The 57,671-nt window shown below is 39.1% G+C and carries 58 protein-coding genes and 4 tRNA genes (1 of these 62 cut by a window edge); 43 read left to right on the plus strand and 19 right to left on the minus strand.

Features of this window, described 5'->3' with window-relative positions:
• Both JWG40_RS14100 and JWG40_RS14105 read left to right on the plus strand, forming a co-directional pair.
• Window positions 1–1,445, plus strand: partial view of a TonB-dependent receptor plug domain-containing protein gene (locus JWG40_RS14100; RefSeq protein ID WP_205286427.1) — the 3' portion only. The gene continues 745 nt to the left of window position 1, outside the view; only the last 1,445 of its 2,190 coding nucleotides appear in the window; the start codon falls outside the window, past its left edge; the stop codon is at window positions 1,443–1,445.
• Window positions 1,420–2,064, plus strand: a complete 645-nt coding sequence (locus tag JWG40_RS14105) for a hypothetical protein (protein WP_205286428.1) — start codon at window positions 1,420–1,422, stop codon at window positions 2,062–2,064. The genes JWG40_RS14100 and JWG40_RS14105 overlap by 26 nt, the downstream gene beginning before the upstream one ends.
• Here the strand turns inward: JWG40_RS14105 and JWG40_RS14110 are convergent.
• A complete protein-coding gene (locus JWG40_RS14110) occupies window positions 2,061–2,588 on the minus strand; it encodes a DUF3015 domain-containing protein (RefSeq protein ID WP_205286429.1) in 528 nt (175 codons plus the stop codon). The two genes, JWG40_RS14105 and JWG40_RS14110, sit on opposite strands and share 4 nt — an antisense overlap.
• 14 nt (window positions 2,589–2,602) lie before the next feature.
• A complete protein-coding gene (locus JWG40_RS14115) occupies window positions 2,603–2,824 on the minus strand; it encodes a hypothetical protein (RefSeq protein WP_205286430.1) in 222 nt (73 codons plus the stop codon).
• Window positions 2,825–3,013: 189 nt separating this feature from the next.
• Between JWG40_RS14115 and JWG40_RS14120 the strand changes: the two genes are divergently transcribed.
• Window positions 3,014–3,937 carry an FAD-binding oxidoreductase gene (locus tag JWG40_RS14120; protein ID WP_205286431.1) on the plus strand — a complete coding sequence of 308 codons (924 nt, stop codon included), beginning with the start codon at window positions 3,014–3,016 and terminating at the stop codon, window positions 3,935–3,937.
• Between the two features lies 1 nt (window position 3,938).
• Entirely contained in the window at window positions 3,939–4,160 is a 222-nt protein-coding gene (locus JWG40_RS14125; RefSeq protein ID WP_002972855.1) for a transcriptional coactivator p15/PC4 family protein, read from the plus strand.
• A 5-nt stretch (window positions 4,161–4,165) separates the two neighbouring features.
• Here the strand turns inward: JWG40_RS14125 and JWG40_RS14130 are convergent, their stop codons facing one another.
• Window positions 4,166–5,818 carry a VWA domain-containing protein gene (locus tag JWG40_RS14130; RefSeq protein ID WP_205286432.1) on the minus strand — a complete coding sequence of 551 codons (1,653 nt, stop codon included), beginning with the start codon at window positions 5,816–5,818 and terminating at the stop codon, window positions 4,166–4,168.
• Between the two features lie 71 nt (window positions 5,819–5,889).
• On the opposite strand from JWG40_RS14130, the gene JWG40_RS14135 reads away from it, so the two are divergent.
• From JWG40_RS14135 to JWG40_RS14175, 9 genes are read left to right on the plus strand one after another with little or no spacing between them, the layout of a single operon-like run.
• The gene (locus tag JWG40_RS14135) at window positions 5,890–6,600 is read left to right on the plus strand and encodes a 7-carboxy-7-deazaguanine synthase QueE (protein ID WP_205286433.1); all 711 of its coding nucleotides are present in this window, start codon (window positions 5,890–5,892) and stop codon (window positions 6,598–6,600) included.
• Window positions 6,600–9,443, plus strand: coding sequence for a DEAD/DEAH box helicase (locus JWG40_RS14140; protein WP_205286434.1), 2,844 nt, complete (start codon window positions 6,600–6,602; stop codon window positions 9,441–9,443). The genes JWG40_RS14135 and JWG40_RS14140 overlap by 1 nt, the downstream gene beginning before the upstream one ends.
• A 39-nt stretch (window positions 9,444–9,482) precedes the next feature.
• Window positions 9,483–10,748 (plus strand): dicarboxylate/amino acid:cation symporter, encoded by a 1,266-nt coding sequence (locus tag JWG40_RS14145; RefSeq protein ID WP_205286435.1) that lies wholly within the window; start codon window positions 9,483–9,485, stop codon window positions 10,746–10,748.
• The gene (locus JWG40_RS14150) at window positions 10,735–11,586 is read left to right on the plus strand and encodes an SGNH/GDSL hydrolase family protein (RefSeq protein WP_205286436.1); all 852 of its coding nucleotides are present in this window, start codon (window positions 10,735–10,737) and stop codon (window positions 11,584–11,586) included. Before JWG40_RS14145 ends, JWG40_RS14150 begins: the two co-directional genes overlap by 14 nt.
• Before the next feature lie 2 nt (window positions 11,587–11,588).
• A complete protein-coding gene (locus JWG40_RS14155) occupies window positions 11,589–12,404 on the plus strand; it encodes a hypothetical protein (RefSeq protein ID WP_205286437.1) in 816 nt (271 codons plus the stop codon).
• Window positions 12,405–12,407: 3 nt separating this feature from the next.
• The gene (locus tag JWG40_RS14160; protein WP_205286438.1) at window positions 12,408–12,725 is read left to right on the plus strand and encodes a TRL domain-containing protein; all 318 of its coding nucleotides are present in this window, start codon (window positions 12,408–12,410) and stop codon (window positions 12,723–12,725) included.
• Complete coding sequence (locus tag JWG40_RS14165) at window positions 12,722–12,967, plus strand: hypothetical protein (RefSeq protein WP_205286439.1); 246 nt, start codon at window positions 12,722–12,724, stop codon at window positions 12,965–12,967. Before JWG40_RS14160 ends, JWG40_RS14165 begins: the two co-directional genes overlap by 4 nt.
• Window positions 12,903–13,292, plus strand: a complete 390-nt coding sequence (locus tag JWG40_RS20035; protein WP_269751587.1) for a TRL-like family protein — start codon at window positions 12,903–12,905, stop codon at window positions 13,290–13,292. The genes JWG40_RS14165 and JWG40_RS20035 overlap by 65 nt, the downstream gene beginning before the upstream one ends.
• Window positions 13,293–13,313: 21 nt before the next feature.
• A complete protein-coding gene (locus tag JWG40_RS14175; RefSeq protein ID WP_205286441.1) occupies window positions 13,314–13,736 on the plus strand; it encodes an Ig-like domain-containing domain in 423 nt (140 codons plus the stop codon).
• Between the two features lie 126 nt (window positions 13,737–13,862).
• Here JWG40_RS14175 and JWG40_RS14180 read toward each other — a convergent pair whose 3' ends face one another.
• Window positions 13,863–16,010 carry a sodium-translocating pyrophosphatase gene (locus JWG40_RS14180; RefSeq protein ID WP_205286442.1) on the minus strand — a complete coding sequence of 716 codons (2,148 nt, stop codon included), beginning with the start codon at window positions 16,008–16,010 and terminating at the stop codon, window positions 13,863–13,865.
• 70 nt (window positions 16,011–16,080) lie between these two features.
• Between JWG40_RS14180 and JWG40_RS14185 the strand changes: the two genes are divergently transcribed.
• Entirely contained in the window at window positions 16,081–17,250 is a 1,170-nt protein-coding gene (locus tag JWG40_RS14185; protein WP_205286443.1) for a tetratricopeptide repeat protein, read from the plus strand.
• Between the two features lie 110 nt (window positions 17,251–17,360).
• Here the strand turns inward: JWG40_RS14185 and acs are convergent, their stop codons facing one another.
• Window positions 17,361–19,325, minus strand: coding sequence for an acetate--CoA ligase (acs, locus tag JWG40_RS14190; protein WP_205286444.1), 1,965 nt, complete (start codon window positions 19,323–19,325; stop codon window positions 17,361–17,363).
• An 83-nt stretch (window positions 19,326–19,408) separates the two neighbouring features.
• Window positions 19,409–19,981, minus strand: coding sequence for a GTP cyclohydrolase I FolE (gene folE / locus JWG40_RS14195; protein ID WP_332470881.1), 573 nt, complete (start codon window positions 19,979–19,981; stop codon window positions 19,409–19,411).
• Window positions 19,982–20,112: 131 nt separating this feature from the next.
• Here folE and JWG40_RS14200 point away from each other — a divergent pair, with 131 nt between their 5' ends.
• The gene (locus tag JWG40_RS14200; RefSeq protein ID WP_232369386.1) at window positions 20,113–21,210 is read left to right on the plus strand and encodes a glycosyltransferase family 4 protein; all 1,098 of its coding nucleotides are present in this window, start codon (window positions 20,113–20,115) and stop codon (window positions 21,208–21,210) included.
• 17 nt (window positions 21,211–21,227) lie between these two features.
• On the opposite strand, the gene JWG40_RS14205 is transcribed toward JWG40_RS14200, so the two are convergent.
• Entirely contained in the window at window positions 21,228–21,608 is a 381-nt protein-coding gene (locus JWG40_RS14205) for a DoxX family protein (RefSeq protein ID WP_205286446.1), read from the minus strand.
• Between the two features lie 161 nt (window positions 21,609–21,769).
• On the opposite strand from JWG40_RS14205, the gene JWG40_RS14210 reads away from it, so the two are divergent.
• From JWG40_RS14210 to JWG40_RS14235, 6 genes are all read left to right on the plus strand, one after another.
• Window positions 21,770–22,147: a winged helix-turn-helix transcriptional regulator gene (locus tag JWG40_RS14210; RefSeq protein ID WP_232369387.1), complete on the plus strand. Its 378-nt coding sequence runs from the start codon at window positions 21,770–21,772 to the stop codon at window positions 22,145–22,147.
• Between the two features lie 70 nt (window positions 22,148–22,217).
• Window positions 22,218–22,409: a hypothetical protein gene (locus tag JWG40_RS14215; RefSeq protein ID WP_002980451.1), complete on the plus strand. Its 192-nt coding sequence runs from the start codon at window positions 22,218–22,220 to the stop codon at window positions 22,407–22,409.
• The gene (locus JWG40_RS14220) at window positions 22,387–22,860 is read left to right on the plus strand and encodes a WbuC family cupin fold metalloprotein (protein ID WP_205286447.1); all 474 of its coding nucleotides are present in this window, start codon (window positions 22,387–22,389) and stop codon (window positions 22,858–22,860) included. The genes JWG40_RS14215 and JWG40_RS14220 overlap by 23 nt, the downstream gene beginning before the upstream one ends.
• Window positions 22,857–23,870 (plus strand): CE1 family esterase, encoded by a 1,014-nt coding sequence (locus JWG40_RS14225; protein ID WP_205286448.1) that lies wholly within the window; start codon window positions 22,857–22,859, stop codon window positions 23,868–23,870. Before JWG40_RS14220 ends, JWG40_RS14225 begins: the two co-directional genes overlap by 4 nt.
• A complete protein-coding gene (locus JWG40_RS14230) occupies window positions 23,851–24,729 on the plus strand; it encodes an alpha/beta fold hydrolase (protein WP_205286449.1) in 879 nt (292 codons plus the stop codon). The genes JWG40_RS14225 and JWG40_RS14230 overlap by 20 nt, the downstream gene beginning before the upstream one ends.
• Before the next feature lie 47 nt (window positions 24,730–24,776).
• A complete protein-coding gene (locus tag JWG40_RS14235; protein WP_205286450.1) occupies window positions 24,777–24,977 on the plus strand; it encodes a YgaP family membrane protein in 201 nt (66 codons plus the stop codon).
• Window positions 24,978–25,032: 55 nt separating this feature from the next.
• Here the strand turns inward: JWG40_RS14235 and JWG40_RS14240 are convergent, their stop codons facing one another.
• A complete protein-coding gene (locus JWG40_RS14240; RefSeq protein WP_205286451.1) occupies window positions 25,033–26,148 on the minus strand; it encodes a class I SAM-dependent RNA methyltransferase in 1,116 nt (371 codons plus the stop codon).
• A gap of 70 nt (window positions 26,149–26,218) precedes the next feature.
• Here JWG40_RS14240 and JWG40_RS14245 point away from each other — a divergent pair.
• Both JWG40_RS14245 and JWG40_RS14250 read left to right on the plus strand, forming a co-directional pair.
• Window positions 26,219–26,302 (plus strand) — tRNA-Ser (locus tag JWG40_RS14245).
• A 7-nt stretch (window positions 26,303–26,309) separates the two neighbouring features.
• Window positions 26,310–26,396 (plus strand) — tRNA-Ser (locus JWG40_RS14250).
• A gap of 55 nt (window positions 26,397–26,451) precedes the next feature.
• Here the strand turns inward: JWG40_RS14250 and JWG40_RS14255 are convergent.
• Window positions 26,452–26,628 (minus strand): hypothetical protein, encoded by a 177-nt coding sequence (locus JWG40_RS14255; protein ID WP_205286452.1) that lies wholly within the window; start codon window positions 26,626–26,628, stop codon window positions 26,452–26,454.
• Window positions 26,629–26,788: 160 nt separating this feature from the next.
• Here JWG40_RS14255 and JWG40_RS14260 point away from each other — a divergent pair.
• The 6 genes from JWG40_RS14260 (at window position 26,789) to recR (ending at window position 30,003) form a co-directional block, all read left to right on the plus strand.
• A tRNA-Arg gene (locus JWG40_RS14260) sits at window positions 26,789–26,862 on the plus strand.
• Window position 26,863: 1 nt separating this feature from the next.
• A complete protein-coding gene (locus JWG40_RS14265; RefSeq protein WP_205286453.1) occupies window positions 26,864–27,304 on the plus strand; it encodes a nucleoside deaminase in 441 nt (146 codons plus the stop codon).
• 45 nt (window positions 27,305–27,349) lie between these two features.
• Window positions 27,350–27,436: transfer RNA gene (locus tag JWG40_RS14270), tRNA-Ser, on the plus strand.
• A gap of 142 nt (window positions 27,437–27,578) precedes the next feature.
• Complete coding sequence (dnaX, locus tag JWG40_RS14275; RefSeq protein ID WP_205286454.1) at window positions 27,579–29,030, plus strand: DNA polymerase III subunit gamma/tau; 1,452 nt, start codon at window positions 27,579–27,581, stop codon at window positions 29,028–29,030.
• 21 nt (window positions 29,031–29,051) lie between these two features.
• A complete protein-coding gene (locus JWG40_RS14280; protein ID WP_205286660.1) occupies window positions 29,052–29,417 on the plus strand; it encodes a YbaB/EbfC family nucleoid-associated protein in 366 nt (121 codons plus the stop codon).
• Window positions 29,395–30,003, plus strand: coding sequence for a recombination mediator RecR (gene recR / locus JWG40_RS14285; RefSeq protein WP_205286455.1), 609 nt, complete (start codon window positions 29,395–29,397; stop codon window positions 30,001–30,003). The genes JWG40_RS14280 and recR overlap by 23 nt, the downstream gene beginning before the upstream one ends.
• Before the next feature lie 22 nt (window positions 30,004–30,025).
• On the opposite strand, the gene JWG40_RS14290 is transcribed toward recR, so the two are convergent.
• The 6 genes from JWG40_RS14290 to JWG40_RS14315 form a co-directional block, all read right to left on the minus strand.
• Window positions 30,026–30,436: an SRPBCC family protein gene (locus JWG40_RS14290; RefSeq protein WP_205286456.1), complete on the minus strand. Its 411-nt coding sequence runs from the start codon at window positions 30,434–30,436 to the stop codon at window positions 30,026–30,028.
• An 80-nt stretch (window positions 30,437–30,516) separates the two neighbouring features.
• Window positions 30,517–32,067, minus strand: coding sequence for a hypothetical protein (locus tag JWG40_RS14295; protein WP_205286457.1), 1,551 nt, complete (start codon window positions 32,065–32,067; stop codon window positions 30,517–30,519).
• A gap of 5 nt (window positions 32,068–32,072) precedes the next feature.
• Complete coding sequence (locus JWG40_RS14300; protein WP_205286458.1) at window positions 32,073–32,930, minus strand: substrate-binding periplasmic protein; 858 nt, start codon at window positions 32,928–32,930, stop codon at window positions 32,073–32,075.
• Between the two features lie 42 nt (window positions 32,931–32,972).
• Window positions 32,973–34,367 carry an OmpA family protein gene (locus tag JWG40_RS14305; RefSeq protein WP_408611526.1) on the minus strand — a complete coding sequence of 465 codons (1,395 nt, stop codon included), beginning with the start codon at window positions 34,365–34,367 and terminating at the stop codon, window positions 32,973–32,975.
• Between the two features lie 189 nt (window positions 34,368–34,556).
• Window positions 34,557–35,813 (minus strand): serine--tRNA ligase, encoded by a 1,257-nt coding sequence (gene serS / locus JWG40_RS14310; protein ID WP_205286460.1) that lies wholly within the window; start codon window positions 35,811–35,813, stop codon window positions 34,557–34,559.
• Window positions 35,806–36,615: a TatD family hydrolase gene (locus tag JWG40_RS14315; RefSeq protein ID WP_205286461.1), complete on the minus strand. Its 810-nt coding sequence runs from the start codon at window positions 36,613–36,615 to the stop codon at window positions 35,806–35,808. The genes serS and JWG40_RS14315 overlap by 8 nt, the downstream gene beginning before the upstream one ends.
• Window positions 36,616–36,720: 105 nt before the next feature.
• Here JWG40_RS14315 and JWG40_RS14320 point away from each other — a divergent pair, with 105 nt between their 5' ends.
• From JWG40_RS14320 to JWG40_RS14335, 4 genes are read left to right on the plus strand one after another with little or no spacing between them, the layout of a single operon-like run.
• Window positions 36,721–37,710 carry a M23 family metallopeptidase gene (locus tag JWG40_RS14320; RefSeq protein WP_205286462.1) on the plus strand — a complete coding sequence of 330 codons (990 nt, stop codon included), beginning with the start codon at window positions 36,721–36,723 and terminating at the stop codon, window positions 37,708–37,710.
• Window positions 37,710–38,063: a bactofilin family protein gene (locus tag JWG40_RS14325; RefSeq protein ID WP_002972551.1), complete on the plus strand. Its 354-nt coding sequence runs from the start codon at window positions 37,710–37,712 to the stop codon at window positions 38,061–38,063. The genes JWG40_RS14320 and JWG40_RS14325 overlap by 1 nt, the downstream gene beginning before the upstream one ends.
• Before the next feature lie 8 nt (window positions 38,064–38,071).
• A complete protein-coding gene (locus JWG40_RS14330) occupies window positions 38,072–38,542 on the plus strand; it encodes a YaaR family protein (protein WP_205286463.1) in 471 nt (156 codons plus the stop codon).
• 4 nt (window positions 38,543–38,546) lie between these two features.
• A complete protein-coding gene (locus JWG40_RS14335; RefSeq protein WP_205286464.1) occupies window positions 38,547–40,367 on the plus strand; it encodes an ABC transporter transmembrane domain-containing protein in 1,821 nt (606 codons plus the stop codon).
• Here JWG40_RS14335 and JWG40_RS14340 read toward each other — a convergent pair.
• Genes JWG40_RS14340 through JWG40_RS14350 form a run of 3 tightly spaced genes read right to left on the minus strand, consistent with a single transcriptional unit; the run spans window position 40,341 to window position 42,739 of the window.
• Window positions 40,341–41,237, minus strand: a complete 897-nt coding sequence (locus JWG40_RS14340; protein ID WP_205286465.1) for a ParB/RepB/Spo0J family partition protein — start codon at window positions 41,235–41,237, stop codon at window positions 40,341–40,343. The two genes, JWG40_RS14335 and JWG40_RS14340, sit on opposite strands and share 27 nt — an antisense overlap.
• Window positions 41,238–41,241: 4 nt before the next feature.
• Window positions 41,242–42,003, minus strand: a complete 762-nt coding sequence (locus JWG40_RS14345) for a ParA family protein (RefSeq protein WP_205286466.1) — start codon at window positions 42,001–42,003, stop codon at window positions 41,242–41,244.
• Window positions 41,996–42,739, minus strand: a complete 744-nt coding sequence (locus tag JWG40_RS14350; RefSeq protein WP_205286467.1) for an RsmG family class I SAM-dependent methyltransferase — start codon at window positions 42,737–42,739, stop codon at window positions 41,996–41,998. Before JWG40_RS14350 ends, JWG40_RS14345 begins: the two co-directional genes overlap by 8 nt.
• Window positions 42,740–42,797: 58 nt before the next feature.
• Between JWG40_RS14350 and JWG40_RS14355 the strand changes: the two genes are divergently transcribed.
• A complete protein-coding gene (locus JWG40_RS14355; RefSeq protein WP_205286468.1) occupies window positions 42,798–43,523 on the plus strand; it encodes a hypothetical protein in 726 nt (241 codons plus the stop codon).
• A gap of 379 nt (window positions 43,524–43,902) precedes the next feature.
• Here JWG40_RS14355 and mnmG read toward each other — a convergent pair whose 3' ends face one another.
• Window positions 43,903–45,777: a tRNA uridine-5-carboxymethylaminomethyl(34) synthesis enzyme MnmG gene (gene mnmG / locus JWG40_RS14360; protein WP_205286469.1), complete on the minus strand. Its 1,875-nt coding sequence runs from the start codon at window positions 45,775–45,777 to the stop codon at window positions 43,903–43,905.
• A gap of 168 nt (window positions 45,778–45,945) precedes the next feature.
• On the opposite strand from mnmG, the gene JWG40_RS14365 reads away from it, so the two are divergent.
• The 9 genes from JWG40_RS14365 to JWG40_RS14405 all read left to right on the plus strand — a co-directional run bounded on the left by JWG40_RS14365 (window position 45,946) and on the right by JWG40_RS14405 (window position 57,659).
• The gene (locus JWG40_RS14365; RefSeq protein ID WP_205286470.1) at window positions 45,946–46,869 is read left to right on the plus strand and encodes a branched-chain amino acid transaminase; all 924 of its coding nucleotides are present in this window, start codon (window positions 45,946–45,948) and stop codon (window positions 46,867–46,869) included.
• Between the two features lie 5 nt (window positions 46,870–46,874).
• Window positions 46,875–47,807 (plus strand): hypothetical protein, encoded by a 933-nt coding sequence (locus tag JWG40_RS14370; RefSeq protein WP_205286471.1) that lies wholly within the window; start codon window positions 46,875–46,877, stop codon window positions 47,805–47,807.
• 175 nt (window positions 47,808–47,982) lie between these two features.
• A complete protein-coding gene (gene dnaA / locus JWG40_RS14375; protein WP_205286472.1) occupies window positions 47,983–49,308 on the plus strand; it encodes a chromosomal replication initiator protein DnaA in 1,326 nt (441 codons plus the stop codon).
• A gap of 246 nt (window positions 49,309–49,554) precedes the next feature.
• A complete protein-coding gene (dnaN, locus tag JWG40_RS14380; RefSeq protein WP_205286473.1) occupies window positions 49,555–50,673 on the plus strand; it encodes a DNA polymerase III subunit beta in 1,119 nt (372 codons plus the stop codon).
• The gene (gene recF, locus JWG40_RS14385) at window positions 50,673–51,770 is read left to right on the plus strand and encodes a DNA replication/repair protein RecF (protein ID WP_205286474.1); all 1,098 of its coding nucleotides are present in this window, start codon (window positions 50,673–50,675) and stop codon (window positions 51,768–51,770) included. Before dnaN ends, recF begins: the two co-directional genes overlap by 1 nt.
• A 3-nt stretch (window positions 51,771–51,773) precedes the next feature.
• Window positions 51,774–52,097 carry a DciA family protein gene (locus JWG40_RS14390; protein WP_205286475.1) on the plus strand — a complete coding sequence of 108 codons (324 nt, stop codon included), beginning with the start codon at window positions 51,774–51,776 and terminating at the stop codon, window positions 52,095–52,097.
• A gap of 79 nt (window positions 52,098–52,176) precedes the next feature.
• On the plus strand, window positions 52,177–54,096 hold the full coding sequence (gene gyrB / locus JWG40_RS14395; RefSeq protein ID WP_205286476.1) for a DNA topoisomerase (ATP-hydrolyzing) subunit B: 1,920 nt from the start codon (window positions 52,177–52,179) through the stop codon (window positions 54,094–54,096).
• 19 nt (window positions 54,097–54,115) lie between these two features.
• Complete coding sequence (gene gyrA, locus JWG40_RS14400; protein WP_205286477.1) at window positions 54,116–56,641, plus strand: DNA gyrase subunit A; 2,526 nt, start codon at window positions 54,116–54,118, stop codon at window positions 56,639–56,641.
• Between the two features lie 13 nt (window positions 56,642–56,654).
• Window positions 56,655–57,659, plus strand: a complete 1,005-nt coding sequence (locus tag JWG40_RS14405; protein ID WP_205286478.1) for a tRNA dihydrouridine synthase — start codon at window positions 56,655–56,657, stop codon at window positions 57,657–57,659.
• Window positions 57,660–57,671: the final 12 nt, after the last annotated feature.

Genomic DNA, 57,671 nt, shown 5'->3' on the forward strand with positions numbered 1-57,671 from the left:
TGATCGCCGATGTGGGTTTTAAAAATGATTTTGTTGCCACAAATTTTTTTGGTGGGTTCAACCAATCGGCTGCTTATGATTTAGATCCCAAAACGCCAGCTACTACTGGAAATGCATTCCAAGATAACAACGTCGGTGGGAATATGACCTTCAATCCTGATGGTCAATTTAAAGTAAAAACAGGAATCAATTATTTAAACCGTAACCAAGCAGGAGTTGATTCCAGAGCCAATGGTGGTGTTTTTGATAGAACTAATTTAACTAACGACTTTCTTGGCTTAGGTGCACTAGAATACACTTACGGAAAACGAAATATGGTTTCTTTACGTGGAAATTTTTCTCGTTGGGAAAACCACTATAAATTGGACCAAAGAAATTCTAATGAACTAGATGTAAAAGAACTTACGAACGAATTTTCATCCCAAGGTGTGGCTCAAATTGATCATGAAATCAATAAAGATCATATGGTCACTGCAGGGGTGGAATCTTATTCAGAAGAATTACAATCGGATCGTTTGCAAAGAAGAAATGCCTTCCGAACAAGAAGAGCTGTATTCATTCAAGATGAATGGGTGATCTGGCGCCAAGGCTTTGTTTGGCGGTTGGTTCCAGGAGTTCGCCACGATGTGGACTCCCAATTTGGTGGACAGACCACTCCTAAAATTGCAACCAAAGTAGATATCACAAGTAATCTTGTTTTTCGTGCGAGTTACGGAAAAGGATTTCGCCCCCCTTCTTTCCGTGAATTATACTTACGTTTTGAAAACCCTGGTGTCGGTTATGTTGTGGATGGAAACGACAAATTAAGACCAGAAAGATCTACGACTGTCAATGCAGACCTCGAATACACACCCTTTAAATTTTGGACACTTTCTCTCAGTGTCTTTCGCAATGATATCACTGATCTCATCCAATATAGTTTTGGGACTAGAACCAGTGAATTTGCCAATTTTCAATTAAAGAATGTTCAGAGGGCTTATACAAGAGGTGTGGAAGCGGGTTCCCGGGTTCGATTTCTCAAATATTTTGCTTTGGAATTGGGATACAACCAAACGGATACTCGTGATCTAACAACCGATAGACCCTTGGAAGGAAGAGCACTCCACCAAGGAACAATGAACTTTTTTGTAAACGCACCTGGTGGTTGGGAATTTGCACTACGTGCTAAACGTTTAGACAAACGGCCGTTTTATAGTACAACCAACGAATTTACTGCGGGAACTAGTACAGCTCTCATCGATCAACAAACCAAAAGCGTAGAAGAGAACAACAAGGTTGTGTATGGAAAACCATTCACCCTCTTAAACGTCAGGATGGAGAAAAAATTCTTTGATGGAAGGATGTCTTTGTTTTTAGGAGTAGACAACGTTCTAGACCAATACGAGCTTACATACAATCCTATACGTCCCAGGTTTTACTATGGTGGACTCCAAGCCACTTTTTGAATTCAAATTTCATAAAACAGCTTTTATTGTTTTTGTTCTTTATTGGCTCTCCGGGGTAGCTATCTACTCCGATGAATCAAAGTTAAATGTAAAACAATCGAAGGTTTTAAAGGAATCTTTTTCCTATTTGGAATCTCTCGAAACTAAACGAATCAAAATCGATAAATCTACATACAACCGTCTTACACAATTTGAATCTATTTTTAAGTTTGGATTTTCAGGAAAAAAACTTTCCCGTTGGATCCAATCTCGGATCAAAAAATACTCTTACGGATCCACTGGTGACTATATTGCGATGTATCATGATGGGGACGTATTGCTCGGCCGTGCTTTTTTTAGCCTAAACCGACTCGATCGAGTGCTTGTTTTATTACACGAAGCAAGACATGCCGATGGGAAAAATTACGGTCATGTGGTTTGTCCAGAGAACTTTCAGTTTCTCAATCCCCGCGATTGGAAAATCCATCCTGCCGGAAAAAAAGGATGTGACGATGTGCCTGATGGTGGTTACGGAATCACAGCTGCTTTTTTGTTTGAACTAGGTGCCTTTGGTTATCTCAACCAAACAGAAGCTGCCTATCGCTATAACTCGGAAATCTCTCGAGTGATTCGCGATTAATACAAACAGGCTTGTTTTAATTCAGGATCTTCCGCGATTTTCGACTTTAATCGTGATAAAATATTTTTTGATCGAGAAGTCGAGTCCGCATCTTTTGTTTTATCAAAGATAAAAGAATGTTTTTCTTTCATCAGTTTTGCTAATTCATTACTATGAGTGGGGCAACCAAACAAAGAAGCTATTGTACGAACCCTCTCACCTGTACCACGTGCAGTTTCCAATTCCAGTGGTTCTTCATTATACGTTACAAATACTTCTTGGGCTCGGTCCGCTCGGACAATTCCATCATTGGTGCAGTTAGAGGTTCCGGAAGTAATTCCAAAAGTTTGAGAAGACAAACTTCCATTGGTTGTAGCAGCAAGTACTTGCCCAATATCATTTCTCCAAACAGAAATCATAGAACCAAGCCCACAACCAGCCATACCATAAGGTTCTGCAGAAATGGCTCCAGAAGTCAGAAGAAAAAATAAACTAACAATAATTAATTGGATTTTATTAAAGAGTCGGAATCTACGGTTGAACATAGAAGCCTCCTTACTTAGATTGAAAATAAAGAATCAGAATTACGATCGATTTGTGGAAGTTGGTGGCCTTGTGCTAGAATTTCTCCCGACATAGAGAGAACAGCCCAGGTTTTTTCTTCTTTTGTTTTGGTTTGCATGGATTGGAGCATCGTATTTGTGAATGATTCCAATTTTTGATGAAGGACGGTATTTGGAAATGAGGATGGTTTCTTTTCTTGTGCTTCAGTCGATCTCATGCAATTTGTTTTCCCGGTTGTCTATAGGATCGGCGAGGGGGCCGGAATGACTAAAGTTTAAAAAAACGAAAAATACAGTCAAGGAAGAGACATAATTCCGAAGAGGAAAAATGAAAACTCCAACTTCTCCTTTTCCCGAACTATCGGAATGCCAAACTTGACCAAAAACCACCCATTACGAGGACGACTTTGCTTACCCCTCAAATCAATCTCTTCAAAAAATCCAATCCTATCCTAGCGCAGGTTGTGGCGAACATCCGTTTGACTCCCGAACCAGGGAAAGGAAAACGCCCAAGTAAAGAAGGGGATTCCGCAGTCCACCGAATCACCATAGCGATCGACCACAACACCTATCCCTATATGATCGGCCAAAGTGCTGGAATTATCCCCCCCGGTATTGATCCCGAAAAACAAGCCAAAGGATCAGCTGACCCGTCGTATACCATCCGTTTGTATTCCATCGCCTCACCATCGTTCAGTTTTGGCCAAACCAAGGACAATATCGAATTTGTGGTCAAAAGGGACAATGTGTACGATGAAAATGGAAATCTTGTCCATAAGGGTGTTTGTTCCAATTATCTTTGTGATTTAAAACCTGGTGATACGGTGACAATGACCGGACCTGCCGGTAAAAAGTTTTTACTTCCTCAAACCGATTTTTCCGGCGATATCTTCTTTTTTGCTACAGGAACGGGAATCAGTCCTTATTTCGGAATGGTGGAAGAGCTCCTTGTCCAAAAACTCAATCCCTTCCACGGAAATGTTTGGTTGGTTTATGGAGCTCCCTATTCCGATGAAATTGTTCTACGCGATTATTTTGAAGATATTGCAAAAAAACATTCCAACTTTCACTTCATAACTGCAATTAGCCGAGAGGAAAAAAACACTTTTGATGGCGGAAAGATGTACATCACTCACCGTGCAAAAGAAAATGCCGAAGCAATTAAAAATGCTGTCAATGGAAACGGTAAGTTTTATATTTGTGGCGGTCCGAAAGGAATGGAAAAAGGAGTCATACAAGAAATCATGTCTGCTTGCGGAACAGATCTTTCGTATGAGGATTTCAAAAAACACCTAGAGGAAAAAGAACAACTTTTTGTAGAGACATACTAACATGGCAAAAACAGGAATCATTCGAGACATCGACAAAGGTAGAGGAGAAGTCATCCGTGTGGAGATCTCCGAATACAAAGGCCAAACTTTTTTTAATATTAGAGTTTGGTATACCGATCCCAACGGCGAACTAAAACCCACTCAGAAAGGGATCGCCATTGCACCGACCCTTGTTGGTGAATTGAAAGAGGCCATCGAAGAAGCAGAACGTTGGTTAGCATAAACTAACTATTTTTTTGTATCTCCTTCGTTTGCATAAATAATCCTCTGTAATACGTCTTTGGCAGAGGAAAGGTTTTCTGCGACACGAATGTGGTTGTACAGCCGAGTGATTTCAAAAATCTTTTTTACGGAATCATGAATGTTGGCAACCACAAGCTCCCCCCCTCGACGGCGTAACCAACCCACAATTTGAATCACCATCCCAATCGCAGACGAATCAATATGCGAAGTATTGGCAAAATCAAAAACCATATACCTATATCCTTCTGACATTTTTTGTTCGATTAAAAGTTTGATTTCAGGGCATTTATACAAATCGATATCACCTACGGTGCGGTATTCAAAAATTTCATCATGAACGATTACGTCCTTCAAATCTAACTTTTCTGGACCTTTCATCATCATTTGGGAGTTCATAAACAGATGTTTATTTAAATCATCCGATTTGGTTGTAATTTTTGATTCCAAAACTTGCAAACGACCCAGAACCGATCCCAGTGCATTCGGAGCAAAATGTAGGTTGGTTTTTATATCTTGAATCAGACCAAATAACAAGGTTTTGGCGTCTTCTGTATGATCACGTTTAATGAAATCCGAAATTTCTTTGATTCCGAGAGTTGCATTGGCGATCAAAATTTCCACAAGAACATCGGGATCTTGTTTTCCTCGGTGGTTTCCTCTGGAAAAACGAAAGGATTCTTTTACTGATTCTAAGGCATTTTGTTGTAATAAATTATAATATGATACATTCACTTCACAAAATGGAGAGTCTGCTTGGTTTATACGGTCATCAATTTCCAAACGCAATACTAAATTACGAATATCGTCGGCTCTGAGATCACCTAACTGAAGATTGACTTTTTGTCTAGAAATAGTTTTGGAATCGCCCAAAAACTCATCAAATTCCTCTGCGATTTGGTGCGAGGTTTCAGATAAAACCTGTTTCAAACGAACACCCGGTGCCAATTGTAATTCTACATCAATTGCTTGTGCATACAAAGCACCAATGTCTCCAAATTCTTCGAAGAATATATCTGATGCTTTTTCCGGATTATCGATATAATGAAAATTCCCCCCACCAGCTTTTGCAATTTCCACAAGCATCTCTTCATTAAAATCATTTCCCACACCGATGGTTGTGGTGGAGATTCCCATTGCCAAATGGTCTGCTGCAATTTTAACTAATGCTTCTTTTTCCTTAATTCCCGAAGTGGGATTTCCATCAGTAAGTAACAAAACTCGTTTGTATGCGTTCGGAATTTTGGATTGGCTAAGACTTTTTAGAGCGGACAACCAACCGCCACTCAGATTGGTAGAAGTAGCTACTTGAATGTTCCTAATTTTATCGGTAACAGAAACTTTTTCTGTTAGGTGGGTCACCGGTTGGATGATTTGAACATCAGCTGAATAAGCAATGATTGTGACAGCATCATGTCTGGTAAGCCAATTGACCAAAGCACAGGAGGCCTCAATCACCGATTCCATTTTCTCCCCTTTCATGGACCAACTTTTGTCCACGGCAAGACCAATCACCAAAGGTTTTCGTTCATCAATCTTTGGGTTGGCAGGAGTTCGAAATCGAAGCAAAAGATGGTTTTCTTGTACCTCTTTTTCTTGAATCAAAGGAAATTCCAATTTGGCATCTACAAACATGACCATAAAATGAAATTCTGAATAAATGTTTTCGCAAGAACAATTTAAAGTAATCTGGCACAGAGAGAATCAATACAATGTTTGGAAAAATTCATGAAGTCTATTCTTCCATTTCTGGCGAAGGAATTTCTCAAGGAATTCCGACTGTCTTCATACGATTTGCAGGTTGTTCCTTACGTTGTGGCAAAACAGAAACAAGAGCGTTATGGTGTGACACAGCTTACGCACTTGGACCAAACCAAGGCGAAGAAAAAACTTTGGATTCTGTATGGAACGATTTAGAAACATTGGACTCGCACCATGGATACCAAGTCTTACTGACTGGAGGTGAACCTTTAGAAGGAAAAAACCGCGATTTATCAGTAGCCCTTGCCAAACGCATCTACAGCCACCGAATGAATTCCAATAGACCCTACCCTGCCTCCCGTGTGGAGACCAATGGAAGCGAAAGAATCACCGATGATGCCTTTTTTATTTTCACTATGGATTATAAATTACCTGGTTCAGGAATGGAAGACCGGATGGATCAGGAAAATTTTCGGATTCTAGAAAAGAGACATAATTCACTTGACGAAATCAAGTTCGTTGTGCGAGATAGAATCGACTTTGATAGAAGTATCGAAGTCATTCGCGAACAAAAAATACAGACAAATATATTGTATTCGCCAGTCCATGGTGAAGTGGACGCCAAAGAACTAGTGGAATGGATTAAAGTAGACAACCCACCTAAGTGTCGTTTGTCGCTTCAGATTCACAAAGTGCTTTGGGGAAATCAGAAAGGAGTTTGATGGACATCCCTACTCAATTAAGTTTAGATTTTGAAACAACGGTTGAACCAAAACAAACAAATGAGTATGGATTTCTCATCGATGAACCGGAGTTAGGTCTAGCTAAAGTCACAAAAGAAACTGCGACCTCAGTGGAATTGTTCTTTGAATCGAAAGAAATTTTTCGAACGGTTAATAAATCAAACAAACAATTACATTTTTTAAACCAATATCCAGATTCACTACGTGACTGGGAAGAATTTCCCAAAGCCATGGACTTGGCCCTTGCGGCAAGCCAACTCAAACTCACTTATAATTTTAATAAACTATCTTCTCTTTCCAATTCCAGAACACGACTCCTTCCCCACCAAATTGAGTGTACTTTCATCGTAGCCAATAGCTTAAAACCAAGGTTTATCCTTGCTGATGAAGTGGGTCTTGGAAAAACCATCGAAGCCGGCCTTGCCATTAAGGAACTCATGTTTCGCCGCGGACTTAAAAAAGTGCTCGTGGTTGCTCCTTCTCCCCTTCTTGTCCAATGGCAACAAGAAATGAAAAACAAATTCAACGAAGAATTTGCCATCGTTCGCAGAAGAAACTTTATCACAAACGGCCCCGAACATTGGAGAAATTTTAATAAACTTATAACCTCTATCGATTTTATAAAAAATCCAAAGTATGCAGAAGAAATTTTAGGTACAAAATGGGACATTGTGGTTTTTGACGAAGCCCACAGACTCAGACGTGATTATTCTAAAATCACCCGTGGTTACCTTTTTGCCGAAAAAATTGCGCGTAAAACAGAATGTTTACTCCTTCTCACAGCCACACCTTTTCGTGGAAAACTTGAAGAACTTTTTTATCTCTTACATTTAGTAGATCCAAATATCCTAGGACCATATCATACTTTCGTAAATGATTATGTGGTAGGTCAAAAGGGTGATTTAAAGGAAAAAATATCCAAAGTACTTCTTCGCCGCAGAAAGGTAGAAGTGGGTGGGTTTACCAAACGGTTTGCAAAAACAGTTCGAATTGATCTTTCTCCCATCGAACGTGCGTTTTATGACGAAACTACCGAATATGTAAAAAGAGAATACAATATGGCTATGGGAACCAAAAACCGAGCCATTGGTTTTGTGATGGTGGTGTTTCAGAAGTTACTGGATTCCTCTGTCATTGCCCTGCTCTCTGCTTTACAAAAGCGTAAATTTATGTTGGAATCCAAATTCCATTACATGAAAGAACACGAAACCACTCTCGATGATTGGGATTTGGATGAAACAGAAGGTGTCGAAGAATTCATAACCGAATTAGAAGATGAAGAGATGAGTAGTTTCCAAAGGATCAAACGAGAATTATTCACTCTAAACCGACTCATCCATTTGGGAAAACAAATCAAAGAAGATAAAAAAACTCTCAAACTAAAAGAAACACTCTATCGCCTAAAAAAGGAAGGCCATAAAAAATTCATTATCTTCACTCAGTTTAGAACCACACAAGATCACTTACAATCGGTGTTAGAACCTGACTTCAAAGTTTCTCCTTTCCATGGTTCCCTTAGTATGGATGAAAAAGAAGTCGCCATCCAAAAATTCAAAGAAGACTACGAAATTTTAATTTGTACAGAAGCCGGTGGGGAAGGTCGTAACTTACAATTTGCTAATATTCTTTTTAACTACGACTTACCTTGGAGCCCACTCAAGATCGAACAACGTATCGGAAGAATCCATCGTTTTGGGCAAAAAGACAATGTTTATATCTTTAACTTTGCTTCCAAAGATACGGTTGCCGAAAGAATTTTAGAAGTACTCACAAACAAAATTCGTTTGTTTGAAGAATCTATTGGTGCATCTGATGACTTACTCGGAACGATCGAAGAAGAATTGGATTTTAATTCCAGCCTTATGAAATTCGTGACTGGAACTAAAACCAAAGAAGAATTAGAAACAGAATTTGATCTGCGAATCCAAGTAGCTCAGAAGGGATTTGAAAAACTCAACGCACTCGTTACTCCTAAAGTATTGGATTTTAATTTAAAAGATTATTACGACCACACTCTCGAAGAAAGAGAATGGAACAATAGCCATTTGGAAGAAGTGGTTGCCCAAGGTTCAAAGTTCTTTCAAAATCAATTACCAGGAACCCTCACAGCAAGCGGCAAAGGATCTTACGAATATAAAAATGCAGAGGGAAAAGTTAAAAAAGCTACCTTCGATTCTGATCTCGCTTTGACCAATGACTCCCTCGAATTTTTGGCTTTTGGGCATCCCTTTGTAGAAAGGGTAACAGAACTACTCACACTAAGCGATGTAGGTCGTAAAAAAAAGTATCTGCTCTCCAAAGACTTAGGGCCGAAAATTCTTTTTGTATTCCAAGTAGAATTTGATTTTTCACTCAAACGAAAAGATCTTTTCTTTATTGAATTTGATCTTAAAAAAAGAAAAACCTCTATCTTCACAGAAAAACCAACAGAATGGACGGAAGGAAAAACCTATGTTCCCGAAAAGGAAATCCCACTTTCAAAACTAGAGGAAGCATTTATCCATTGTTATCCCATCGTTGAATCGGAAGCCGAAATTAAAAAAGAAATCCTTCGGAAAGAAACTTTATCCATTTTTCAAAAAGAAGAATATAAAGTGGAACTGTCTCACCAGAAAACCATTCGTCAATTAGAAGAAAAATTGATGCGCCAAGAGGCCGCTTACAAATGGGACAATCGTCCTGAAAAAAAAGCAGTCCTCCACAAAACAATGAAAGAAATCCAACGAGCTAAAGACGAATACACTGTTGAAATTCGGAAAATTAAAAATGGGGCTACCATTTTCCACCGAATCCGTCTATATCAAACGTACATCAGCATTTAAATTCATTTACATAGAATTTCCAAAAGATAGAATTTGGAAATGTTCCTTCCTAAAATTGCGTTTTGGATTCAAATTCTCGTATCTTTATTGTTAGGTTTGTTATTCGGAATTCTATTCAATCCGGAAACTGGACTTGTATCGGCAAATTCTCTGAAACCATTTTTACCTTGGATGAAACTTCCTGGGGATATTTTTTTGAATCTCCTTCAAATGATTATGATTCCTTTAGTAATAGTGTCTATTGCTCTCGGTGTTTCCAGTTTACGTAATCTAAAAGAACTTTGGAGTTTAGGAAGTAAAACACTACTCTATTTTATTTTTACCACAGTGATCGCTGTGAGTATTGGAATTTCACTGACCCTACTTATCAAACCCGGAAAACAGATCCAATCACAAACCATTGAAATCAATGCGCATCTCCAAGAAACGAAGTTGAATGAAAACCTTGAATCAGTACCAGAAATCATCGCAACGATCATTCCTAAAAACCTAGTAAACGTTTGGTCTAAACAACAAATGTTATCGGTCGTTTTTTTTGGGATGATCTTAGGAATATTTTTCTTAACTTCAAAAGAGTCCGGCACAGCATTAAAAGCTTTTTGTCATTCCTTGGAAAGTTTTTGCCTTTGGGTGGTTGCAACAGCAATGAAATTAGCCCCCTTGGCCGTGTTAGGTTTAATGAGCTATGCAATTGTTCAAATTGGATTCTCTTTGTTCTTTGGGCTTGTTTCTTACATTGGAACAGTTCTCTTTGGACTTTTCTGTATCCTAGTTTTTTATGGTATTTTGATCCTAATTTTTACCAGAAAAAATCCTTTTCGATTCCTGAACCAGGTTCGTGAAATTCCCTTACTTGGATTTTCCACCTCAAGTTCCAGTTCTGTCCTACCCTATTCTTTAAAGCTTGCCAAAGAGAAATTAAAATTAAAAGAAACAGTGGCTGACTTTGTTCTACCTCTTGGTGCCACAGTCAATATGGATGGAACCGCTTTGTATCAAGCTGTGGCGACGGTTTTTCTAAGTCAAGTTTACCAAGTGGATCTTTCCACTTTAGACTTATTTTTGTTAGTTGGAACAGTAACAGCCGCTTCCATTGGAACCGCAGCAACACCTGGAGTTGGTCTCGTGATCCTTGCTTCCATCCTTCATACATTCCATATTCCCATAGAAGGAATCACTATTCTTTTTGGAGTTGACCGCTTTTTAGATATGTGTAGAACTTCAGTAAATCTAACCGGCGATCTATCTTGTGCATTTATCATGGACCATATCTGGAAGGAAACAAACCCCAATGAAAAAATTTAAAAACTCAATTTTATTAGGAATCTTATTATTCCTGATCCATTGTGATAATAAAAAGGATTATTTAGATGATATTGCAGGCAATATACTCTGCACATCATTTGCCGCTTGCAATGGAGAAACTCCAGCTAGGACAGGGATCATTGGTGATAGTTGGACGGATATACTCCTAGGATTTCCATTGGTCGAAACTCTGAGACCGCAATTGGAAAATAAGTTCCATTATAAATTTGTTGGAGCAACACTTGGCTCAAGAACATTGCAACATGTAGTGAGTCAGGGTATTCAATTCCAGGTCATTGACCAAGGGGGTGCTGACATGAAAGTCATCATTCTATCTTTAGGTGGCAATGACATCCAGGCAAATCTCTCTGAATATGTTGGAAATGTTGAGGCAACTCAAGCAAAACGTTTGGCTACTCTAAAAGCAAATCTCAAACACATGGTCATTACCGGTAATGCATACAAAATCGCCAGATTTGGTGGCCCACCCTTAAAATGGATTATCCACGGGTATGATTATCCGAACCCATATATGTCCCCGGTCATTGCAAATTCCGATGAAGGATGTAAATCTAAATTTGATCGAGTTGGGCTAATTGTACCGGATGCGGCCGCATTTACTGCTGTACAATTAGATGGACTCAACAATCTACTGCTTGATGTAACCCGTGAAGAACCTTCCCTCATATATGTAGATTTAAGAAATACCTTAGGTGGAAAACCTAACTCTCGCGCAGAATATATGTTAGATTGTATTCATGCAAATAACTTAGGATTTACACTGCTTGCCGATAAATTAGCAAGAACTATCTATCCGATCACTAATGTAGGATTTTAAAGATGAAAAACATAATTATCATTTCCCTCCTTTTTCTTTTTTTCGCTGAAGTTCTATATTCACAGTCAAACAATAGAGGTTTTGCTCACCCTCTTCAAATCGAACCTGTTGCCGTTTACACAAAAATCAGAGGTAGTGTTTCTTACTGGGATAAAAACTTCAATGAGGTCAAAGAGATAAACAAAAACGTCAACATTGAAGGAGAATACAAATTTTCAGAATCATTTTCTGTAATTTCTTCTGTTGGAAGAAATGAATACTCTCAAACCGATACAACTAAAGAAATTACTTGGGATCGTTGGAATGCCGGAATCAAATACGGAAAAGTTTTCGAAAATGGTTCTTCCCAGTTCTTAATTGGTGCGGGTTTGCGTTTGTATGACAAAAAAAGAAACACGCAGTTCCGAGAAAGAGAAAATCCTGATTACTATTTAATCCGTCCCAACTTTGGACTAGGCTACAAATACGGAATTTTTCAAATCATGTCAGAGTTCCGTTTCCAAACAGAAACCAATAAACATGGGCGAGAATCTAATTTTGAAGAATTCAAACGATACTACCAAGTGGGAATTGCTCCCTCTTTTTCCATTTCAGATTCGGTTCGCATTTTTACAGAACTCGAATATAGAGAACCCCTCGATAAAATTGCAGATAAAAATTTAAGATATTTTAATTTTTATCCAGGTATCTCTATGAATACCGAGAGTTTCGGAACTTTTAGTTTTTCTGTATTGTTAGGTGTTCTTCCCAAAGCAGACAATGCAATGGATCGTGGAATTCGCTTTTCCTATTTTTATTTCTTCGATACAAGCCCCTAGAGTATGAAGCTGTATTTGGGGTTACCTTTGGTTTTATTTTGTTTCCATTGTTTGAGCATACAAATTGGAAATCCATCGGTAACTTTACTTCAAAACAAAGGCCAAGAAGGCTGGCATTCATCAGGAAAGGCACCTTCCATTGCTGATAAATTTGCCGAATCTTGTACAACAAATTACTTCGGCTTGGTGAGCATTGGAAATGCAAGTTTTGATTATATCCCGCGCCATTCCCGACCTAAAGAAATTCTCAGCTTAGACCATTATTATAAAAATCAGTATTTTTTTTTCCAAGAACTTTGTTTGCGTATCACAGGCCGATGAAACAGAACATTGAGTCACTAAGTGAATTCGCAAAAAAAATCAAGAGTGGACTGATTTATGAAGAAATAGAATCCAAATTAAAGGAATTCCATTCCAAAAAAAACAATGCGTCCAATAAATCTTTTGATGCACTGACAGAGAAAATTCGAAAGAAAGAAGAACAAATCAAAAAACTCTATGACGATATCATCATTTTGCAGAATAAACTTTCGCAAGCCTTGGACCAGGAACTTAAAAAATAAACCAACCTCCGAGAAGAGTAAAATTGTTGGAGTTACCTGCATTTCCTTCTTCCTATTCACATTCTCCTGTGCTAGTTCCGGTTTTGGAACGCAAGGACTACTCTTTGAGGACCAAAGGATTAGTTTGATGGAAACAGGTTTCCCAGCAACCAAAGAAGGGATTGCCTGCGCAAAATCGTATATGGGACTCCTGGCTCTCGGTGATGCCTCTGTGGAAATCTCCCAGAAAAACGGAAACATCAAAGAAATTACGTCTATTGAACTGGAAAGTTACAATTTCTTGGGGATTTACGCAAAACTCTGCACGGTTACCAAGGGAAATTAGTCGAAACTAAAACTAGAACCTATGCCAATGTGGAAGAAAATACGAATTCTATTCTTGTTTGTTTTTTCCTCTCTGGCCTGTTTACCTGAGCCAAAACCTTCTTTGCTTGGAGTTCTCGTACTCCCTCTCATCACACAAACATCAGCTAACTTTACAATTGAATCCACATCTCCAACCAATGGTGCGACAGGGGTTTCACTGAGTCCAACGATCACCATTGTGATGACTCAAGCCATCGAATCCACTTCTCTTAATACAAATATCAGCTGTTCTCCCTCGTGTCCTAGTCTCAGCGGTGGTGCTTCCAACAGAACCATCACCCTAACACCCGCAAGTGCTCTCATCACTGGAACTACCTACACCATCACCCTTAATCAAAACATTCAATCCATCTTTGGACTGACTCTCGGCACAAACACAAGTTTTAGTTTCACTACCTTATAAATAAAAAAAGCCGACGTCTCCGCCGGCTCTTCTTGTTTCTATTTAAGGATTTTTATCTGTAATCTTTCTTAAGGAAACTTCTAGATTGAAGTCTCCTCAATCTTAAATAAAATTTGTTTCAAAAATCTATCTAAAGAAATTTAAAACAATTCCGCCTTTTGTTACAAAAAACTCAGCAAACACAAGTGAGGTGATCGCCATAAGTTTGATCAAAATGTTGATCGCAGGCCCAGAAGTGTCCTTGAATGGATCACCAACAGTATCACCCACAACGGCAGCTTTGTGTTTTTCTGATCCTTTTCCACCAGCTGTTTTTTCGATGTATTTTTTTGCGTTGTCCCAAGCTCCACCAGAGTTAGCAGAAGAAATCGCAAGCACAACACCAGAAACAAGAGCACCCGCAAGGAGTCCTGCAAGAGATTTCACTCCAAACAAATAACCCACAACGATAGGGCTTAAAAGAACCAAAAGACCTGGAGGAATCATTTCGCGAAGAGCAGCAGATGTAGAAATATCCACACATTTTGCATACTCAGGTTTTGCAGTTCCTTCCATAAGACCAGGAATCTCTTTGAATTGGCGACGAACTTCTTTTACCATATCAAGAGCCGCTTTCCCTACAGACTTCATAGTCATCGCAGAAAAGATAAACGGAAGCATAGCACCAAAAAGGAGACCACCAAACACTAATGGATCTAAAAGTTCGATAGAAGTGAGGTCAATCGCACCTTCTCCCATTTCTTTAGAAGCATTTTGTGTTCTTGTGATAAAGGCAGCAAATAGAGCAAGCGAGGTTAAAGCCGCAGATCCGATTGCAAAACCCTTTCCTACGGCCGCAGTTGTGTTACCCGCTGCATCAAGAGTGTCTGTTCTATCACGAACATCCTTTCCAAGCTCAGCCATCTCTGCAATCCCACCTGCGTTATCAGAAACTGGGCCGTATGCATCGATAGTAAGTCCAATCGCAATTGTGGAAATCATTCCGATAGCAGCGATTGCGATTCCATACATACCCGCAAGGATATTGGAAACAACAATCACAATCACAAGTAGAATGACTGGAACCACAGTGGATTTGTAACCAAGAGCAAGCCCGTAAATGATATTTGTAGCAGCACCCGTTTCACAAGCATCTGCAACTTCACGTACTGGTTTGTAAGAATGAGAAGTATAAATCTCAGTAATCCAACCAATGAACATACCAGCAAACAAACCTAATGCGACTGAAATATAAACATTCCATTTTGTGATGGTTTTGTCTCCAATTTGGAAACTCTCAATCATAAAGATGTCGGTTGCAAAATAGAGAGCAATCGCTACGATAAAAGTGGAGATCCATAGTTGGAATTTTAATACTCTCTCAACATTTCCATTTTCTTTCACTCGAGCAAAGAAAGTAGTGATAAGAGATGCCGGAATTCCAATCGCAGAAATCAAAAGTGGATATAGTAAAGCGGAGTTATCGTCAGCAAGGGCAGAAGCCGTCGCACCAATCACAAGAGCAGCACAAGTAGCTTCGGCAGCAGAACCAAAAAGGTCCGCACCCATACCAGCGATGTCCCCTACGTTGTCTCCGACGTTATCAGCAATAGTTGCTGGGTTCCTTGGATCATCTTCTGGAATTCCTTTTTCTACCTTACCTACAAGGTCAGCACCTACGTCTGCGGCTTTGGTATAAATACCACCACCCACACGACCAAAAAGTGCCACGGAAGATCCACCTAGACCAAAACCAGCCAGCGATTCCATAAGGATGTGTTTTGCCACTCCGACGTTGGCTCCCGTAAAAAGAAGGAAAAGTCCAATCATACCAAGAACAGCCAAACCAATGAGTCCGAAACCCATTACGGCTCCAGAGTCATAAGCCACTCGGAATGCTTTAGAAAGAGAAGTTTTTGCCGCTTGGGCCGTACGAACGTTCCCAGCAGTTGCAATCTTCATTCCAATAAAACCAGAAAGGCAAGATATAAGGGCTCCCGATACAAAGGCAACGGAAGTATAAATCCCTTCGTTGAACTCAGTCTTTGGGTTGTCCAAAAGTAAATAGATGAGAACTGTCATGAAACTGATAAATAGTAAAATGACTCGGTATTCTCTAAGCAGGAAGGCCATGGCCCCTTCTGCGATCGCAGCGGAGATTTCTTTTAGTTTCGCGGTTTCTTTTACATCGCTACCGTCTGCGCCGACTTGGATGCGAACCACCCTAGCTGCGTAGAATATCGCCGTGACAATGGAAACAAGTGCCATGACGATGATGATTAACTCTACATTCATGAGATCCTCTTTGAGATTGTTTATTTGAATTTCTAAGATTATTTAGAAGATGACCGATGAGAATCCATAGATGATACTTCGGTCTAGGAGAATATGGCAATTTGGTGTTTTGGCAACAAGTCTATTTCTGATTTCCAGCCCAAATTTAGCAGAAACAGAGGTTCTGAACCCTGTTAAGGCCTTTTACGGTTATGAAGATCTTTTGCGTATGGCGGAAGATAAAATTGTCACGGAAACCCCCGCGAAAGCCTTCGACTTCCTTATCAAAGCCAAAGAACTGAATCCCGATCCGGACTATAGGTACTACAATCTTTCCGCCCGTGCCCATATGAAGCTGGGACAAATCTTTGATGGGATCCACGCCTATGAAGAATCTATCAAAAAGAAAAAAGACCAACTTGATTTAGTTTTGTACATTGCTGATTTTTACGAAAAGGAAAGGAAACAAAAGGAAGCTTTGTTCTATACCCAATTGTATTTAGAACAAAAACCAAATGCAAAATACAGATTGTATACTGCTGCTATTTTATCCCGGCAACTTGGATTAGAGTTAGAATACGAAAAGTATATGCAAATTTTAGAATCTGATAAAACCTTCCTTTCTGAAAAAGACGCCCTGCAAACAAGCCTTCTGAAAAATATCAAAAACAAAAAATGGAAAGAAGCGGATGATTTAAGTTTACGGTACCTAGTTTACTTCCCAAGAGAAGAGGCTATGTATGAAACTTTGATTCTATCGAGAAGAGGCAGGCAATCCGAACTTTTAGAACAAGCTTATCAATGGACTACCACGGTTTTTTTAAACGAAACGAGATACTTCACGCGATATGGAGTTTATCTCCAAGAAAAACAGAGATATCTAGAAGCACTCTCTTTGTTTCGACGCGGATTTTATAATTTACTTAAATTTTATCCCGACTCTGATGCCGGAGAGATTTTATTCCTCATACGCCAAAGTTATGCAAATCTTGGAAAAGATAGAGATACTCTTGCCATTGACTCATTAGTGAAAGACTATATGAACCAAAACAAACTTACGGCAAATGAATTAGAAAACCATCAGAACACCTATCGTAAAAATAGAGAGTATTTACTTTTTTGCATCTATTGGTTTACGAAACGAGATACGGCAAAGGCAAATGAATTTAGGCAAAAACTAATTGATCGCGATGCAGAATTTGAAGAATTAGAATTCCTGCGAGTCATAGGGCCTTTTTCTTCTCTTCCGCAGGATCTTTAAAATAACAGACTCACCAATCTAAAAGCCAAAGTAAAGATTTCGAATTCATTTCCTTCTTCCTTTTGATTTTAAGCACAGGAAGAAGAATTGAATGTACGGAAAATCAGGTCTTAACTGTGGTATTTCTTTTTATCATCAATTAACGATTGTACAACGGACGGATCAGCAAGTGTGCTAATATCTCCTAATGTATCAAATTCGTTATTGGCAATTTTTCGTAAAATACGACGCATAATTTTTCCTGAGCGCGTTTTGGGTAAACCTGGGGCCCAGTGAATCACTTCCGGCCTTGCAATTTTACCGATTACCTTTTCTACCATCGCAATCAGTTCTTTTTTTAAGGCATCATTGGTCGTGATTCCCTGTTTCACGGTTACATAAGCGTAAATTCCTTGACCCTTGATATCATGTGGAAACCCTACAACAGCTGCCTCGGCAACGGATTTATGTTCGACAAGTGCACTTTCCACTTCTGCTGATCCGATTCGGTGACCCGAAACATTTAATACATCGTCGACTCTTCCTGTTATGCGAAAGTATCCATCTTTATCTTTGTTTGCACCATCCCCGGTAAAATAGTAACCCTTAAATTGAGAAAAGTAGGTATCAAAGAATCGTTTGGAATCTCCATACACTCCTCGCATCATCGAAGGCCAAGGTTTGGCGATACAAAGGTTTCCAGAAATTTCTCCTTTTCCTTTGACTTCCACTCCATCGTTATCCACAAGGACGGGCTTAATTCCATAAAAAGGCCAACTCGCAGAGCCTGGTTTTTGCGGAACTGCACCAGGAATTCCAGAGATCATAATCGATCCGGTTTCTGTTTGCCACCAAGTATCCACAATCGGGCATTTTGATTTACCAATGTTTGCAAAATACCATTCCCAAGCTTCTGGATTGATGGGTTCCCCCACGGAACCAAGAAGTCGTAAAGACTGGAGAGATCTTTTTTTGATATGATCTAGTCCTTCTCGCATCAGAGCACGAATGGCTGTTGGTGCCGTATAGAATACAGTGACTTTGTATTTATCAATCACATCCCAAAACCTGCCCATATCGGGGTAACTGGGAACCCCTTCAAACATAAGAGAAGTGGCCCCATTGGACAAAGGTCCATAAAGAATATAACTATGCCCTGTAATCCAACCGATGTCTGCCGTACACCAGTAGGTATCTGTTTCTTTGTAATCAAAAATAGTCGCAAAAGTAAGATTGGCCCCGAGTAAATATCCTGCTGTTGTATGCAGAACCCCTTTTGGTTTCCCTGTCGAACCCGAAGTGTAAAGAATAAAGAGTGGGTCTTCCGAATCCATAGGCACTGGAGGGCATTCTTTTCTGACATCCGCTTCCTTCATTAAATAGTGGTACCAGTGGTCGCGGCCTTCTTTCCAGTTTAAGTTTCCTTCATCACCTGTTCGCTTAACAACAATTACATCTTTTACTTTAAATTTGGTTTCTTCTAAAGCGGCATCAACATTTCTTTTTAATTCAATTGGTTTCCCACCCCTGTATCCACCATCTGCAGTAATCACAAGCGTTGGTTTACAATCTTCGATACGACCAAGAAGTGCTTCTGGAGAAAATCCACCAAAAACTACGGAATGTACGGCACCAATGCGAGTGCATGCTAATGCGGCGATCGCAAGTTCAGGAATCATAGGAAGATAAATGAGGACGCGATCCCCTTTTTTTACATGAAACTTTTTTAAGACATTAGAAAAATAATTCACCTCGCGGTGGAGGTCATGATAGGTTAATACTTTGGATTCATCAGGGTTGTCGCCTTCCCAAATAAGAGCTGCTTTGTTCTTAAGTGGGGAATCCAGATGCCTGTCTAAACAATTATAAGAAACATTGAGTTTGCCACCCACAAACCATTCCACTTTTGCTTTTGCAAAATCATGTTTGAGGACTTTGGTCCATTTTTTAAACCATGTTAGGCGTTTTGCTTGTTCAGCCCAAAATTTTTCTGGTTTTTCAATGGATTCTTTGTATTTGGCTTTGTATTCTTTTAAGCTAACGTTCGCAAGTTTGGCGAAGTCTTTGGACGGTGCCACGATTCTTTCTTTCGGCATAGATTCCCTCTAGAGAAAGAATGCTGAACTTTTTTTTAGAAAAGTCCAGCATGAATCTTAAAAATAGAATTTAAAAATTGAACTTAGTGCGAACCGGTTCGGATCAAATCCAAAAATTCACTCCGGGTAGTTGGATCTGTTTTAAATAGACCAAGGAGACTAGAAGTAAAGAGTTCTGAGTTTTGTTTTTCTACCCCACGCATCATCATACACAAATGTTTGGCTTTAATTACGACACCAACACCGAGAGGATCCAAAGTTTCTTGGATTGCTTGTGCAATCTGGTCAGTGAGTCTTTCCTGGACTTGCAATCGGCGTGCAAAGACATCGACGATTCTTGGAATTTTGCTAATTCCAATTATCTTTTTATTAGGAATATAAGCAACGTGGGCCCTTCCATAAAAAGGAAGCAAATGGTGTTCACAGAGAGAATACATTTCGATATCTCGCACAAGAACCATCCCTGTGGTGTTTTCTTCGAAGATGGCTCCGTTCACAATCTGGTTTAAATCGGCTTTATACCCGCTTGTCAAAAAGTCATAAGCCTTTTTCACTCGACTGGGAGTTTTCGTAAGACCCTCTCTTGTAGGATCTTCACCAATTTGTTTTAGGATTTCTTCGATTAAGTTTTCCATCCGATTCCTTTTTACAGATATGTTCCTTGTGAGGCTGCCTTTCAAATTATGAATGCAGAATATTCACTACCAATTTGACTAGACTCTACCAGAAAGGAAAAGACACATTTCCTTTTTTTTAAATTAATTCTAAAGGACATAATCAAGATCCAATGAGGCTTAAAATAGGTTACGATGCACGGATGATTGAAAATTCGGGGATTGGGATTCGTATCCAACATATTTTAAAATTCTGGCCTATCCATTCTCAAACTGCCGATCTATTTATCTTTGGTGATCCTGCGGTTTTAAAAAAATACGACCTACCCAAAGAGGCACGAATCATCGAATACAAAACCAATATCTATTCACCGAAAGAATTTTTAGGTCACCCACAAATGGCGAAAATGGATGTTTTAGATATTCCCCATTTTAATATTCCTTTTCCCTACATTCGAAAGTGTATTGTTACCATTCACGATCTCATTCCTTACCACTTCAAAGCCGCTCATAGTTCCATAGTCAAACGAGTGTACATACAAATTGTTTTTCGTTGGATTCAATGGTTTGCCCTGAAGATCATAACAGTTTCGGAATTCACCAAACAAGACTTAGTTCAATCTTTTGGTTATTCAGAAAAGAAAATTTCTGTGGTTTATAACGGAATTGATAGAAAGATTTTTTTTAAAAAACCTCCAAAGAAATTAAACGATTTTTTAAAAAACCAATCTCTTCCAAAATCTTACCTTTTCACAGTCGGGATTGGTAAAGCTCACAAAAACTTTCCTTTTTTATTAGAAGCCATAGAAGAATTATGGAAAGAAAAAAAAACGAATCTTCCACTTGTGATTGGAGGGATCAGTAAAGAAATTCCAACAGAACTAATATTATTTAAAGACAAATACCCAAATTTAATTTTTTTTCTTCCACACTTGCCCTATGAAGAACTACCTCTTGCTTACCAAGGTGCAAAACTTTTCATTTTCCCATCATTGTATGAAGGATTTGGGTTTCCCGTATTGGAAGCACAAAGTGTAGGTACTGTTGTACTTTCTTCTAATGCAAGTGTTCTTCCTGAAATTTTAGATTCGTCTGCGGAATACTTTGATCCGCATATTAAGGAAAATTTAAAATCCAAAATTCTATTTTTATTATCGAATGATAAATTACAAAAGGAATACCAAAAGAAAGGTCTGACCAATGCAAACCGTTTCCTTTGGCACCATGTGATTCAAGCATTAGCTGACGTTTACAAATACCTTTCTATTTAGATTCTAAGGCATCTAAATTAGGTCGATAGCACTGATACTGATTTTGTCTTATGATAAAAAACATAAGACACAGTCAATATTCCGAAGATCACAATGGGAGCAATTACCATAGATAGAGGATCACCACTTTGGGAATGTGCAATCGCTGCTGAAATAAAAGTAATTCCAAACCCCGCATAAGCCCACTCCTTAAATTGATGAGGAAATAGGGGAATGAGAATAACTATCGATCCGATCAATTTCGCAATTCCTAATTCCACTCTGAAATAATCAGGAAAACCTAAATGTTTAAATCCGACAGCAATTTCGGGATTCACAAAATAACTGACCGCGCTGAAAAGCATCAAAAAAGAAAGGATCGCTGTCGATACCCAATAGATGATTCGAAATAGATTCATAAAAAACTCCTAAAAAATCTCGCCTGTAACTATATATTGTATAGTTACTATTGTTTAGATATTATCATGAGTGGTTTTTGCTGGAAAAATATTGGAAAAACTGAGATTTTTCGTTCGGTTGACGTGGCTCAATAGATCCAAGATCGTAGAATGGAACTGCGATGAAGGGAAAAGATCTAAAATGTAAACCTGACCATAGTGAATGTGCTAATTTAATTTTACCACTTCGTGAGGCTCTAGAGATCTTGAGAGGTAAATGGAAGTTGCCTATTATTATGTCTCTCTCGTTCGGGAATAAACGATTTAAAGAAATTGCTGAGGAAATTCCAGGAATTACAGATAAAATGCTATCGAAAGAGCTGAAAGATCTAGAGAAAATACAGTTAATTGATAGGACTGTGATCGATTCCTTTCCGCCAGGAGTAGAATACTCCATCACAAAGCACGGAAAATCGTTAGAAAAAGTGATCCATGAGTTAACACAATGGGCAGTTTCTCATTACCAAAAAAACCACACAGGTTCCGATCCGAGGCCATAAAAAACCGAATTCTCGGGTTCAAAAATACTTGTCAGGTTTAAAGATTCCTAAGAGACTGATTCTCAGAACCATGATCAAGTGTCACTGTGCAGAAGTTTTCTTTGAATCTATCTTAAATGTTGTCAAAGAATCCAATCGACCTATACTAGAAGTTGCCCGCGAGATGGGAGCAGCTGATACTTGTACGGCTTGTGTTCCGGATATGTTAGCCTTCATCGAGCAGGAATTGGAAGGTCAACTTGCAGGAAATACAAATTATTGATTCCGTCTTAATCGAATCACTCGTAAAAAAAGCCAAAACCACCGTAAGAAAACGTACTAATCACAATTTCCACGAACCAACGGAAGTATACCAAAGGTTTCTAAACGTTCTTTCTAAAGACACCTACATTCCACCTCACAGACATTTGTCGGATCCGAAACCGGAAACCTTTGTTGTTTTGGATGGAGAAATTGGATTTTTGATCTTCGAGGAAACTGGAAAAATTAAAGAAACACATAAACTTTCGGCATTTGGTCCCAAACGAGGAATTGACCTACAACCAGGTGTATGGCATAGTCTAGTTTGTTTGTCAGAGAACGCAGTTTGTTTTGAAGGAAAGTCCGGACCTTATGATCCAAAAATAGATAAAGAGTTTCATCCGAACTACCCTCTGGAAGGAAATCCCAAAGTTCCAGAAACTATCAAAGCTTTTGAATCTTTGTTTGTATGAATTGGATTTCTTTCACTAAGAAATTATCTCTATCACTGCTTATGGTTTCCTTATCATTTTTTTGTAAATCTCTTCCTTCCATTGTTCCTGTAAAAGAACATAAATTAGAGTCCATATCTTCAGATGGAATTTTAAGAACCTTTCGTTACTACGTTCCCAAACAAATCAAAGAAAACCGGTTACCAGTAATTTTTATTTTGCATGGTGGGGGCGGGAGTGGGGAAGGAATGATTTACCTCACTCGTATGTCTGAAAAGGCAGAAGAGTATGGGTTCATTGCTGTTTATCCCGATGGTTATGCCAACCGTTGGAACGATGGAAGGAAAATTCCTCATTCTTTAACCGATAAACGAAATACAAAAGATGTAGAATTTTTTCGAGATATGGTGAGTCATTTAGATACACAAATTCCAGTAGACTATAACCGAATTCACGCAGTGGGAATTTCCAACGGTGGATTTATGACACAACGCTTATTATGCGAAGCGCCCGATTTATTTAGTTCTGGTTATTCGGTGGCTGCAGTTACTTCCAAGGGATTAAAAGAAATTTGTAACCCACCTCCTCATAAATCCATAGGTTTCATAATGGGAACGTATGATGACGTAGTTCCTTATTTGGGGGGACCGGTGGCAATTCCTGCAGATCCTAATAATGGTACCAAACGTATTGCTGCAGGAGACGTTCTTTCCTATTTAGAATCATTAGAGTTTTGGACTTCACCGTTTGTTTGCAAAGAAGAAACAAAATCTAAAATACGTCACTTAAACAAATTTTGGAAACGAGACATAGAGTATTCCAAATTTACAGACTGCCATTCGGATCAAATCGTAGAAGGGTATTTGATTCCGGGAGGAGGCCATATCTGGCCTAATGGATTTTATTACCAAAATGAAAAACAATATGGGTATTTAAGTAAGGACTTGGATACAAGAGAAATTGTGTTACAATTCTTTAGAACGACCTATAAAAAGGAAAAGTTGGTAAACAATGCACCATTCGGAAATTAGAAATTCATCCACTGTATTTACCACTTTAGAGACAGGATCAGGAGAACCTGTAATTTTCCTTCATGGTTTTCCGGATAACCATAAAACCTTTGCACCTATTATGGAACAAATCGGGAAAAAAGGGTATCACTGCATTGCACCTGTTATGCGAGGGTATGAACCTTCCACAATCTCACATGCTCATAAACTACACGTAGTAGATTTAGTCGATGATGTCTTGGGTTGGATGGAAGATCGCAGGTGGGATTCGGTGCATTTGGTGGGTCATAATTGGGGTGCTGTGATCGCCTTTGCAGCAGGAATGTATTATCCCAATCGAATCAAATCCATCACAAGCCTCGGAGTTCCACTACTTCGAACCTACCAAGATTCTTTTTTTTGGGCACCCCAACAAACGATCCACTCTTGGTATGTTGTTTTGTTCCAAATTCCATTTTTAGCAGAACTAACGATTCGCTCCAACGGATTTGCTTTGGTGGATTATTTATGGAAAGACTGGTCTCCCGGTTTTATGCCGAACCAGGACCACCTAGCGGAAATTAAGGCAAATTTTCAAAATCCAGGAATTCTTTCTTCTGCTCTTGCTTACTATCGCAATTTAAACGATTTATTCACAGAATCTGGGAGAGAAAGTATATTAGGAATTTTAGATTCACAAATTACTGTTCCAACACAGATTCTATACGGATTGAATGATGGATGTTTTCATAAAAATCTCTTTGAACATCTATTAGATGAAACCGATTTTCCCCGTGGTTTTCGTAAAATAGGTTTCGACCATGCCGGCCACTTTCTTCATTGGGAGAAAAGAGAAGAAGTTACCAAATTGATTTTAGAATGGTTACAAAAAAATAAATAAGAAACCTTTCCGTTTCATTCGTCTTATGTTCTTTAAGGAGATTGAATATGTTTCAAAATATGGGTCTTTATGACAGAGTCATTCGAGTGGTCGTTGGATTGGTATTAGGTGGTTTGTATTTGGGTGGGGTAGTCGAAGGAACCACAGCGATTGTCCTATTTGTTATCGGACTTGTTATGATTGCAACCTCTGCGATCGGATTTTGCCCGGCTTACCTTCCTTTTAAATTTACTACAAAAGAAAAATAAGTCGCACAAGGTAAACAATAACCAACTCACAAATTTGACTTTGTGAGTTGGGTCTTTATTTCTTTAAACTCACCAGAACTTCATAATGTTGGGTTCTCGGGAAAAAATCAAACAAACCCATATAATTTAGCCTGTATCCTATTGCTTCTAATCTAGTAATATCACGTTTGAGTGTACTCGGGTTACAGCTGGAATAAATGATTTGTTTTGGCGAAAACATAGATGCTGATTCGACAATACCTTCTGAAAGTCCAGCCCTCGGCGGGTTCACAATCCAAATTGGAAATGTGGAAACATGCTTTGGAAGGTGTTTTTGATATAAATCACTGACTTCATACTCAAACTGCAAAGCGTTGTTTGTCTTTGCATTCTCTTTTGCATACCGAATGCTTTTTTCGTGAGATTCAATTCCATACAAAGACTCAATTTTTTCTCGAATCGAAATTCCAATCGTTCCGCATCCACAGAATAGTTCCAAAATATTGGCCGAGTCTGGCAGAAGTGATTTGATTTTTTCAAGCCAAGGTTCAATGAGAAACTGATTGATTTGAAAGAACCCTCGTTCCGGAACTTTTAACTTGGTATTAAAAATACTGATTTCTGTTTGGTCCCTTTCATAATTCACAACTGACTTTGCAGAAAGACGAAGTTGGATGGATTTATTTTTGGAAACAGATTTCTGGAGCCCTACCGGAACCATATCCCATAACAAACGTTTATCGACCGTTTTGCAGACAGAATTTGAGTCTTTGACAATTCGATGGGTATTTTTTGAAAAATATCCAATTTCTCTACCGCTTGATTGCCACTGCACATTGTTTCGGTATTCGTTCTCTGGTCCGGTAATAACTTGCACTTTGCCTTTCCACTTAGGAAACATTGCTTCCAAAAGGGAGGTTTTGATTTCCACCTCATCTTTGTAAGAAATATGGCGATAACTGCATCCCCCGCACTCCATAAAGACGGAACAATCAGATTCAATCCTGCTTGCCGAGGCTTCGATGACTTCGAAAACAGAGCCAAACCATTCTTTGTTTCCTGTTTTATAAAGACTTATGTCTACCAATTCACCAGGCAATCCACCCTCAACAAAGACGGCATGTCCCTCATGGTGAGCTATACAGAAACCACCATTCACCCACTTTTCTAGTTTTATACGCAACTTTTCCATTCTCTAGAACCATTCATTGAATATTCATTTGACACTGCACTCGCATTTAACATAACGGATAGGTACTCTTGGAGAAGTGGCTGAGTGGTCTAAAGCAGCGGTCTTGAAAACCGTCGTGGTAATCCCACCGTGGGTTCGAATCCTACCTTCTCCGAGTCGCTGGAGACGTGCCTGAGTGGCCGAAAGGAGCGGTTTGCTAAACCGTCGTACGAGCAATCGTACCCAGGGTTCGAATCCCTGCGTCTCCGATGTTACTGCCATGAATACCACCCGAATCAAAGACAAATTACAAAAATTACAGGCTTATTTAGTCACTGACGAAGCGGCAAAAATATTTGCTGTTTTACCTTTGTATTTTTCTTGGGTTCCCGTATTTACTTGGAAAAGAAACCAGCAGGACTTTGTAACTGCATGTTTGTACTCGGCAGTTAATACTTGTTTGTTCTTATTGGGATTGTTATTTGCCCAAGCAGTTTCCATCCTTCCCTTCGTCGGACTCTATTTCGCTGCTACCATCCATCTACTTTCCATACTACTTTATCTAGGAATCGCTGGATTTTTGATTTACTCCATCCGCTTGAAAAAAACCATAGAGATACCCGTTCTTTTGGACTGGGTAAAAATGCTTCAAGCATTCATTGCGCCCATAGCTCAACTGGATAGAGTATCTGACTACGGATCAGAAGGTTAGAGGTTCAAATCCTCTTGGGCGCACGTGGAAGCATTCGACTCGTTTTTAGAGCGATACTTCAAAGCAGTTTCCAACCATCCTAACGAAATTCCCTCCTATTCTGAAATCATAACAAAAGAAGGAACTCTTCTTTCATCCGCATTTAATTCCGTCGAACAAACATTAAACCCGACAAAACATAGCGAACTCCTATCCATTGAAGAGGCTCTTTCTAAAACAGAGGGGCGATATCTAACCAATCACATTTTGATCACCGCACTCGAACCTTGCCTCCTTTGTGCCGGTGCCATCTTACGAGTGAAAATTCCAGAAGTGGTTTATTTTGTTCCAGCAAAACCGGGCGAAGGGATTTCTTCTTACACAACCGAATCCATTTATCTATTGAATCACTTTCCCAAATGCACTCTAATCCCAAGATCCCGCATAAAATTTGAATTTCTTAGTTTTTTCAAAGAGAAAAGGTAGAATTCTTTTGACCGTTTCTTTTTATGGAAGCCAGTAGAAACGTTCGGAGAGATGTCAGAGTGGTCTATTGTGCATGCTTGGAAAGCATGTGTGCCAAAAGCACCCCGGGTTCGAATCCCGGTCTCTCCGCCAGGTTCTATTCCCATTTCCTTTCCTTTTACTCCCTGAAATGTTTCGTCTTTTTAGTTGCGTCCTCTAAAGAAAGCTTTCGAATATACATTATCAAAGCGGTAGAATCAAATTTCTCATCCGTTGGAATTTGATACGGACTTACATGAGCGAAAACCACCAAGTACTCTTTCGAAAATACAGACCCCAATTTTTTCGCGATGTCATTTACCAAGATCTCGCCGTTGGTTCGCTGCAAAATGCGTTTAAATCAAAAAAAATAGGACACGCTTATATCTTTATTGGCCCCAGAGGCGTTGGTAAAACTACCATCGCAAGGATACTCGCCAAACGACTCAACTGTGAAAGACCAGATGGGGTCGAACCTTGTAACGAATGTACTTCTTGCTTGGAAATTACCAAAGGGAATTCGAATGATGTATTTGAGATCGATGCGGCTTCCAATAGCGGAGTCGATAATATCCGTGAGTTACGTGAAAATGTAAAATTCAACGCCATGGGTGGAAAGTATCGCGTTTATATTTTAGACGAGGTACATATGTTAAGCGGTGCTGCCTTCAACGCACTTCTCAAAACATTGGAAGAACCTCCTGCACATGTTGTATTTATTTTAGCAACCACTGAGTATCATAAAATTCCAGAAACTATTCTTTCTCGATGCCAAGACTTTCACTTTCGAAAAGTACCTGTCACTGCATTACAAAACTACATTGAAACTCTTTGCGAAAAAGAAGGTCTCAAATACGATTCCGAAGGATTATTCTGGATCGCAAAAAAAGGTGACGGTTCTGTTCGAGATACACTTTCCTTTATGGAACAAGCTGTAATTTTTACAGACGGAAATCTAACGGGCGCCAAACTTCGAAAAATGATCGGGTATCACGGAATAGATACCTTTACCGATTTTTTAAATCAACTCTTAGATTCTTCTCAAAGTGCACAAATCTTTGAAACTCTAGAAAATCTATTCCAAGCAGGGATTGATCTTAGCAAATTTGTCTGGGACTTTATTGAATTTTTAAATTCTCTTCTGCTTATCAAAGACAACTTGGCGGATAGAGAATCCATCAACATCCCACAAGAAGACTTACAAAAACTAAAACAAAACTATCGGGATTTGGATCGTGAAATTTTAGTTTTACTCGCGGAAAGAATTTTTTCCATCCACGAAAAATTGAATTTAATGAAACTTAGAAGTTCTTATGAAATGAAAGTTTATTTAGAAATTCAATTTCGTAAATTGATATTGGATCGTGAAAAACCAAGTGTATCGGGACTATTGGCAAAAATCTCTGAGCTCACCAAACTTGTCCAAGGTGATATTTCCCATATTCCCGAAAATTTGGAACCTACAAAGAAACAATCTGCGCCGCAAGTAGAATCCAGACCACCAATGACAGAGCCTACTCCGCCAGTTCTCGATAAACCAAAACAGAATATCGAACTCGAGACCAAACCAAATCTTCAAAAACAAGAACAGGCTCCTCCGACCAAACCAGCGACGGCAAGTCCAGCTGCTTCTGAAGATATGGAAAAACTTTTGAAAGAAAAGTTTTCCGGTATGGAAGTAGATCCCAAACAATTTAAGAATTTATAAGTCCAAAAGGTAAGTATGGGAATTTTTGATCAAATGAAACAAATGCGAGAGGCTTTTTCGCAACTCGGCAATATCAAAGAGAAACAAGAGGAGCTAACAAAGCGGCTTGCTCAAATTCGAGTTTCCGCATCAGCCGGAGCAGGTATGGTCGAGGTTACAGCCTCAGCGGATGGAATTCTTACAAACCTCAATATTAATCCGATTATGTTCAATGCTGATGACAAAAAAATGTTAGAAGATCTAATCCTATCAGCAACAAACGAAGTACAAAGAAAAGCCAAAGAAACGATGGCTCATGAGATGAAAAATGTTCTCGGCTTCAACCCAAGTGACTTTGAAGGAGTTTTCAACCAACTCCAAAAGGATGGAGGATTTCCACCTGTCTGATCCGCAATTCCAAAAACTAATCCAATCCTTTTCTAGTCTCCCAGGGATTGGAAAAAAAAGTGCAACAAGAATTGGATTTCATATTCTACGAATGGATCCTTCTACTTTTCGCGCATGGCTTTCCAATATAGAAGAAGCTAAAGCCAAACTAAGATTTTGTGATGAATGTGGGGGACTTACAGAAGATCCTGTTTGTTCTATTTGTTTGTCTGATAGAAGAGACAATGGTATCCTATGTGTTGTGGAGCAACCGGAAGATATTTTCTTCATTGAAAACACAAAAGAATATGCTGGTAAATATCATGTTTTGAATGGAGCTATTTCTCCACTGGATGGAGTCGGCCCTGACCAATTACGAATTCGTAAACTGTTGGAACGATTAGAAGATACGGGTGTGAAGGAAGTTCTTATAGCGACCAATCCAACTCTTGAAGGCGATGCAACGGCTTCTTACCTTTCTACAGTAATCAAACCAATGGAAATTAAAATTACAAGAATTGCCCATGGAATTACTATTGGTGGAACCTTAGAATATTCGGATCAATACACTTTAGGAAAAGCAATCAAGTCTAGGTTAACACTTTAACTGATTTTATGCGAATGTTGTTTTACCTTTCTGCTAGCTCTTTAATTTTTACTTTGGCCGTATTCAACCACTCGATCGTACTTTCGTAGTAATCTTCGGCATTAGGTAATGTCGAAAAATCACCGATTTCAAATTTTAAAACAGTATCTTCATTATTTGTTAGAGTATATTGATAACTAACATCATAATCGGTAGGATCTAATTTGACTTTTGGTAAATATAAGTTAAGTTTCAATGTTTTCAGCTCGTCAAACTCAGTCACTACCATCTTGGCGTGCCCTTCCCATTCTAATACAGTATTTAATCTTAAAGATTCTCCCGAATAATTTTCAGGAATATCGTCCCATTCTTTTATAAATTTTGGATTAGTGAGTATATCCCATACCTTATGAATCGAAGCGTTAATAGAAATTTGATCTACTACTTTAAACATAATTTTCTCCAGTAATTTTCGAATAAATACTTCTATTTATCAGATTCCACAAACTACTCAACAATATCAAAAATTAGCTTTTAGAATCGATGTTCAAACACAATAAATGCTTCACGAAGGACTCGCCCATATTTCGAATCTAACAAAACGAAAAGAGCATCGCCGGCGACAAAATAACCAGATCGAAAAATGATCTGAAAATCTGATGTTACGTTATAACGAATGTTAAAATTATACTCCATACCCATATAAGTGGAAGTCCTGTATCCATTACGTTCACTAAACTCTCGATTTATTCGAATCTCTGGAGATTTGGTTGCATACAATTGGTAATATCCAAATGTAAATTGATAGGGGCCAAAGGCGATGATATTGGAATACAAACCATATTCGTTCAATCCAGAAAAACTAGATCCATTGAACAATGCATAACCACCGGTAAAGTCAGTAGCAATGTTGGAAATGGAAAATCCAGGCGCAAGGGTACGGTACCCATTTCCTTTTAAATTAGCTTCATGTCCTTTCTCATCGTAACCAGGTCTTCCTGTTGTACCGAGAGCAATCAAATTAAAGTTAAGCGACTCGCTCCAGCGATAAGTAAACTGAAAATCATACATTCCACCTTTGATAAAATGTCTTTGTGTAGTATTGTAAATGGTGACATCATTTGTATCTGTCACAGCACGTAATTTTTTAACAGTCCCGGTGTTTAAAATTCCATGAACTATAAACGAGAACTTTTGAAAATTGAACTCATTGTGCATTCCATACCAAGCAAGCCTTGCTGTTTCATTATCAGACTTGTCATTATCATCCAAAAAATAGGCGTAAACTTCATTTCGAATATTTCGAAAATATTCAAACTTTAATCGGTTGTAATAAATATTTGAACTTTGATAATTTTTATCAGCAAATCCATTTTTATCAACATCCATAAAACTTTGATCACGAGCTCGTAAAATTCCACCTTCCAAAGAGAGCCGCAAAAATTGAAAATTCTTTAGAATACTAACGCCAGTTCCAGTTGAAAACAACACCCGACCTTGAGCAGAACTAAAAAGTTGCTGCCCCACTTTAATAAACAGCCCTGATTCTGGAATTCGAAAGTTTAAATATAAAAAGTTTGTCTGCACATTGACCGCAGCGGTTCGACCCCTCTCACCACCTGATCCTGGACCAACCAATCCAGGATCAAAACCATCGGGCCCTGTCGCTCGTAAACCTTTCCCACCAAAGGGAATATCACCTACTTGCATTCCCCAAACACCTTCCACGTATTTATTAGCAGAAAAGCTCATATTATATAAAAAGCGAGAATCGTAATAACTTACATCCTCCTTCCGACGAGTGATTTGGCTTGGTAGTCCTTGTTGCCTTCTTTCTAAATCAGATTGTATGACCTGCTGTTCTGTTTGTTGACGTTCCGCATTTTCTTTTTCTAGATTATTGATTGGTGTAACGGGTGTTTTCCTTTCTAATAACACATCCCGACCAACATTTGTAGCACGTACACGAAAAGAACCATTGAAGTTCATAAAGGTTCTTTGTGATTCTTCTTCTTGTGATAATAAAAATCCAGACGGTAAAAGGACACAGAATAAAAAGAGAGAAAGGTAATTTCGTAATGACATCGACTTTATTCTTGTTTCACCCATTGGTTGGATTTAAAATACTTATTAATCAAAACTTGAATTTTGCCTGTGCGTTTTAGTTCCTTAATGAAAAAATTTAAATTATAAAGGAATTCCACATCTCTCTTAGCAGTTGCCATACTGATATGGTCTTCCTGAACCACTCCCAAAATTGGCAAATAGTTGGCTCGGAGCGAGGAATCTTTTTGTAGTAGCGCTTGAATATAAAACGAATCCGCAACGAAAGCATTTACATTATTTTTCTTTAATTCATTCAATGCTGCTTCATTTGTAAAATAAGAGAAAATCTGAGCCTTTGGAAAAGCATCTCTTAAAAATTGATGATTTGAACTGTTGGCAAGTACAGAATAAGAAATTCCTGTAATGTTTGTTAGGTCATTTAAATTACGAAACAATTGAACGGTAACAATCTGTCCTTCTGGTTCGGGGGGAAGGGCAGTTCGATTGACTAAAGCTGCCGGCGTAGATATTAAATAAGGATCCGTAAAATATACATCTTTAAATCGATTGATGGAAGATGAAATTCCTGCCATCGCAATCTGTGTGTCACCCTTTTCTAACATTCTTGCATGTTGATCAAACGTACGTAAGGGAATGATTTTTAAATCCACATCAAGAAATTTTGCATATTCTTGAGCCAACTCCACATCTAACCCTGGAAAATTAGGGTTAGGATTTTCAATATAGAAAGGATCATAAAATTCATTCACGGAAACTGTAAGGGTTTTAGTTTTTTTTATTTTTTCTAAAACCTGACTCGATTGACCAAATAACGAAACAGATAGAAAAAAAAACAGAAAGGATATAAACCTAATATTATGGTTCCTGGAAATTGGCAACATCCCCATTACCTTTTCTTTGGAAATAGAAACGGCAAGGAAAAATTAAGGATTGATCAGTACAAATTCTGTTCTACGATTTTTTTTAGACGATGCCTCATCTGTACCTTGCACCATTGGTTGCGTTGGTCCTTTTCCATCGGTCGAAAGCCGTTTGGAATCCACTCCTTTAGAGACTAAATACTGTTTAACGGATTCTGCCCTTTCTTTTGAAAGAACCATATTGTCTTCCAACGTTCCTGTTAAATCTGTATGGCCGATGATTTTCATTTTCTTCTCTGAATTTTCATGTAAAAAGTCAACAATAGCATCCAAAGAACCTGAGGATTCCGGTTTCAAAACTGAGGATGCACGTTCAAAGTATATAGAATCTAAAGAGATTTTATTGGATTCCTCCAATTTCTTTTGAACTATATTATCTTGTTTGGGAACAGAAGCAGTAAATATATCAAATGATCTTCCTTCCACCCTTCTGCAAAATAAAAAAGTTTTTTTCACCTGCTGAAAAACTATGTATGCTTCATCTTCTGTTGAATTAATGGGAGCACCCAAATTCTCAATATCTGTAAAAGTCTCTCCGTCAATTTTAGCCATATACAAATCAAATCCACCATAACCACCAGGTCTATTGGATGAGAAAAATAGAATTTTACCGTCATCATTAAATGCTGCAGCTATAGTCGCATAATTATCATTAATTGGTGTTGGTAAAAGTTTTGGAGTAGACCATGTATTGTTTTGAAATTGGCTAAAGTAAACTTTTGCTAAATTTGGTTTTCCAAAAGGATACCTGGTAAAAAGTAAAGTGTCACCGAGTAGATGAGGATTCTCTTCAATTTCTTCTGTATTTATAGGATTGGGCAAAGCGACAGGTTTGTTCCACGTTTTTCCATTCCAAGTCGAAACATATAAATCTCTAGAAATTCCCACCTTACCGTCAGGTAACATCACTTCAACGGAACCATCTCGATTCGAAGATAATAATAAAGTTTTTCCATCTCTTGCTATAAATGGACTTTGGTCATCATAGGGAGAATTTAATTCATCCACCTCTTCAGGAAAATCCCAGGTGCCATCTTTTTTCCGTTCAGATTTAAAAATTTCCGTATAACCCTTACTGGATCGTTTGGAATAAAAATACAAGGTCTTCGCGTCGGGACTCATCGTTGGTCCAAATTCTTGAAATTCTGTATTGATTGGCCCTTGGATCGGAGCGACGACTAAACTTGGTTCCGGGTCGGGTGTTTGGCTATAAACTGATTTAGGAATTGAAAGAAAGCAAATCAATAGACTAAGATACAATGCACAATAAACGAGATGTGATAAATATCCAGTAATGTTTGATTTTTGATGCACTTTTGTTTTGCGAATATACGCATAACGGTTAAAAATCACTATCACTCGGGAATAAACGTGATTCGCATAACTACCGTTTATCATTGATTTTCTGCTTTGCGTATAAACAGTGCGGAATTGCGCTTTAACCCATTGCGCATAAATCCCACCTATTTGTTGCCAATATCCGAATAAGGTAGATTCCCCAACTGAATGACAAACCCTTTTAATAGTTGAGAAAATTAAGAAAATAGAATAGGGCATTTGACACCTCGGTCATCTGCCCTTAAATTTTTAACGGATGTATGGTTTTAATACATCTGGAATTTGGAAGGATCCATCGGCTGACTGGTAATTTTCGATCACTGCTGCGAGTGTTCGACCGATCGCAAGACCAGAACCATTCAGAGTATGGACGAGCAGGTTTTTTCCTTCCTTTGACTTGTATCGAATTTTTCCGCGTCTTGCTTGATAGTCTTTGAAGTTAGAAACAGAAGAAATTTCCATAAATCGACCAAGACCGGGCATCCAAACTTCAATATCGTAGGTTTTAGAAGAGGCACTCGACATATCTCGACTACAAAGTAACATCACTCGGTAGGGAAGTTTCAATTTTTGCAAAATCGATTCGGCATCTTGAAGCATTTTTTCGTGTTCTGATTGGGAGGTCTCTGGTTCGACAAATTTAACCAATTCTACTTTTTGAAATTGGTGCACCCGAACAAGACCCCTTGTGTCACGTCCATAGGAACCAGCTTCCCGTCGAAAACAAGGAGTGTGGGCGCATACTGAGATAGGTAACTCTTTTTCGGATATGATTTCATCCCGGTAGTAATTTGTTAGTGGAACTTCGGCTGTGGGAATTAAATTGAGACCGTCTTTTTCCAGTCTGTAAAAATCCTCCGCAAACTTAGGCAATTGACCTGTAGCTGTCATGGATTCATCATTCACAAGCACCGGAACCCACATCTCTTCATATCCATTTTCAGATGTATGGGTATCAAGCATTAGGTTCATGAGAGCTCTTTCCAGTTTGGCACCAAGGCCGCGATAGGTGTAAAATCTGGCACCAGAAAGTTTCACTCCCCGTTCAAAATCAAAAATACCTAATTTTTCCCCAATATCAAAATGGGTTTTTGCTTCAAAGGATAGATTTCGAACTTCTCCCCACTCTCGAACGAGGACATTGTCTGCTTCCGATTTTCCCTCTGGGACAGAAGGATCGAGTATGTTCGGAAGACCTAAGTTTAGGTCATGTAAGGACTCTTCTTCTTTAGTTAACTCTTCTTCAATGGCTTTGATTTGATCACCCACACCTTTCATGGATGCAGAAATTTCAGTGATGTCTTTTCCTTGTGATTTTTGAATTCCGATTTCTTTTGAAACCCGATTTCGCTCCGCACGTAGGTCTTCCACTTCCAATTTTAACTTTCGTTGTTTTTCAGAAACAGATTTGATTTTTGCTTCAATGTCAGCGGAGGCGACACCTCTCTTTTGTAAGGTGGAAAGTAATTCTTCTGGGTTTTGGACAATACGGTTGATATCAAGCATGGTGATAGGCCTTTCTTTCAGTAAATTTTATGGAGTTTTGATAGATACGATCTGAGACTTCTGCATTAGATTCTGTTCGTAAGGAAAACATCTTCTCTAATACAAAAGGTAAATGTGAGGAATCATTTCGTTTTCCTCTATGTGGCATCGGTGATAAAAATGGTGCATCCGTTTCAATCAGAATGGTTTCTAAGGGAATTTTACGCGCTGCTTCTTGGATATCAGTAGCAGACTTAAACGTAACAATCCCAGAAAAAGAAACATAGTAACCTAAATCCACAAACTGTTTGGCAGCTTCATAATCATAAGTAAAACAATGAATCACACCAAACGCTTTTGTTTTGTATTCTTTTAATGCTTCATACGTATCTGCAAAGGCATCGCGCGAATGAATCACAACAGGCAATTTATAATCGGAAGAAAACTGTAAAAACTTTCGAAGCACTTCATTTTGCTCCAATCGAGTACTCGCATCATGATAGAGATCGACACCAATCTCTCCAATGGCTGAAAATTTAGGATCATCCATTCGGGATTTTGCTAAATCTAAAATTTGATCTGCATTCGGGAATTCATGGGTTTCCGTAGGATGGCAACCAATGGAATAAAAAATCTCTAATTCATTAGAGGAATGAGTTTCTGAAATACGAACAGCTTCTTTAGAACTTGGCAAATCAATCCCGATTTGCACCATTCGGTCTACTCCAGCCATTCGGGATTTCGCCAGAGTTTCTTCAATCTCTTGGCCTTGTTCCCGAATTATGTCTAGGTGGCAGTGTGTGTCGATGGTTGAATATCCCATAAATAGCAAGATTTGTAATTTCCACTGGATGAAAATGAAAATTCAATCGAAAGATATAGTGGGTGCCTTAACTTTTGTTTAAATAGTCGAAGGTCTCGAAAGAACGTGGAAGTAAAACAAAGACTACATTTAATTTTTTACCGTTTGCGGTATAAAGTCCAGGAATGGAAGCTTAAGTTATCCCAACGTTATGAGGATCTTGACAAAAAAGGACGTGAACGTCTGACCATTATGGTCATTCCTCATACCGACCGCAAAACCATAAACTTTGTCATCTCCTACAAAGCCATTTCTATCTTTATCGGAATCATGGTAGTGCTTCTTGTGATCAGCGCAGTGAATGTTCTATCACACAGTGGATCCATCCACCAACTCACAGAACTCAATTTAACGAACAAAGATTTTATTCGACAATCTTCTAAGATGAAGGAAGAGGTAAATTCCCTTCACGAAACCATCCAATACTATTATGAAAGAATTTCTAACCTCTATATCAAATTAGGAGGAGATCCTTCTCGAGTTTCGAAAGGGATGGGTGGACAAGCAGGACAATTTCTCGCATTACAAGGAACACCTCAATCCGACATTACGGATGAATCCTTTCGCATCAAAGAAGACATTCATAATTTAAAGTTATCTTCCGAACTTTCAGAAGAGATCATCAAACTTATCAAAAAAAGAAAGAGTATCATTCGAAACACCCCATCCATTTGGCCAACTAAGGGATATGTTTTGTTTCCCTTTGGAAATTATATCTCTCCTGTCACTGGCAAAGAAGAGTTTAACCGTGGACTCGACATTGGATCTTTTCCGGGTGCCGAAGTCATTGCCACAGCACCTGGTATGGTTTTCGATACAGGATATTCTCCTGCGACTGGTTATTACGTAAAATTATCTCACAGGTTTGGATGGAAAACCATCTACTCCAACTTGGATCGAATTCGTGTTAAGAAAAATGAAAAACTCTCCAAGGGCGACATCCTAGGTTATGTTGGAAAATCTCCAGAAAATCCGATTTACCACCTTCATTATGAAGTGCATGTTGGTACCCAAGCGTTGAATCCGTTTTCGTTTCTCAACCAAATTCAAGAATAATGTCCAACCCATCTACAGAAGAAGAATTTTTAGTTAATAGCATCATTGGAGAAGGCGCCGAGTTCGTAGGCGAATTCAAATTCCCAGGCCTCATTCGTATCGATGGAAAATTTCGGGGAGTTCTCGAAACCACCGGAAAGGTGCTTATAGGAAAGTCTGGAATCGTCGATACAGATATCAAAGCACGTGTGGTCGTTGCCGGAGGAGAAATCCGCGGTAACATCTATGCAACAGAACGAGTCACATTACTTTCTAGCTGCCGATTAGAAGGGGACATTGTCACTCCTCGTCTGATCGTAGAAGAGGGTGTAGTGTTTCACGGAAAATGCACGATTAACCCCACTCGTCATTAGGCGGGTTTATGATCATCCAAAACAACAACCCTAAGTCGGTATCCACTCAGGCGAAAAAAGGGTCCAAAGAAAAACTCTCCAGCTCCCTTGGTCCGGTTGATGAATCCAAACAAAGTTTTTTAGATATTTTAGAATCCATTGTTCCCGCAGGAAAAGAAGAAACTAGAGAACTAAACGAACTCTGGAAAGATCTACCTGATTTGGAAAAGGAACTCATCAAAGATCCAAACCACAAAAACCTCGAGTCGTATAAAAAACACATCAAACAAATTGCAGAGCTCATCCTCAAAAGAAACTACAAAGTGATGCAAGCCCCACAACGCGGACGAAATGACCAAAAGGATGTTCGGTATGTCAAGGTTGTGGATCAAAAATTGGACTTACTCGCAAAAACTATGTTTTCACCGAACAACAGCGCGTTTGTAATTTTGAAACAATTGGATGAAATCAGAGGTCTACTTATTGATCTAAAAGGATAATTCTTTGCAAACACCTGATCGGCCTAAGTCTAAAAACATCCGCGTTCTCTCAAAAACTTTTTCATATTTAAAACCCTACAGATTCCAAATGGCACTTTCTTCCTTTGCCCTCCTCTTCACAGCAGGGGTTACCTTGGGACTAGGACAAGGTTTACGTCATTTGGTAGATGCCGGATTTTCAGCCAGGTCCAAACAAGAATTAGGTTACTCACTCGCATTCATCATATTAGTTGGGATCCTTCTTGCGATCGGAACCTATATTCGTCACTACACAGTTTCTTGGATTGGAGAACGAGTTGCCTCTGACATTCGAAGGGATGTATTCAAACATATCATCTTCATCCACCCCAGTTTTTTTGAAACCAATTCTCCTGGGGAGATTCAGTCCCGAATTACAACGGATACCACACTCATCCAAACGGTCATTGGATCATCCGCATCGATTGCCCTCAGAAATATTTTGATGTTTGTGGGAGGAATTATATTTCTTTTTATCACCAATGCCAAACTCTCAATGATAGTACTTCTTAGTGTTCCCTTCATTGTGTTTCCGATTTTGTATTATGGAAAAAGAGTGCGTAATCTTTCCCGTAGCACCCAAGATAAAATTGCAAGTATTGGAACTTACGTGAGCGAATCCCTTCTCAATATTAAAATCCTACAATCCTTCCACCACCAAGAAGAAGACATCCTAAAGTTTACTCAGACGGTGGAAGGCGCTTTTGATGTCGCTGTCGCACGGATCAAACAAAGAGCACTCCTCATTGCAGCGGTGATCCTTTTTATCCTCACAGGAATCAGCGTGATGCTCTGGATCGGCGGAACTGATGTGTTGGAAGGAAAAATCACTGGTGGGGAACTCATCGCGTTTTCTTTTTATGCAATCATGGTTGCCAATAGTGTCGGAGCTGTATCCGAAGTGTTAGGTGATTTGCAAAGAGCCGCTGGTGCTACGGAACGACTGATGGAACTACTTCTATCTGAATCGGAAATTCGCGATCCGCAATTTCCAACTCCTATCTCTACAATCATCCAACCAGTATCCGAAATCCATTCCCTTAATGGCTCCTCCAAACGTAACGGCCTGAAAATCAATTTAGAAAATTTATATTTCTCTTACCCATCCCGTCCTGATCACCAAGCTCTGAAAGGGATTCATTTAGAAATTCCGGCAAACAAAACAACGGCCCTTGTTGGTCCTTCTGGCGGAGGAAAGAGCACACTTTTTGAACTCATTCTTCGCTTTTATGATCCCACGAAAGGAAGTATTCGGATTGAAGGTGTGGATCTGAAAGAACTCGCTCTCAAAGATTTGAGATCCCTCATTGGTTTTGTTCCCCAACAACCCATTCTCTTTAGCGGAACCTTACGTGAAAATATTGCCTATGGAAAACCAAGTGCAAGTTTTGAAGAAATAGAGAAGGCAGCAGAGAATGCATACGTAACTGAATTTTTAAATCAACTTCCTGATGGATACGAAAGTAATCTAGGACATTTAGGAACGAGACTTTCCGGAGGACAAAAACAAAGGATAGCGATTGCAAGAGCCATACTTCGTAATCCGCGAATTCTTCTTTTAGATGAAGCTACATCGGCACTTGATTCGGAATCCGAACAAATGATCCAACGTGCTTTGGATTTTTTGGTAAAGGAAAGAACAACCATAATGATCGCCCATAGACTTTCGACAGTTGTGAAATCAAATCAGATTGTTGTGATTAAGGAAGGGGAGATTGAGTCCGTCGGTACTCACGACGAACTCATGAAAAAAAGTGAATTGTATGAACGATTGGCGAAGTTACAGTTTCACACCGAGTTGCTCTAGGATTCTTTCCATGTCACTTAAGTTGGCGTAAGAGAAAACGATCTTTCCTTTTCCATTCGTTTCATTATGAGCCACTTCCACTTTGGAACTGTATTTGTTTCTCAGTTTTGTTTCTAACTTGATGATGCTACCATCTCGTTTGTCTGGACCATGAGAGGAAGGCTTTGATTTCTTATCTGGGTTCAAAAGATTAGAAACATAGTTTTCTACCTCACGAACATTCCATCCTTCTGCGATTACCTTTTGTCCTACTTCGTATTGTTTTTTGGAATCAGGAATGGAGAGAAGGGGACGAGCCTGGCCTTCCGAAAGTTTACCTTCTTTTACCCAATCTTGTAGAGGTTTAGGCAATGCCAAAAGACGAATCAAATTGGAAATGGTCGCACGATTTTTTCCCACACGAGTCGCAAGATCTGTAACCTTTAACCCACGTTTGTCGATAATTGCCTGATAAGCCAAAGCTTCATCCATTGGATTTAAATTTTCCCTTTGGATGTTTTCAATCAGAGCAAGCTCCATCATATCTGCTTCAGAAATGTCCCGTACGATGGCTGGTATTTTAGCAAAGCCGGCAAGTTTGCAAGCCCGAAGTCTACGTTCTCCTGCCACCAAAAGAAATCCAGAACCAGAAGGATTCTTCTGAACAACGATTGGTTGGATCACCCCATGTTCTACAATGGTGTTGGATAGTTCTTGGATAGAGGCATCGGAGAATTGTTTTCTTGGTTGGTGCGGGTTTGGTAAAATTTCTGTGACTTTGATTTCACGAAGACCACTCAGTTCTTCTTTAGAAATCTCTACATTGTTTTCATTGACTGGAATTAAATTCCCAAGTCCTCTTCCTAAAACTTTACCTTTGCCGAGTGCCATAAACTTATGCCTTCCCTACAATTTCTTCCGCTAAACTTTTATAACTCTTAGCACCTACACCATCAGGATCATAATAGTTGATCGGTTTTCCAAAGGACGGTGCTTCTGATAATTTTACATTTCGTGGAATGACAGTTTCATACACTTTCTCTTTGAAGTAGTTGCGAACATCTTCTGCTACTTGGTTTGCTAAGTTGGTTCGTTTGTCATACATCGTGAGTAGTACACCTTCAAGTGCAAGAGAAGGATTCCACTGCGACTGCACGAGAGAAATAATTCGCATCAACTGCGAAAGTCCTTCCAGTGCAAAGTATTCTGTTTGTAAAGTGATCATCACCGACTGTGAAGCACAGAGGGCGTTGATAGTAAGAACACCGAGAGAAGGGGGACAATCGATTAGAATATAATCATAAGATTCTTTGATCGAAGCCAAAGCATCTTTCAATTTGAATTCCTTCTTATCCATTCCAAGAAAGTCAACTTCCAAACCGGAGAGGTTGATGTTGGAAGGAATGATATCCAAATTGTTTACGAAAGTTTTTTGAACCGCTTCTCTTGCAGAAAGTTCTCCAATCAAAACTTCATAAGTAGTTTTATGTAAAGACTGCACTTCCAACCCAAGACCCGAGCCTGAGTTTCCTTGCGGATCAATATCGAGTAGAAGAACTTTCTTTCCCAATTCAACAAGATTGGATGCCAAGTTAATCGCCGTGGTCGTTTTACCGACTCCACCTTTTTGGTTACTGATCGAAACGATTTTACCCATTCTTGCTTTTAGTCTCCTTTACGATTTCTTTCCAGTCGCGGGGGTATCCCTTTTTAGGAAGGGAATTCTTTTGCAGTATTTTGATATGTCTCTTTCCCACAAACTCTAATTCGGGAATGGGAATTTCTTTTTTCAAATAGAAACCATTGTTGGTTAGAACTTCTGTTTCTTTCTCCAAATCCTGGTAGGGTTGTGCAAGGAAGGGACATAAGATTCCTTTTTGCTTCACCATCCGTGCTGTCACTTCCGCAATGTATGGATAAGGAACCATGGCTCTTGAAGTGACCACATCAAAATTAGAATTGATTTCTTCTGTGCGAGCGTAAATAAACTCGACTCGCTTTTTCACTTTGGAAAGACTACCACTCTCTATCTCTGTTTCTAGGAGTACGAGTTTTCGTTTTTGAGAATCTACAAGAAAGACATGGGGGGCTTTTTTTAAGAGGGCGAAAAGAAAACCGGGAAGACCAGGGCCGGTTCCAACATCGGCCACGTTTGTTTCACGTGAAACAAATCCTGTGCTTTTTAGTTTCCAAACATAGATCATCGATTCCAGAATATGTCTCTCGAGGATTTTCTCTGAATCGTTTCGCGAAAAGAATCCCCCCTTCTCATTGTCTCGCTTGAGAAACTCATAAAAATTCTTCACTAGTTCCCAATCAAACTCAGGTTCTAGTGTAGGAAATAGATTAGGGATGATGGCTTGGATTTCTTCTTGGATCGTTTTTTCTGACATAATCTCGTTATCGTTTTAAATGAATTCGCCGATGTCTCCAGTAGGAGAACTCTTTTCCATGATTCGAATCATCAGTTTTTTAATCATCCTTTCCTTTCCTATTTTAGGTTACACACCCGGCAAGTGGTCCCACAAAGATGCCTACCTTTTTAAAAAAATTAAAAAAGTTCCTAATAAAGAAATCGTCCGCAATGCAGAAGGGCAGGTGGTTTATGTCGCCGAATATGAATATAACACTGATGGAAAACTGATCAGCGAAACCTATTCTGATAAAGAAGGAAAAGGTGATGGCAAAACAACTTTTCGCTACACCGATGGCCTCGTCTCTAGTGAAGAAGTCTATGACAACGGTGGTCACCTTGTTGAACGTAAAGACTTTCAATTCAAAGGTCGTGCTTTAAAAAAGATGAATGTGAAAGATGGAGAAGGAAGACTTCTCATCGTTTATTCTATCGAGAGTGATGGGGAAGGAAATGTATTTGCGGCCGAAGGGAAGAACTTAGAAACCAAAGACAATGAATCCTTTCGTTTTCAAATAGATCCGAAACGTCCCAATGTCCAAATCCAATACCTGACAGATGACAGAAAAAAAGGTTTAGGTGAGATCCATTTCAAATTCGATACAAAAGGAAATCTTGTCGAAAGAGAATTCTTTCAAGGTGAAAACCGACGAGTGCATAAACTCAAATATAAATCAGATGGAAGTTTGGAGTCCCATTCGTTTCACGTGAAACAGGGAGACAACTGGCTCCTAGAAAAGACCCACGTGCTCGTTTATGATTAAAGGAAATTGAAACCTTAATTGGAAAAGTTGAACCTTGGGACAAAGTGCTGATCAGACAAGAGTTGGAAAGTTTGAATGAATCGATCCTGGTGAACTTAATCTCGATTTAGTTTAATCCAGAAATTGATAATCGAAAGGGACTCATTTGGATGTTTAATATTTAGATTTTCTTTCGTAGGTTTAAAAGTATTTTGCAACGTATCCAAATCTGTAAATCAAGGAACTGATTGGAAAAGTAAACACAGTTGGTATCGAAAGTAATTCAGAAGAATCCTTTCGAGATGAAAAGTAAAAACCAAGAAGATATCCTTCTTGGTTTTTTTATTTGAGGTAGATTCTTTTTTGAATGCTGAATGGATTCTCTATCACGAATCAATTTCTATCGTCTGTCCACCAAATGGAAGAGCAAAAGATCTACATCAGAAGGATCCACTCCGGAGATATGAAGAGCATTTTCCAAATTCAATGGCCGATGTTTTTCTAACTTTACCACAGCTTCAGTCTTCAAACCTTTCACACTGGCGTAATCAAAATCAGAAGGAATCTGAAAGTTTAAGAATTTATTACGATACTCAATTGTCTCAAGCTCTCGTTTCAAATATCCTTCGTATTTGACTTCCATTTCGAGAACTGCTTTCTCATCTTCATTCAAGGATTGTAACTCAGAAAGAATTGGTTCGATATCTTTGATTTTGATATCGGAACGTTTTAAAAAGGAAGCTACGGTGTGACCGAATTTATAATTTTCAATCTTTCTCTCTTCCAAAACCTTAGTGAGTTCCTCTGTCGGTTTCATCGAAGTCACAAACATTTGCGATTTGATTTTTTCAATCCGAGCATAACGATCTTTCATATCTGTATAGAGAGATTCGTCTACAAGTCCCATCTCATAACCATATTGCATAAGCCTTCTGTCGGCATTGTCTTGGCGAAGGAGTAGGCGGTATTCTGCACGGCTTGTAAACATTCGATAGGGATCTTCGACTCCCTTATAAACCAAATCATCTACAAGAACTCCGATGTAAGATTCACTTCGTTTGAAAAGAATGGGATCTTCTTTTCTGACAGAACGAATCACATTGTATGCAGCGACAAGTCCTTGGGCGGCCGCTTCTTCATAACCAGTGGTGCCGTTGATTTGACCTGCATGATAGAGGCCCTTCACTTTTTTTGTCTCGAGTGTGGGATTTAATTCTGTTGGATCTACATAATCATATTCAATAGCATAACCCGGACGCATCAGTTCCACTTCTTCCAAACCTCTGATGCTGCGAAGAAACTTCCATTGTACTTCCTCAGGCAAACTTGTGGAGACACCATTCAGATACATCTCGTTGGTTTCATACCCTTCGGGTTCGATAAAAATTTGGTGGCGATCCCTTTCAGCGAAGCGAACTACTTTGTCTTCAATCGAAGGACAATACCTTGGTCCAATACTTTTGATCTGACCGGAATACATCGGAGAGAACTCCAAGTTTTGTTTAATCAGTTCATGAGTGGTATCGTTGGTATAAGTGATGTAACAAGGAATTTGTTTACGGTCAATCTTCGTCGTTGCGAATGAAAAAGGACGAGGGTTCTCATCTCCTTCTTGAACATCAAGACCCTCAAAGTTGATTGAGTTTTTGTGAACTCGTGCAGGGGTTCCTGTCTTTAATCTTCCCAGTCGCAACTCAAATCTGGCAAGCGTATGAGAGAGACCTTTCGTTGTTGGCTCTCCAATACGACCGGATTCTTTTTGGTAAGTTCCAATATGAATCACACTTGAAAGAAAAGTTCCTGTAGTTAAGATTACATGTTTGGTATAAAATGTAAACCCGCGGCCAGTGATGACACCTGCCACTTGGTTTCCTTCCACAATCAAATCCTCAACCGTGTCTTGTCTGATCGAAAGAGTTTTTAATTTTTCCAACTGGTGTTTGATCATCAGTTGGTATTGTTTTTTCTCTGCTTGCGCACGAGGAGCCCAGACTGAAGGACCCTTAGATGTGTTTAACATCTTAAATTGAATTCCAGTTTGATCAATGACTCGACCCATAAGACCACCCAGAGCATCGACTTCACGAACCATATGCCCTTTGGCAATACCGCCAATCGCAGGATTACAACTCATCTGTCCAATGGTATCTAAGTTCATTGTGATAAGGAGAGTTTTGAGACCAGCCTTTGCAGAAATATAAGCGGCTTCTGTTCCGGCGTGTCCTGCACCGACTACGATACAATCAAATTGGTTGGGATAAAAGGATGGATTCATATTATGTCTTCTTAAGTATTTGCTCGTATCAAAACGAGGGTGAGTTTAGATTCTAGTTCTACTCTCTAGAACGATATCAAAACCAGCGGCCTAAGCTTCGAGAGAAAAAAAGATAAAATTCATTTTCTAATTTTGAAACTTCAGAAGATTGGAAGGATAGGAATCTCAATGGCTCAGAATTCATTCCCTTATACATACTTTGAAGGAAAGATCGTTCCTTCCGAAGACGCAAAAGTCAGTGTCCAAACCCATGCCTTACAATATGGAACCGGAGTTTTTGGTGGTATCCGAGGATACTACAACGAAGCCAAAAAAAATCTTTATGTCTTCCGATTGCCGGAACATTGCAAACGTCTTGTGAACTCCACAAAGATCATGCAGCTTCAAATCAAAATCACACCAGAAGAAATCCAATCGATCATTTTGGAACTGCTCCGTAAAAATGAAGCAAAACAAAATGTGTATCTTCGGCCTTTCATTTATACTTCGGCCTTACAACTTTCTCCCAGATTCCATGATGTGAAAGCAGACATCACGGTTTATGCTTTAAAGTTGGATGACTATCTCGACACTCAAAATGGTCTCACTACGATTGTCTCTTCTTGGCAAAGATTTTCCGATAACCAAATTCCCACTCTTTCCAAAGTAAGCGGTGGGTATGTAAACTCTGCTCTTGCCAAATCAGAAGCCGTACAAAATGGAATGGATGAAGCCATCTTTTTGGATGCGAGAGGATTTGTATCGGAAGGATCTGCGGAAAATCTTTTCATCGTTCGTGATGGAGTGATCCATACACCAACCATTCCTTCTTCTATCTTAGAAGGGATCACTCGTCGCAGTATCATCCAAATTGCAAAAGACTTGGGTTACCAAGTAGTCGAAAGAGACATCGCTCGTTCGGAACTTTACATCGCTGATGAATTATTTTTTTCAGGCACTGGCGTGCAAGTGGCTTGGGTGAAAGAAGTGGATCGACGAGTGATCGGAGAAGGAACCATAGGACAGGTCACCAAAAAAATCCAATCCGTTTTCTTTGAAGCGGTTCGCGGGGAACAGTCGAACTATATGAGCTGGCTCACTCCGGTTTACTAAACACAATGACTGATACTTTGTTTTCATTCGACCAAGTGTCAGGCCAAGATGTTGCTCTGACTTACCTGAAGTCTTTCGTAAAAGATAGGTCCAGAATTCCAGGATCGATTATCTTTCATGGTCCCGATGGAGTAGGGAAGTGGATTGCCGCAGAAAGATTTGCAAGACAACTCCTTTGTTTGGATGGGACGTCTTGTGGCGTTTGTGATTCGTGTCGCCAATTTATGAAAGGAGTCCATCCCGACTTCATTCAATTTCCCAGAAGAAAGAACATTGCGATAGGAAAAGAAAAAGATCCTGAAGACTTTACCATTCGTTGGTTATTGTCTTCACGCATTCCTTACAAACCTCATACCTCGGATTACCGTGTGGTTTTATTTCCAGAAGCCAACCGCATAAACAATGAAGCAGAAACGACACTTCTCAAAACTTTAGAAGAGCCACCATCCCATACAAAGTTTATCCTCATCGTTAATGACTTACGAAATCTAAAACAAACCATCGTATCACGATCAGTTTGTATTCCCTTTAACTATCTCCCGCAAGACGAAATTAAAAAGATCCGAAGAAATGAAATTTCCGAATCCAAACTTTATTATGGTGGATCTCTCAATCCATTTGAAATCGCTGATGAATTTTTGGAAGAGTGGCATGAGAACGTGAGAGAACATTGTCATGATTCTATATTGTTATTCAAATTGGAAAATTGGGTGCGAGACCAGCTAGGAGAATTTCGATCCAATAAAGAAGGACTGACTGGAATTGACTTTTTAGAAATGATTTGTCTTTTACTTCTCTATGAATACAGACAAAAAAACTTTGAAGCCAATGTAGGACGAATCGAAGCCATCTTAGATTTCAAAATGAAGCTACATTATGAAATTCCTGCCTTAGAATACGTTCTTTTATCACAACTTTTTTTAAGACTAGCTACTTAACAACAACCACCTAACAAATAATATTCGGCAATCGTTAGAAAAATATTTTTGGAGACATAATTTTTTTATCAGAGTCGACTATTTTTTCTAGTTTGGATCGTTTCTCAATTTTTCATTTGAATTCTACCTACTTGCTAAAAGTATAGTACCCGATTTCACATTTAGGGCGGGAAACTTGGACAAACGTTGGGAAGAAATTTTAGAAGAAATATCGAAACAGATACCTCCCAAGTACTTTTCCAATTTCATTGCACCACTCCGATTCGAGAAATGGGAGAACCAAGTGGTTCACTTGATGGCACCATCCACAGGAATCAAACGCCATGTGGAAACCAAATATGTGAGTTTTATAGAGGATGCCCTCTACCAAGTGGTCGGTGATCGTTTCAAAGTCTCCATTCTTTCAGAATCCGAAACCTCTTCACAAATTTTCAAAGAAGTTATCCAGTCAAAGTTCGATGAATCTGACTCAGACCTAAATCCAGAATTTATTTTTAGCAATTATATTACTTCTGATTCTAATCGAATCGCTTTTACTGCTGCCAAAAGTGTAGTGGAACAACCAGGGAAATACAATCCACTCTATATCTTTGGACCAGTAGGTGTTGGAAAAACTCATTTGCTTCATGCGATTGGAAACGAGATCAAAAAGAAGGATCCTTGGAAAACAGTTCGCTACGTAAACAGCACCTCTTTTTTAAATGAATTTATTTTTACAGTCCGTCAAAACAACCGCGAGTCTCTTGAGTCTTTCAAAATTCGCTACCAGTCCTATAATGTCTTACTTTTTGATGACATTCAGTTTTTGAATGGTGGGGCAGAAAAAACCCAAGAAGAGTTTTTTGCCCTATTTAATTTCCTTTATGATAGAAAACGCCAGATTGTCATCGCATCGGACAGACCAAGTTACGAACTTCCGTTACACGAAAGGCTCAAATCTCGATTTGTACACGGTCTCCAAGCCGATATCAAATCCCATGACCTAGCCCTTCGCATTGAACTTTTACGTGCCAGCTTTTCCGAATTTAACATTCCTGCTAGTGACAAACTTTTACTCTGGCTCGCCGAACGTTTGGAAGGTGACTCAAGGGCTCTCATTGGAATTGTAAATGATTTGGTTTTGTACAAAAAAGCCTATGAATACTTTTTACTCACCGAAGAGAAAATTCAGGAAATTGCTGAAGCCCGATTTCTCACGAATAAAAAGAGAATTGGGTTCAGTCCAGATATGGTCATTGATTTGGTTTGTGAAAGAACGAATGTGGCACGCAAAGATTTACTAGGGAAGAGCCGTAAGGCCGATTTTATCCCACCTAGGCATTTATGTATGCTCCTCCTGCATGACGTCCTTCACGTGCCTAAAGCACAAATTGGCAGGATTTTTTCGACTACTCACTCCACTGTCATCCATGGAATTGATAAATTCAAAGAACGAATGAAATCGGATTCTCAGTGGGAAGACATTTTCCACTCCATCAAACACAAAATAAGTTTCCAATAACCTGTGATTAACCCGATGACTACCTGTCGATAAACTGTCGATAGGACATAGTCAGTCCTTATTGTCCCTTAAGTGAGTCCATAACTGTTCAAAGCGACATAAATATTGACACTTGCAAAAAGGAAAAAAACTGACATAATTCAATAAAAATTGATGTTTCCAGGCTTTATCGACATACTGACAGAACCAACGGAAACGACATAATATATATAAAGATATATAATATAAATAAGAAGAAGAGGAAAAATGAAATTCACTGTCAATACCACAGACTTCCTAAAAGCAATCAACTCAGTGGATGGTGTCATCTCGGTTCGAGAGATCAAATCGGCTCTTTCCAATTTGAAAATCCAAACAGGTGAAAATGAAGTTTATCTTTCAGCGACAGATTTAGAGATCGCGATCAAAACTTCAGTTCCATCTACCATTGGAGAAAAAGGAACGGCATCATTACCCGCAAAACAACTCTCCAGTATTTTTAAAAATTTAAACTTTGATACAAGTTTACTCACAACGACTGACCAATCCGAAAATTCTGAGACAACCATTACGGATGCTTCAGGAAAGATGGATACTAAGTTTAAAGTCAATGGAATCGATTCGGAAGATATCAAAACGATTCCTAAAGTGGATGAGTCAAGTGTGGTTGAGTTTCCTTGCCAAACCATTCGCGAGATGTTTCGTAAAACTTCTTATGCAATGGCGATTGAAGAAACTCGTTTTGTGTTCAACGGTCTTTTTTTAAAACCAGATAACACTGACTTAATTGTAGTGGGAACGGATGGTCGTAGACTCTCTAAAATTGTCCGTAAATTTCCAAAACAATTTCCATTTAAAAATGGAGTGATTATTCCTCACAAAGCAGTTCGTGAAATGCTAAAGATGATGGAAGGAAAAGAAACAGCAAAGATTGGTTTTGTGGAAGAACAAATTTATGTTTCTTCTGGAAACGTTGAACTTCTCTTTAAACTGATTGATGGAAACTTTCCTGATTATGAACAAGTCATTCCGAAACAAACTTCCGAGTCTGTTCGTGTGGTTAAAGCTGACTTTTTAACTTTCTTAAAACAAGCTTTGATTTCCGCAGAAGAACCTTCGAAACAAATTCGTTTGGCTTTTACAAAAGGAAGTGTAAATATCAGTTCTTCTAATCCAGGAACTATGATGTTTGATCACAACATGCCAATCGAATATAATGGAGAACCAATTACCATTGCCTTTAAAGGTGATTATTTGAGTGATGTGGTAAAAGCTGTGGACGATCCTGAAGTAATTTTAGAGTTCACTACGTCTAGTGCACCGGTTCTATTTAAAGATCCATCGGATAGTGACTTTGTTTCAGTCATCATGCCAATGAAACTTTAATGTTTCTAAAGAAAATTTACATAAAGAACTTTCGTAATCACGAAGAAACAACACTCACTTTCCAATCACGTCTTATCTTTTTTATTGGCAACAATGGAGAAGGTAAGACAAACCTTCTCGAATCCATCTCCCTTCTTTCTTATTTAAAAAGTTTTCGTGAGTCTGATCAAAACCAACTCCTTCGTTGGGATACATCCGATACTTTCATTCGAGCTGAATTTGAATCCGAAGGGAATGAATATCTTTTTGAATATGGAATTGAACATTCTTATTCCAAACGAAAGAAACTAAAAGTCAATGGAGAAGAGTTTAAAAAGATCTCTGACTATGTAGGATACTTTCGTTCGATCGTGATGAGCCCACCAGACATTCTGATTATTGAGGATGGGAATGTGGAAAGAAGGCGATTCTTAGATGCCTTTATCTCTTCCACAAATCGGTATTATTTAAAACAACTCATTGAATATGATAGGCTTGTAAAACAAAGGAATGCGGCGCTAAAAAAGGAAAACTCCACAGATCGTGAAATTGGAATTTGGGATGAACCCATCATCGAACATGATGCGGAAATTCGTGAAATTCGGACTAAAACCATTGAGAGTCTTGCGGGATACTTTCATAAAAACTTACAACAGTTAAGTTCTGGAAAAGATCCCTTCTTTTTGAGCTACAAACCGAACCTATCTTCCAAAGAAGAACATAGGCAAAGGTTAATCGATAACTTACGAAAAGACAGAGCTATCGGTTACACGAGCTGCGGAAATCATCGTGACACACTTCCTATAGGTTTTGATGATAAAGACTTAAGTGGGTTTGGATCTCAGGGCCAAAAACGGAGTGCTGTCATTGCACTAAAAACTGCTTGTTTCCAAATGATCCGGGATACAACGGGAGAAGCACCGGTACTTCTCATTGATGACATCATAAGGGAACTGGATGTCAAACGGAGAGAATACTTCGTGAATTTGATTTCGGAATGTGGACAGGCATTTTTTACTACCACTGATTTAGAAGGAATCAATGAATATGTAGGCAACCTAACAGTAGATAAAGAAATTTACCAAGTGGAAAACGGCAAAGTGAAGGTGTTTTCTTAGATTATGAAGAAAGTCGAACTCTCAGAACTTTTCCAAAGTTTGGAAAAAATGGGTATGGATCGAGAAACTGTCTTTCGTGACCAGATCCTAAAAAAAATCCGATTGCAATGGAATGAGATCGTAGGTGAGTATTTCGGCAAACAAAGTTTCCCTAAAACCATAGATGGCAAAAAACTCACAGTTGTTTGTCGTCACTCCATGATTTCCCAAGAATTGGAGTTCCAAAAGGCCGAACTTCTGACCAAAGTGAACTCAATTACGAACCCGGTTTTACTGGAGAAAATCCACTTCAAAACAGGAAACGAATTCCAAAATCCTAGGTCTTAAAGCCACCCAAATCCCCCCGATTTCACTTGCCCTTCGAAGGTCTTTCTAGGATACTTCCTTTAGGGTATCTTATAAATCTATGTCGAACCAAACCGATCCAAACGCCTATTCAGCCTCGAAAATCAAGATCCTAGAGGGTCTTGAAGCGGTCCGGAAACGTCCCGGAATGTATATCGGAACCCAAGATGAGTCCGGCCTGCATAAGATGGTTTATGAGGTGGTGGATAACTCAGTGGATGAGGCGATGGCCGGCCACTGTACAGAAATTGATGTTCGCATCCTACCTGATCATATCATAGAAGTGCGTGATAATGGTCGCGGGATTCCTACGGGAATCCATCCCGACAAAGGTAAGTCCACAATTGAAGTGGTGCTTACCATTTTACATGCTGGTGGTAAGTTTGAAAATGATGCTTACAAAGTTTCCGGTGGTCTTCATGGGGTAGGGGTTTCTGTTGTGAACGCACTTTCCACTTATTTAGAAGTGGAAGTTCATCAAGAGGGCAAACTCCATTACCAAAAATACCAAGCCGGTGTTCCCGTAGAAGATGTAAAAGTCATCGGTGATACTACACATCGCGGAACGGTTGTTCGTTTTAAAGCGGACGATTCTATTTTTACCACAGTTGATTTTTCTTTTGATACATTATCTGCCAGATTTAGAGAGATAGCATTTTTAAATAAAGGACTTCTCATTCGTATTGAAGACCAAAGAAAAGAAGAAGTTGCGAGTCATGAATTTAAGTTTGATGGTGGGATTGTTTCTTTTGTAGAATATATCACAGAAGCCAAACATCCGCTTCATAAAGTTTTACACTTTGTGGGAGAAAAAGAAAATGTTTGGGCAGAGATTGCTCTTCAATACTGTGATACATATAGTGAAAATATTTTTTGTTTTACCAACGCGATCAACAACAACTTAGGGGGAACTCACTTAGAGGGATTTAGAACTGCCCTCACAAGAACTCTGAATGACCACCTAAAGAAAGACCAAATTTTATTTAAAAAACAACCCAATGGTTTGCAAGGGGATGACATTAAAGAAGGACTTTGTGCCGTTATCTCCATTAAAATCCCACAACCACAGTTTAACTCCCAAACCAAAGAGAAGTTAGTGAATGCAGAAGTAAAGGGACTGATGCAAACCATCACGGGAGAAGGACTCAATCGTTTCTTTGAAGAAAATCCTGCTGTCATTAAAAAGATTTTAGAGAAATGTATTTTAGCATCCAAAGCGCGGGAAGCTGCAAGAAGGGCTCGAGACCTTACCAGAAGGAAAACTGTTCTCGAAGGTGGTGGTCTACCGGGAAAACTTGCCGATTGTTCCGAAAAAGATCCTGAACATTGTGAGTTGTATCTTGTTGAGGGGGACTCGGCAGGGGGATCGGCAAAACAAGGGCGAGATCGGAATACCCAAGCGATTCTCCCACTCAAAGGAAAAATTCTTAACGTAGAAAAAGCTCGTTTGGATAAAATCTTATCAAACGAAGAAATTAGAACCTTAATCACTGTTATGGGAACGGGAATTGGGGATGATGAGTTTAATATCGATAAACTTCGGTATAAAAAAATCATTATCATGACGGATGCGGATGTGGATGGTTCGCATATCAGAACTTTGTTACTTACATTTTTCTTTCGGTATATGAAACCCATCATCGAAACAGGTTCATTGTTTGTCGCACAACCTCCGTTATATCTTTTGAAATTTGGTCGAGAAGCAGTTTATGTTTATTCGGATCGCGAAAAGGATGAAATTTTGAGAGCCAGACCAAACGATAAAGTAACCATACAACGATATAAGGGACTTGGAGAGATGAACCCGGAACAACTTTGGGATACAACTATGGATCCAAAAGAACGTGTTATGTTACAAATTAAGTTACAAGATTTTGTAGAAGCAGAGGATACATTCAATATCCTTATGGGCGATGAAGTGTCTCCTCGCCGTCGTTTCATTGAAGCGAATTCATACAAAGTTGCAAATTTAGATCTTTAATCGGAATTAGGACAGAAAAATGACCGAACAAAACGGCCAAGAAAACGAATCAAACAAAACCTTAGCACTGAATCTTTCCGGTAGACCAGACGTAGCCGGAGCTCTAAAAGCTGGTGTAAGGGTCATTCCGGTGGAAATCGAAGACCAAATGAAGGAAGCTTACCTAGATTATGCGATGAGCGTAATTGTTGGCCGCGCACTTCCCGATGTCAGAGATGGATTAAAACCAGTTCACAGACGTGTTCTCCATGCGATGAATGAAAGAGCTTGGAGATCAGACCGTCCTTATGTAAAATCAGCGAAAATTGTTGGGGAAGTGATTGGTAACTACCACCCTCATGGTGACTCACCTGTTTATGAAACCATGGTTCGTATGGCCCAAACTTTTTCCATGCGAGAAACTCTGATCGATGGTCAAGGTAACTTTGGATCTGTCGACGGGGACAACGCGGCAGCTTATCGTTATACAGAAGCAAGGCTCACAAAACTTGCTGAAGAACTTCTAAAAGATATTGAAAAGAATACTGTCAGTTTTTCGCCAAACTTTGATGATACGAGACAACAGCCGGATGTTTTACCAGCCAATTTTCCAAACATTTTAGTCAATGGATCTACGGGAATTGCTGTGGGTATGGCAACGAACATTCCACCGCATAACCTGAAAGAATCGGTGAATGCTGTCATTGCACTCATTCAAAATCCTGAGATCACACTTCCGGAACTCATGAAAATCATTCCCGGACCGGATTTCCCTACTGGTGGAACCATTATCGGTGGGGAAGGTCTCTATCAAGCTTACGCTACGGGTAAGGGTTCGATTCGGATTCGTTCCAAAGTGGATATCATCGAAAACAACAAAGGTCGCGAGATCATCGTGATCAATGAAATTCCTTACCAAGTAAACAAAAAGAACTTACTCGAAAAAATCGGGGACTTGGTGAATGAAAAGATCATTGAAGGGATTTCTGAAATTTTAGATCTTTCTGATCGAAAGGGAATTCGCGTTGAGATTCATATCAAAAAAGATGCCAACGCACAAGTGATTCTAAACCAGTTGTTTAAACTCACCCAACTACAAGTGAGTTATGGAATCACCATGCTTGCGATTTTGGACAACCGTCCAAAAATCTTTTCTCTGAAAGAAATTCTAAAAGCCTATGCGAATCACAGAAATGAAGTCGTTATCAAACGTACAGAATTTGATTTAGACAAAGCACAAAAAAGAGCACATATTTTAGAAGGTTTGCGCATTGCACTCGATAATATCGATGAAGTGATTCGTATCATTCGTGCCTCTAAAGATGCGAGAGAAGCGCAAGGATCTTTGATGTCTACTTTTGCACTTTCTGAGCTGCAAGCAGATGCCATTTTAGAAATGCGTTTGCAACGACTCACATCACTCGAAGTGCAAAAGATCATTGAAGAATTAGAACAAGTGAGAATTCTCATTGCTGATTTGGAAGATATCCTTGCTAAACCAGAGCGAGTGAAATCAATTATATGCGATGAGCTTGGAAAGGTTGCACAATCTTTTGGAAACACTCGCTCCACAGAAATCAGTCTCGAGTCCTTAGAATCCTCAACTTTTAATGCTGAAGATTTGATCGCGGATGAAGAAGTGGTGGTCCAACTTTCTGAAGATATGTTTATCAAACGTCTACCTATGGATACGTTCCGACGCCAAAAACGCGGTGGAAAAGGTGTACAAGGTATCTCGACCAAACGAGAAGACTTTGTTAAAAAACTCAGCAGTGCGATGACTCATGACAACTTGATGTTATTCTCAAACAAAGGCCGCGCCTTCCTAATGAAAGTGTATGAATTGCCAATTGGTTCCAAAGAAGCACGCGGAAAGTCTCTCAAAGCAGTGATCAATTTGAATGATGATGAAATCATTACATCGTTATTCACTTTTAGAAACTTTGACGAATCCTATCTACTTATGGTTACTAGAGAAGGATTTGTGAAAAAGATCCAACTGGATGAATTCACAAATACTAAAAAATCGGGAATCATTGCGATCGGGCTTCGCGATGGAGATGAACTCATCGATGTGATTGCCAATCCAAATAACTACGATGTGTTTATCGGAAGTAAAAATGGTCTGGCGATTCGAATGAATTTGAATGAACTTAGGTCGCAAGGTAGAACTGCTTCGGGTGTTACCGCGATGAAGTTGGAAGACGATGATGCGATTGCCGGGATTACAAAAGTAGAACCTGAAACTACATTATTCTGTATTTCTGAAAATGGATTTGGTAAACGTACGGATTTCGAAGAATTCTCAACTAAAGGTCGTGGTGGCAAAGGGATGACCTATTTTAAAATAGGTGAGAAAAACGGAAGGTCTGTTGGTATTGCTACTGTGAAAGATGACGATGAACTTCTTGTGATTACTCAATCAGGTATGGCCATTCGAGTAGAAGTAAAAACAATTTCCATGGTAGGGCGTTCCGCAATGGGTGTCAAAGTTGTAAATACCAAAGACGAAGACTTTGTAAAAGACTTTGCAGTTGTTCGGGACTCAGAAACTGAATCTGAATAGTTAGAGAGATCGTATGATAACCATCGGGAATGTAACAATCAAAGGCGATGTTGTTCTTTCTCCGATGGCTGGTATTTCTGACAGTCCGTATAGACAAATTACTAGACGCTTTGGCTCTGCTTTTGCATATACGGAATTTGTTTCCACAGAACAGTTGTTACTGGGAAATACAAAATCTCTTGATATGTTTCGTTATTTAGAAATAGAACGACCCATCTTTTTTCAAATCTTTGGTTCCGATTTAGAAACTGTTGTAAATGCTTCTGAAATTGCTGCTTCCAAAAAACCAGACGTGATAGACCTCAATATGGGATGTTCTGTGGCAAAAGTTTCCCATCATGGTTCCGGTGCGGGACTTTTACGGAATGTCCGTTTGGCAGGTGCCATGATCGAAGGGATACGGAAAAAAACAGGCCTTCCTGTAACTGCAAAAATTCGTCTGGGTTGGGATTCTAATTCTTTAAATTATTTAGAAACAGTCAAAGTTTTAGAAGGATCAGGTGTCTCTGCGATTTCTGTCCACGGCAGAACGAAAGCGATGGCCTACACTGGGCTTGCGGATTGGAACGCAATAGGTGAGATCAAATCTAAAGCTAATGTTCCCATTTTTGGGAATGGAGATGTGGCTAGTTTTACAGAAGCTTTAGAAAAAAAAAAGAAGTATGGAGTGGATTTGGTTCTTATTGGTCGCAAAGCCATTGGAAATCCTTGGATCTTTTCTGACACACCAAAAGAAACCAGAACTTGGTTAGAGATAAAAACTGTAATTTTAGAACATTTAGATCGTATGTTAAACTTTTATCCCTCAGAAGATGATTATGCTTTGATTCTCTTTCGGAAACATTTTATACGATATATAGAAAATATCGGTTTTCCCGATGAGAACAAACGAGAGTTATTGCAATTTACAAATGTGAGTCAATTTTTAGATAGATTGGAGTCTATTTCTATAGATTCAAAATTTTTAGAAACAAGCGAAATAAAAAACGAGAATATAAACTGTGAAACGTTTGTTTAGTCTCGCGTAGAG

It is taken from the genome of Leptospira abararensis (genome assembly GCF_016918735.1).
GTDB classification, from domain to species: domain Bacteria; phylum Spirochaetota; class Leptospiria; order Leptospirales; family Leptospiraceae; genus Leptospira_A; species Leptospira_A abararensis.

Excerpts from the sequence above, each read along its gene's own strand:
- JWG40_RS14105 (WP_205286428.1), top strand. The coding sequence starts at position 1,420 with ATGGTGGACTCCAAGCCACTTTTTGAATTCAAATTTCATAAAACAGCT.
- JWG40_RS14110 (WP_205286429.1), bottom strand. The coding sequence starts at position 2,588 with ATGTTCAACCGTAGATTCCGACTCTTTAATAAAATCCAATTAATTATT.
- JWG40_RS14115 (WP_205286430.1), bottom strand. The coding sequence starts at position 2,824 with ATGAGATCGACTGAAGCACAAGAAAAGAAACCATCCTCATTTCCAAAT.
- JWG40_RS14125 (WP_002972855.1), top strand. The coding sequence starts at position 3,939 with ATGGCAAAAACAGGAATCATTCGAGACATCGACAAAGGTAGAGGAGAA.
- JWG40_RS14130 (WP_205286432.1), bottom strand. The coding sequence starts at position 5,818 with ATGGTCATGTTTGTAGATGCCAAATTGGAATTTCCTTTGATTCAAGAA.
- JWG40_RS14135 (WP_205286433.1), top strand. The coding sequence starts at position 5,890 with ATGTTTGGAAAAATTCATGAAGTCTATTCTTCCATTTCTGGCGAAGGA.
- JWG40_RS14140 (WP_205286434.1), top strand. The coding sequence starts at position 6,600 with ATGGACATCCCTACTCAATTAAGTTTAGATTTTGAAACAACGGTTGAA.
- JWG40_RS14145 (WP_205286435.1), top strand. The coding sequence starts at position 9,483 with ATGTTCCTTCCTAAAATTGCGTTTTGGATTCAAATTCTCGTATCTTTA.
- JWG40_RS14150 (WP_205286436.1), top strand. The coding sequence starts at position 10,735 with ATGAAAAAATTTAAAAACTCAATTTTATTAGGAATCTTATTATTCCTG.
- JWG40_RS14155 (WP_205286437.1), top strand. The coding sequence starts at position 11,589 with ATGAAAAACATAATTATCATTTCCCTCCTTTTTCTTTTTTTCGCTGAA.
- JWG40_RS14160 (WP_205286438.1), top strand. The coding sequence starts at position 12,408 with ATGAAGCTGTATTTGGGGTTACCTTTGGTTTTATTTTGTTTCCATTGT.
- JWG40_RS14165 (WP_205286439.1), top strand. The coding sequence starts at position 12,722 with ATGAAACAGAACATTGAGTCACTAAGTGAATTCGCAAAAAAAATCAAG.
- JWG40_RS20035 (WP_269751587.1), top strand. The coding sequence starts at position 12,903 with ATGACGATATCATCATTTTGCAGAATAAACTTTCGCAAGCCTTGGACC.
- JWG40_RS14175 (WP_205286441.1), top strand. The coding sequence starts at position 13,314 with ATGCCAATGTGGAAGAAAATACGAATTCTATTCTTGTTTGTTTTTTCC.
- JWG40_RS14180 (WP_205286442.1), bottom strand. The coding sequence starts at position 16,010 with ATGAATGTAGAGTTAATCATCATCGTCATGGCACTTGTTTCCATTGTC.
- JWG40_RS14185 (WP_205286443.1), top strand. The coding sequence starts at position 16,081 with ATGATACTTCGGTCTAGGAGAATATGGCAATTTGGTGTTTTGGCAACA.
- acs (WP_205286444.1), bottom strand. The coding sequence starts at position 19,325 with ATGCCGAAAGAAAGAATCGTGGCACCGTCCAAAGACTTCGCCAAACTT.
- JWG40_RS14200 (WP_232369386.1), top strand. The coding sequence starts at position 20,113 with ATGAGGCTTAAAATAGGTTACGATGCACGGATGATTGAAAATTCGGGG.
- JWG40_RS14205 (WP_205286446.1), bottom strand. The coding sequence starts at position 21,608 with ATGAATCTATTTCGAATCATCTATTGGGTATCGACAGCGATCCTTTCT.
- JWG40_RS14210 (WP_232369387.1), top strand. The coding sequence starts at position 21,770 with ATGAAGGGAAAAGATCTAAAATGTAAACCTGACCATAGTGAATGTGCT.
- JWG40_RS14215 (WP_002980451.1), top strand. The coding sequence starts at position 22,218 with ATGATCAAGTGTCACTGTGCAGAAGTTTTCTTTGAATCTATCTTAAAT.
- JWG40_RS14225 (WP_205286448.1), top strand. The coding sequence starts at position 22,857 with ATGAATTGGATTTCTTTCACTAAGAAATTATCTCTATCACTGCTTATG.
- JWG40_RS14230 (WP_205286449.1), top strand. The coding sequence starts at position 23,851 with ATGCACCATTCGGAAATTAGAAATTCATCCACTGTATTTACCACTTTA.
- JWG40_RS14235 (WP_205286450.1), top strand. The coding sequence starts at position 24,777 with ATGTTTCAAAATATGGGTCTTTATGACAGAGTCATTCGAGTGGTCGTT.
- JWG40_RS14240 (WP_205286451.1), bottom strand. The coding sequence starts at position 26,148 with ATGGAAAAGTTGCGTATAAAACTAGAAAAGTGGGTGAATGGTGGTTTC.
- JWG40_RS14255 (WP_205286452.1), bottom strand. The coding sequence starts at position 26,628 with ATGGAAACTGCTTGGGCAAATAACAATCCCAATAAGAACAAACAAGTA.
- dnaX (WP_205286454.1), top strand. The coding sequence starts at position 27,579 with ATGAGCGAAAACCACCAAGTACTCTTTCGAAAATACAGACCCCAATTT.
- recR (WP_205286455.1), top strand. The coding sequence starts at position 29,395 with ATGGAGGATTTCCACCTGTCTGATCCGCAATTCCAAAAACTAATCCAA.
- JWG40_RS14290 (WP_205286456.1), bottom strand. The coding sequence starts at position 30,436 with ATGTTTAAAGTAGTAGATCAAATTTCTATTAACGCTTCGATTCATAAG.
- JWG40_RS14295 (WP_205286457.1), bottom strand. The coding sequence starts at position 32,067 with ATGTCATTACGAAATTACCTTTCTCTCTTTTTATTCTGTGTCCTTTTA.
- JWG40_RS14300 (WP_205286458.1), bottom strand. The coding sequence starts at position 32,930 with ATGTTGCCAATTTCCAGGAACCATAATATTAGGTTTATATCCTTTCTG.
- JWG40_RS14305 (WP_408611526.1), bottom strand. The coding sequence starts at position 34,367 with ATGATAAACGGTAGTTATGCGAATCACGTTTATTCCCGAGTGATAGTG.
- serS (WP_205286460.1), bottom strand. The coding sequence starts at position 35,813 with ATGCTTGATATCAACCGTATTGTCCAAAACCCAGAAGAATTACTTTCC.
- JWG40_RS14315 (WP_205286461.1), bottom strand. The coding sequence starts at position 36,615 with ATGGGATATTCAACCATCGACACACACTGCCACCTAGACATAATTCGG.
- JWG40_RS14325 (WP_002972551.1), top strand. The coding sequence starts at position 37,710 with ATGTCCAACCCATCTACAGAAGAAGAATTTTTAGTTAATAGCATCATT.
- JWG40_RS14330 (WP_205286463.1), top strand. The coding sequence starts at position 38,072 with ATGATCATCCAAAACAACAACCCTAAGTCGGTATCCACTCAGGCGAAA.
- JWG40_RS14340 (WP_205286465.1), bottom strand. The coding sequence starts at position 41,237 with ATGGCACTCGGCAAAGGTAAAGTTTTAGGAAGAGGACTTGGGAATTTA.
- JWG40_RS14345 (WP_205286466.1), bottom strand. The coding sequence starts at position 42,003 with ATGGGTAAAATCGTTTCGATCAGTAACCAAAAAGGTGGAGTCGGTAAA.
- JWG40_RS14350 (WP_205286467.1), bottom strand. The coding sequence starts at position 42,739 with ATGTCAGAAAAAACGATCCAAGAAGAAATCCAAGCCATCATCCCTAAT.
- JWG40_RS14355 (WP_205286468.1), top strand. The coding sequence starts at position 42,798 with ATGATTCGAATCATCAGTTTTTTAATCATCCTTTCCTTTCCTATTTTA.
- mnmG (WP_205286469.1), bottom strand. The coding sequence starts at position 45,777 with ATGAATCCATCCTTTTATCCCAACCAATTTGATTGTATCGTAGTCGGT.
- JWG40_RS14365 (WP_205286470.1), top strand. The coding sequence starts at position 45,946 with ATGGCTCAGAATTCATTCCCTTATACATACTTTGAAGGAAAGATCGTT.
- JWG40_RS14370 (WP_205286471.1), top strand. The coding sequence starts at position 46,875 with ATGACTGATACTTTGTTTTCATTCGACCAAGTGTCAGGCCAAGATGTT.
- dnaN (WP_205286473.1), top strand. The coding sequence starts at position 49,555 with ATGAAATTCACTGTCAATACCACAGACTTCCTAAAAGCAATCAACTCA.
- recF (WP_205286474.1), top strand. The coding sequence starts at position 50,673 with ATGTTTCTAAAGAAAATTTACATAAAGAACTTTCGTAATCACGAAGAA.
- JWG40_RS14390 (WP_205286475.1), top strand. The coding sequence starts at position 51,774 with ATGAAGAAAGTCGAACTCTCAGAACTTTTCCAAAGTTTGGAAAAAATG.
- gyrB (WP_205286476.1), top strand. The coding sequence starts at position 52,177 with ATGTCGAACCAAACCGATCCAAACGCCTATTCAGCCTCGAAAATCAAG.
- gyrA (WP_205286477.1), top strand. The coding sequence starts at position 54,116 with ATGACCGAACAAAACGGCCAAGAAAACGAATCAAACAAAACCTTAGCA.
- JWG40_RS14405 (WP_205286478.1), top strand. The coding sequence starts at position 56,655 with ATGATAACCATCGGGAATGTAACAATCAAAGGCGATGTTGTTCTTTCT.